Raw genomic sequence first — 57671 nt, forward strand, 5'->3', positions numbered from 1 at the left:
TCCTCAAGGCCGCGCTCGCCGACGAACTGCTCCTGTCGACCGACTGGGCCGGCCGCGACCACTGGCACCACGTGCTGCTCGAGGCCAACCTCTTTCGCACGAGCCACGCCGGCGACAAGGTGTTCCAGGAGATCGAGCAGATCCTCACCGCGCGCGAATCGACGCAGCGCAACCTGGCGCGCCTGTACCTCTACGCGCTCTCGCTCGGCTTCCAGGGCCGCTACCGGGGCAGCGGCAACCTCGACCCGCTGCAGGAGTTCCGCCGCGAGCTCTACCAGTTCATCTACCAGCGCGCGCCCGACATGCAGTCGAGCCGCGAGAAGTCGCTTTCCGAGCGCGCCTACGCGAGCACGCTGTCGTCGATGTCGGGGCGGCGCCTGCCGAGCCTGAGCCGGTGGTGGGTGGCGATGGCGCTGGTGCTGCTGGCGATCTTCGCGGCCTCGCAGGTGCTGTGGATGTGGCAGTCGTGGCCGGTGCGCCGCGCGCTCGACACCACGACCGCAGCGATTGAAAAGCCGGCCGGCGAAGGAGCGGCGACATGCTGAACTTCCTCGCCGACAACCTGGTGATCGTCGCCCTCCTGGGCCTCACCGCGATCGCCATCCTGCTGCTGGGCCTGGTTTTCTGGGCGGCCGTGCAGAACGAAGAGGCGGCCAAGAAGCGCGCGTCGCAGCCCAAGCGGCCGCAGATGAAGCTCGAGTCGCTCAAGCAGTCGTTCCGCGGCGCGGTCGAGCTGATCGAGAACAACCTCGTCGGCCGCTCCGAGCGCTACAACCTCGCCTGGAGCGTGGTGCTCAACGAAGGCGAGACCGAGGGGCCGCTGCCGATCATGCAGTCGGGCCTGCCCTCCGCGCTGGGCACGGACTCCACCATTTCCACGGCCGCCGCCGGCATCCAGTGGAACTTCTTCGACAAGGGCGTGGCCGTCCAGCTGCAGTCCGCCTACCTCGGCGCGCAGGACGACCAGGGCCGCGAAGAGCAGAAGACCTGGGACGAATTCCTGGGCCTGTGCCGCGGCTACCGGCCGGACCGCCCGTTCGACTCCATCGTGCTGGCGATCCCGGCGCGGCAACTGCTCGCGAGCGATGCGCAGGCGCAGCTCGAACTGGTCGCGCGCGCCAAGGCCATCCACCGGCGCCTGTGGCTCGCGCAGAACCGCTTCGCGCTGCGCTTCCCGATCTACCTCGTGGTCTCGGGCTGCGACCAGATCGCGGGCTTCAGCCGGTTCGCGGCGGCGCTGCCCGAGGGCATGCGGCGCGGCCTGCTCGGCTGGTCCTCGCCCTTCGAAGTGGGCGCGCCGTACCAGCCCCAGTGGGTCGACCAGGGCATGGACGACGTCACGCGCGACGTGTCCGATGCGACGTCCGAGCTGTGCGCGCTCGAGTCGCCCGACTCGAACAGCGCCGACTACTTCATGCTGGCGACGGACATAGAGCGCCTGCGCCCCGGCCTGAAGCTGTTCATGGACGAACTGATGCGCCCGAGCGCGTATCACGAGCCCTTCATCTTCCGCGGCTTCTATCTCACGGGCGACTGCAGCGCGATGGCCGAACTGCTCGGGACGGGCCAGCATGCGCGCCTGGCCGGCCCCGACGTGGAGCAGGACGAGGAATTCGAACAACTCCCCGACGAAACCTCCGACGGCCTCACGGCGCTGCCGTCGCCGGTGATGACCTCCACCGAGCTCGAGCCCGCCTTCCTGCGCGACATCTTCGAGAAGAAGGTGTTCCCCGAGGCCGGCCTCGCGCGCGCCTCGACCACGCAGCGCATGCGCCATTCGGCCGTCGGCAGCGCCCTGCGCTGGAGCGCGGCGGCCATCGTCGCGGTGTGGGTGTGCGGCCTCGCGTGGGCGACCTACAGCCTCAACGATTCGTCGAAGCAGATCCTCGCGGCGCTCGACCAGCTCGAACGCGACACGCGCGCGTCGCTGCAGGAGCAGCGCAACGAGACCTTCGACCTCGACGGCAGCCGCCGCCGCACGCTCGCGACGCTCAGCCTCATGGAGCGCGTGGATGCCAATGACCTGTGGTCGGTGTTCATGCCGGGCTCGTGGAGTTCGTTCGACTCGGTCCAGGAGCGGCTGAAGAAGAAGCTCGAAAGCAGCTTCTCGCGCAACTCCGTGCAGCCGCTGCGGCTGTCGTTCTATGCGCGCATGAGCCAGCTCACCGGCACGCCGCTCGACTCGGCGACGGGCCAGCCCATCGTCGGCGCCAGCTGCAACTGGCGCGGCGGCGTAACCGCGAGCACGGGCCGGCCGGTGCTGAATCCGGAGGACCTGCCCGAGTTCCAGGCGGTCCTGCACTACGTGACCCAGATCGAGGAACTCGACCGCGCCGTGCGCGCCTTCGAACGCCTGCGCGAAGGCACGCCGTCCGGTGCGCAAGACCTCAACCTCGTCGTGCGCACGCTCATGGGCGTTCAGTTGCCCGGCGATGCGTCGCGCACCGCGGCGCTGTTCCACCAGCACGCGAAGGCGGCGCCGCCGCTGCAGCCCGTGGCCATGGAGGCAGCCGCGCGATGCGGCTTCCAGCAGGCCATGCGCGCCCTGCACGAGCGCCTGTTCGAGCGCAACGACCTGCTCGCGGCCGAACGCGCCATGATGGACCGCATCAACGGCATGATGGCCGACTCCACCATGGCGCAGCCCGCCGTCATGCTCGCCGGCTGGCAGGGCGTGCTCGATGCGATGCGCGAGGAAGAGGCGCTGTTCGCGCCCGGCAAGGGCGCCTGGGTGCGCCGCCGCACGCTGTCGCTCGGCGGCCCCTACGACGCGCTGCTGCAGCGCGCGCAGGCCGTCGCGCTGATCGGCCGGAGCGAATCGGAAGACGCGCGCCGCAAGGCCGAAGAGCACATGGGCCGCTTCCTCGCCGCCTGGGACGACGTGCAGAACGACCGCCGCGCCGTGCCCGGCCGTGGCCTGCGCTGGCTCGAGGCGGAGAACAAGTGGGCATTCTCCGAAGAGCGCGCCGCCATCCGCGACTCGCTCGGCAACCTGCTGGGCCAGGCCTACATGCGCCCCGGCCGCGGCAAGCTGCCCGACGTGCCGAACATGGCCTCGGTCATGTGGGACCGCGCGCGGCTTGACCAGGCGCTCGCGTATGCCGACGCCCGCAAGAAGTTCCAGACCGAGCTGCTGCCCAAGTTCCCGCCCATGATGCAGCAGGGCGTGGAGCGCACGGTCAACGCGGTGCTCGCCGAGCAGATCGTCGACGTCGTCGCGCAGGGCATGGTGCTCACCGAGCGCTCCAGCCAGGTCTCGGCCATCGCCGACGCCGACCGGCAACGCGTCGTGCGCATTCGCGTGCTGCTCGCCGAGCTCGGCGCCCGCCTGCCCGGCGAGACGCTCGCGGCCGTGCTGGTGCGCGATGCCAAGGCGAGGCTGCGCGCCCTCGACGAGACCTTCGCGCAGGGCGAGGTGTTCGTGCCGCGCGAGCTGCGCGCCTGGACCGGCGAGAAGGGCCCGCTCGTGAGCGCCTTCGGCACCGGCGACTCGATGGGGCTTGCCGCCTACGTCGCGCAGCAGCAGGCCTTCGTCGACAGCTCCGCCCGGGAAGCCGAGGCATTGCTCGCGGCCATGGAGGGCAGCGAGAACGCCGACGCCACGGTCAACCGCTGGCGCGGCATCGTGGCCGACGTGGCGAAGTACCGGCTGAAGAGCCCGGCGAGCAACCTGCAGCAGCTCGAGCAGTTCATCCTCAACGCCTCGGCCGACATCGACCTCGCCAACTGCACGGACAAGCTCTCGCGCATGGCGCAGCGCCGCAGCGGCGACGTCTTCGGCGAGCGCCTCGTCAACCTGCAGGTTCGCCTGGTCCAGCGCTGCCGCGAGTTGCGCACCACCGAGAACCGCGACGGCTGGATGAAGTTCGTGGAGGTCTTCAACCGCGACGTGGCGGGCCGCGTGCCCTTCAAGACCGGCGCGCCGCTGGCCGCCGACCGCTATGCCGACCTCGACGAGGTGGCGTCCGCGCTGAAGGCCTACGAGCGCGCCGCCAAGTCGGTCGAGCGTAACGCGGCCACCCAGCAGGTGAAGCGTTTCGACGAGCAGATGGAGCGCGTGAAGACCTTCATGGCGCCGCTCTTCACCGCCGAGGAAGGCGCGGCGCAGGGCTACGACCTCGCCGTCGACTTCCGCGCCAATCCGCAGGCGGAGATCGAGGGCAACAAGATCATCGAATGGTCGGTGAGCGTCGGCGGGCACACGCTCAAGCAGCGCGAGCCGGTGCGGCCGCTGCGCTGGGAGCCGGGCACGCCGATCGTCGTGAGCATGCGCCTCGCGCGCGACGGCCCGGTGGCGCCGGTCGCCGATCCGCTGCAGCCCGCGATGGTGGTCGAGGACCGCACGGTCACCTATCGCTTCACGGACCCGTGGTCGCTCTTCAGCTTCATCACCTCGCACCGCGAGGCCGAGGGTCAGAACCGCGGCGACGCGAAGACGCAGCTGCTGCGTTTCGAGTTCCCGATCGTGAGCAGCGGCGATCCGCTCAAGGGCTCCGCGGACAGCCGCGCCCGCGTCTTCCTGCGCCTGGCCGTGTCGCCGGCGGGCAAGAAGAGCCCGCTCGCCTGGCCCGGCACCTTCCCGACACGCGCCCCCGAGTGGACCGCCTCCACCGAAACCGTGAACCGCTGATTCGATGAACGCCATGTTGTCCCCCGTGCCCGAGACGCTGCTGCAGGCGCTCTCGCCCGACGAGCCCTGCGGGCCGTCGATGCGCTACGACCCGCTTTTCACGGAAGTGCGGCTCGCGCGCGAGGAGGACGATCCTTCCCTGCCCATGGGGCAATGGCAGCGTCCGCTGAAGAAGGCCGACTGGGGCATGATCGAGCAGCGCTGCACGACCTTTCTCACCCACAAGTCCAAGGACCTGCAGATCGCCGCCTGGCTGCTGGAGGCGTGGACGCGGCAGAAGGGCTGGGCGGGGTTCTCGAAGGGCCTGGGCCTCCTGCGCGAACTCGCGACGCAGTACTGGGACGGGCTGCATCCGCGCATCGACGAGGATGGCGATGCCGACGCCCGCGTCGCGCCCTTCCAGTGGCTCAATGAGTCGCTGCCGCTCACGCTCAAGGTCCACGTCACGCTGATCTCGCTGCCCGGCAACAAGCCCTCGAAGGTGACGCTGGCCGACTGGGAGCGCATGACGCACGAGGAGCTCACGGGCGGCGTGTCGCCGCGGCCGGGGGCCGACCCCGACGAAGAGCCGCTCACGCGCGCGCAGGTGCAGTTCCTGGCGGCCGGCGACCCGAGCGGCGCGCATGCCGCGCATCTCGCGCAGGTGCGCGAATGCATCGTGCATCTCGCCGCGCTCGACCGCCTGCTCGACGACAAGCTGGGCACCGACGCGCCCAATCTGCACAAGGTGCTGGGCACGCTCGAGGCGGCCGAGCGCGTGCTGCTGCAACTGGTGCCGGCGCCGGAGCCGGAGGTGCAAGCCGAACCCCTGGCATCGTCCGAACACACCGGCGAGGCCGGGCCATCGCCCGAAGGATCTTCCGTGCCGTCGCCCATTCCCTTCATTCCGCGCGCACCCATGCAACCCATTCGACTCGACGGCGTGACCAACCGCGAAGAGGCGTACCGCGCACTCGAAGCGCTAGCCGAATACCTGGGCACCATCGAGCCGCACAGCCCGACGCCGTACCTCATTCGCCGCGCGGTCAACTGGGGCCGCATGCCGCTGCCCGAGCTGATGCAGGAGATCCTGCGGGAAGAGGGCGACCTGAACCGGATGACGCAGCTGCTGGGGCTGAACCGGGACTAGCGAGGCTCCGGCAAGCCGCGAGAAGCCGTCGGCGCCGGCAACGCCAACTGCGCCGACTTGCACACCGCCACGCAGTCGCGGATGTGCTGCTCCCCGAGATAACGGATCGCGGAATAGCCGATCACCGCCGACAACGCCTGACCGGCGAGCGGAACGTACTTCGCGGCCTGCTTGATGGTGAGCCGCTTGCCCACGATCGCGGCGGCGCGAATCACGAGGTCGCGGGTGATGAACTTGCCGACCAGCATGGAGCCGACCACGCCCACGGCTTTCTGCACCTGATCGCGCTTGGATTGAGGCAGCCGGTCGAGTTGCTCCGGCGTCAGGCCGAACTCGGCGTTGATGGCCGGGATGAGCTTCGACAGCAGCGCCGCATCGACCAGCCAGTCGAGCCCCGGCACCGGCACTGCGCCGGCCGCGGCGCCCGCGAGCGCGCGCCGGTTGAGCATCTTGCGCGCGCGCTGGATGGTGGCAAGGAGGTTGGGGTCGCCGTCCGCGAGTTGAAGGGATGTGGCCATATCCGGCTCAATCCGGCGACACGGCCAGGTTCTCGATTTCTTCCCCGAGTTCGAGCCAGCGCGATTCGAGCGTGGCCAGCTCGTCGCCGACGGCCTTGAGTCGCCGGCCCGCGTCCGCGATCTCGGAGGGTGGCAGCGTCTGCGAGAGGCTCGCTTCGAGTTGCGCTTTCTCGGCTTCGAGCTTGGCGATACGCGCTTCGGCCTGCTCCAGCTCGCGCTTCAGCGGCTTCGCGCGCGCCGCCAGCGCCTGGCGTTGCTGGGCCTGCGCCTTTCGCTGGTCGGCGGACGAAAGTGCCGGCGCCGCGGGGGCCTTCAGCTCGGCGGCCATCGGGGCGGGCGCGGGCGGTGCGGCTTTTGCCGCGGCGTTCGACTCCCGAGACGCCTTCGCCGACTGCGAGGCCGCTTCGCGCACGCGCTTCGCCTCGTCGAGCAGGTAGCGCTGGTAGTCCTCGAGGTCGCCGTCGAACGGCGCCACCTTGCCGCGGCCGACCATCCAGAACTCGTCGCACACCGAACGCAGCAACGCTCGGTCGTGGCTCACCAGCATCACCGTGCCCTCGAACTCGTTGAGCGCGACGGCCAGCGCTTCGCGCGTGTTGAGGTCGAGGTGGTTCGTCGGCTCGTCGAGCAGCAGCAGGTTGGGGCGCTGCCACACGATCATGGCGAGCACGAGGCGCGCCTTCTCGCCGCCGCTCATGGAGCCCACGGCCTGCTGCACCATGTCGCCGGAGAAGAGGAACTGGCCGAGCCAGTTGCGCAGGTCCTGCTCGCGGTGCGAGGCGCCGATGGCCGCCGCATGCTCGCGCGCGAGGCGCACCATGTGCTCCAGCGGGGTGTCCTGCGGGCGCAGCACGTCGAGCTCCTGCTGCGCGAAATAGCCGATGGCGAGCCCCTTGCCTTCGGTGATGCTGCCGCCCAGCGGCGGCATGGTGCGCGCGATGGTCTTCACGAGCGTCGACTTGCCCTGGCCGTTCGCGCCGAGGATGCCGATGCGCTGGCCGGCCAGCACGCCGCGGTTGACGCCGGAAAGGATGGTGAGCGGCTCGCCTCCCTCCTCGCTGCGGTAGCCGAACGATGCGTCCGAGATCGCGAGCATCGGATTCGGCAGGTTCGCAGGCTCCTTGAACTCGAAGGTGAACTCGGCATCCGCCAGCACCGGCGCGATCTTTTCCATGCGCTCGAGCGCCTTCACGCGGCTTTGGGCCTGCTTCGCTTTCGTCGCCTTCGCCTTGAAGCGGTCGATGAACTTCTGCAGGTGCGCGATCTTCTCCTGCTGCTTGGAGAACGCCGACTGCTGCAGCGACAACTGCTGCGCGCGCAGCGTCTCGAAAGCGCTGTAGTTGCCGCCGTAGCGCGTGAGCTTCTGCCGGTCGATGTGCAGCGTGACGTTCGTCACCGCGTCGAGGAACTCGCGGTCGTGGCTGATGACGATCAGCGTGCCGGCATAGCGCTTGAGCCAGGCTTCGAGCCAGACCAGCGCATCGAGGTCCAGGTGATTCGTCGGCTCGTCGAGCAGCAGCAGGTCCGACGGGCTCATCAGCGCGCGGGCGAGCTGCAGGCGCATTCGCCAGCCGCCGGAGAAGCTGTTCACCGGCGCATCGAGCTGCGAAGCCTGGAAGCCGAGGCCGAGGATCAGCGACTGCGCGCGCGGCGCGGCGTCGTGCTCGCCGGCGTCCGCCAGGTCGCTGTGCGCGTGCGCGATGGCGAGTCCGTCTTCGGAGGTTTCCGCTTCGGCGAGCGCCGCGCGCAGCTCCATCAGCCGCGTGTCGCCGCCGAGCACGAATTCGGTGGCGGGCTCGTCGGTCTCGGGCATGTGCTGCTCGACCTGCGCGATGCGCCACTGCTGCGGCATCGAGAAATCGCCCGCGTCTTCGTGGAGCGTGCCGTTGAACAGGCCGAACAGGCTCGACTTGCCCGCGCCGTTGCGGCCGACCAGGCCGACCTTCTCGCCCGGATTCAGCGTCGCGGAGACGGCATCGAGCAGCACCTTCGCGCCGCGGCGAAGGGTGACGTCGCGAAGATGGATCACAGTTTCGCCAGGCCCTGTTCGAAATCGGCCTGCAGGTCGGCAATGGCCTCGATGCCGACCGACACCCGGATCAGCGATTCGGCGATGCCCATCGACTCGCGCTGAGCTGCGCCCATCTCGAAGAAGATGGTGCGCGCGGCGGGCAGGGCGAGGGTGCGGTTGTCGCCGAGGTGGCTGGACTTGATGACGAGCTTCAGTTCGTTGAGCAGTTTCGATGGATCGATGCCGTCCGCGGGTTCGAAACTCATCAGCGCGCCATTCGCCTCGAAAAGCGTTTTCGCGCGTTCATGTTCCGCGTGCGACGCGAGGCCGGGGTAATACACCTTTGCAATCTTCGGATGCTTCTCGAGCCATTGCGCGAGCGCCAGCGAATTGGAAGAGGCGCGCTCCACGCGCAGCGCCATCGTCTCGGCACCGACGGCGATCCGGTGCGCGTGTTCGGAACTCAGCGTCGCGCCGATGTCGCGCAGGCCCTTCTTGCGGATCTGCAGCAGGCCCCAGCCCGTGGGCGCGTTCTTCTTGTACGCGTCCTGGATGTTGGGATATTTCGTCCAGTCGAAGATTCCCGTATCCGTCACCGAGCCGCCCAGGGCATTGCCGTGGCCGCAGATGCCCTTGGACAGCGAATGCACGATCAGCGAGGCCTGCACGCTTTTCGGCTGGAAAAGCGCGGGCGTGGTGAGCGTGTTGTCGACGAAGTAGACGACGCCGCGTTCGGCGCAGAGCTTGCCGATGCCGGCGAGGTCGGCCACCTGGGTGCGCGGGTTCGCCACGGTTTCGACGAACACCATGCGCGTCTGCGGCGTGAGCGCTGCCGCCACGTTCGCGGCATCGGTCGCATCGACCAGCGACACGCTGCAGCCGAGCAGCTCCAGCGTCTTGAAGAAGCTGGCCGTGTTGCCGAAGAGGAAGCGGCTCGCAACGACGTGGTCGCCCGCGCGCAGCAGCGCGATCATCGTGGAGCAGATCGCCCCCATGCCGGTGGCGAAGCTCACCGTGCCGGCGGCGCCTTCCATCATCGTGATCTTGGCTTCGAGCGCGGCGGTCGTGGGGTTGCCCTGGCGGCCGTACACGTAGCCGCTCTTGTCGCCCTGGAACACGGCGCAGAGTTCGTCGGCCGTCTCGTAGCCGTAGCCGGTGGCGACATGCAGCGGCTTGTGCGTGGCGCCGTGCTCGGGGTTCCCCAGGCGGTCGGCGTGGAGAATGCGGGTGGAAATGTCGGTCATCGGGGGCAATTTTCGCAGGAAAGCGGAAGTGACTCCTTCGGCCGGATGGCTCCTTGGGGCGAGCGAGCGCGGGCGATGGTCTGTCATCGAGTGAATGACAATCTTCCGCCTCGTGGTTGATTGTCACCCACCGACGACATCGATCGCCGCGCGGAATTCAGGCCGCCAGTGCTTCGCGCGTGACGAGCAGCACCTGATCCTCACCCGCGCTCGTCTCCAGCCAGACGACTTCGAGCCGCGGAAACGCCGCCTCGAAGTGCGCGCGCTCATTCCCGATCTCCAGCACGAGAACGCCCTGCGGGCTCATCCTGGACGGCGCGTCGCGCAGCAGCGCGCGAACGAAGTCCATGCCGTCTTCGCCGCCGGCCAGCGCGATTTCGGGCTCCGCGCGGTATTCCGACGGGAGGGCGGCTATGCTGCCCGCATTCACGTAAGGCGGATTGCAGAGGATCAGGTCATACGGGCCGGGCAGGGACCGCAGCCCGTCCGAGCGCCGCAGGTGGATGCGCGACTGCATTGCATGCCGGTCGACGTTGATGCGCGCGACCTCGAGTGCATCGCCGGAAATGTCCGCGGCATCGATCTCGACTTCGGGCCACGCCATCGCCGCGAGCACCGCGAGGCTGCCGTTGCCGGTGCAAAGGTCGAGCACATGGCGGGTCGCCTCGGAGAGCCAGGCGTCGAACGCACCGTCGGCCAGCAGTTCCGCGATGAAGCTGCGCGGGACGATGACGCGCTCGTCGACGTAGAAGGGCACGCCCTGCAGCCACGCTTCGTGCGTGAGATAGGCCGCCGGCTTGCGCGTCGCGATGCGGCTGGCGATCAAAGCCGAGATCGCGGACTGTTCCTCTGCGTCGATGACTCGTTCCGCATGCTCGTCGAGCGCATCCAGCGGCAGGCCCAGCTTCCACAACACGAGCCACGCAGCCTCGTCGAATGAGTTCGTCGTGCCGTGGCCGAAAGCGACACCGGCCTCGTCGAGCCGATGCGCGCTCGCCTCGACGAGTTCGGCGAGCGTCATGTTCCCAGCGTGTTCAGGTTTTCGATCGTCCGACGGTAGATCGCCACCAGCGGATCGATGTCCGCCACGCGCACGTGCTCGTCGATCTTGTGGATGCTCGCGTTCACCGGACCGAACTCGATCACCTGCGGGCAGATGCGCGAGATGAACCGGCCGTCGCTCGTGCCGCCCGTGGTGGACAGCTCCGTCTCCACGCCGGTCGTGTCGCGAATCGCGGCCTGCACCGCATGCACCAGCGCGCCGGGCGTCGTGAGGAAGGGCTGGCCGCCCACGACCCAGTCGAGCTCGTAGTCGAGCGCGTGCCGGTCGAGAATGGCATGCACGCGCTTCTGCAATTCCTCCGCGGTGCTCACGCTCGCGAAGCGGAAGTTGAAATCGACCACGAGCCGGTTCGGGATGATGTTGGTCGCGCCCGTGCCGCCGTGGATGTTGCTGATCTGGAAGCTCGTCGGGGGAAAGAACTCGTTGCCGCGGTCCCACTCGGTCTTCGCGAGTTCGTCGAGGGCGGGCATCGCCAGGTGGATCGGGTTGCGCCCCAGCTGCGGATACGCGATATGCGCCTGCACACCCTTGACGGTGAGCTTGCCCGAGAGGCTGCCGCGGCGGCCGTTCTTGATCATGTCGCCCAGCCGCTCGACCGAGGTGGGCTCGCCGACGATGCAGTAGTCGAGCGTCTCGCCGCGCTTCTCGAGCTCGCGGCACACGACCACGGTGCCGTCGACCGACGGGCCTTCCTCGTCGCTTGTCAGCAGCAAGGCGATGTTCAAGGCGGGCGAGGGCGTGGACGCGAGGAATTCCTCGACCGCCACCGTGAACGCCGCGATCGACGTCTTCATGTCCGCCGCGCCGCGCCCGTACAGCAGGCCGTCGCAGTGCGTCGGCGTGAACGGGTCGCTGTGCCAGTGCTCGAGCGGGCCGGTGGGCACGACGTCGGTGTGGCCGGCGAAGACGAGCGTGCGTTTTCCCGTCCCCTTGCGCCGCGCCCAGAGGTTCGTCACGCGGAAGCTCTCCGGTCCGCTTGCGATGGTTTCGCAGGCGAAGCCGGCCGCCTGCAGGCGCGCCGAGAGGATCTTCTGGCAATCGCCATCGTCGGGCGTGACCGAGCGCTGTGCGATGAGTTGTTCGGTGAGGTGGAGCGCGCGGGACATCGGGTTCGCGAATCGGTCAGTGCTTCACGTCGAGCGTGATTTCCGTGAACGAGGGCGTGTCGTCGGCCTCGTCGCCATCGTCGGCCGTGTCGGCGGCCTTGTCCGCCGCGACGGCCTCGTTCTGCAGCCGCCATTGCAGGTTGGTCGGCGAGTCGGCGTAGGCGATGCCTTCCTTCTTGTCGACCACGCCGTCGATGATGAGCTTGGCGATGGCGGCCTCGAAAGTCTGCGAGCCTTCCGCCATCGACTTCTCCATCGCTTCCTTCACGCCGGAGAAGTCGCCCTTTTCGATCAGCTCGGAAATGAGCTTGGTGTTGAGCATGACCTCCACCGCGGGCGCGCGGCCGCCGTGGACCGTGCGCAGCAGGCGCTGCGAGATGATCGCCTTGAGCGCGGCGCCCAGGTCGCCGAGCATCGTGGACCGCACTTCGACCGGGTAGAACGAGAGCACGCGGTTCAAGGCCTGGTAGCTGTTGTTCGCGTGCATGGTCGCCAGGCACAGGTGGCCGGACTGCGCGTAGGCGACCGCCGCCGACATGGTCTCGCGGTCGCGGATTTCGCCGATCAGGATCACGTCGGGCGCTTGCCGCAGCGCGTTCTTGAGCGCCACGCCCAGCGATTGCGTGTCGGTCCCGACCTCGCGCTGGTTCACCACGCACTTCTTGTTCTTGAAGATGAACTCGACGGGGTCCTCGATGGTGAGGATGTGGCCGCTCGTGCTCGCGTTGCGGTGGTCCATCATGGCCGCGAGCGTCGTGCTCTTGCCCGAGCCGGTGGAGCCCACCATCAGGATCAGCCCGCGCTTTTCCATGATGAGGTCGCCCAGGATCATCGGCACGTTCAGCGAGGCGAGCTGCGGCACCTCGGCCTGGATGTAGCGGATGACAGCGGCCACGCTGCCGCGCTGGCGCATCGCCGAGAAGCGGAAGTTGCCCGCGCCCTCGATCGCATAGGCCATGTTGAGCTCGCCGGTCTCGTCGAGCTCCTCCATGCGCTTGGGCGGCAGCACCTCGGCGAGCAGGGCGCGCGTGGCGTCGGGCGGCAGGAGCTGGTTGTTGATCGGCAGGCATTGCCCGTTGATCTTGATCAGCGCCGGCGAATTGGCCGACAGGTAGACGTCGGACGCTTTCTTCTCCGACATCAGCCGCAGGATCCGCTCCATCGTGCTCATGGGTGTCCCTCAGTTCGTGTATTTCTGCCGTCCCGACGACTCCGCTCAATCCCTCAGCAGGTCGTTCAGGCTCGTCTTCGCGCGCGTCTGCGCATCGACGCGCTTGACGATGATCGCGGCGTACAGGCTGTATTTGCCGCCGTCCTTCGGGAGCGTCCCCGAGATGACGACCGAGCCCGCCGGCACGCGGCCGTAGCTCACTTCGCCCGTCGTGCGGTCGTAGATCGGCGTGCTCTGGCCGATGTAGACGCCCATCGAGAGCACGGAGTTCTCTTCGATCACCACGCCCTCGACGACCTCGGAGCGCGCGCCGATGAAGCAGTTGTCCTCGATGATCGTCGGGCCGGCCTGCAGCGGCTCGAGCACGCCGCCGATGCCGACGCCGCCCGACAGGTGGACGTGCTTGCCGATCTGCGCGCAGGAGCCCACGGTGGCCCAGGTGTCGACCATCGTGCCTTCGTCGACGTAGGCGCCGATGTTCACGTAGCTGGGCATCAGGATCGCGCCCTTGGCGATGTAGCTGCCGCGGCGCGCCACGGCCGGCGGCACCACGCGCACGCCGGTGGCCGCGAGTTCCTCGGGCGAGAGATGCGCGAACTTGGTCGGCACCTTGTCGTAGAAGCCCAGGTCGCCGGCGCGCACGACCTCGTTGTCGCGCAGGCGGAAGGACAGCAGCACGGCCTTCTTGATCCACTGGTGGACGGTCCACTGGCCCACGCCTTCGCGCGTGGCCACGCGCAGGCTGCCGTTGTTCAGTTCGGCGATGACGTGTTCCACCGCATCGGCCACCTCTTTCGGCGCGGACTTCGGCGAGAGGCTGGCGCGGTCTTCCCACGCGTTGTCGATGAGGGTCTGGAGCTGCTGGGTCATGGTGTCTGGAATTCGGTATGAATGGCGTATTGCGGATTGGATTCGACGAACTGCACGATGCGGCGCGCGGCTTCGAGGCACTCGGCGGTATCCGCCACCAGCGCCATGCGCACGCGCCCCGCGCCGGGATTGAAGCCCGCGCTCTCGCGCGCGAGGAAGCTGCCCGGCAGGACGGTCACATTGTATTGAGCGAGCAGGTCGCGGGCGAAGGCGGTGTCGCTTCCGCGGACGCCCGCCCACAGGTAGAACCCTGCGTCCGGAAGCTTCACGTCGAGGACGCGCGCGAGCAGCGGGGTCACTTCCGCGAACTTCTTGCGGTACAGGTCGCGGTTGGCGACCACGTGCGCCTCGTCGTCCCACGCGGCGATGCTGGCGGCCTGAACGGGCAGGCTCATCGCGCTGCCGTGGTAGGTGCGATAGAGCAGGAAGGGCGCGATCAGCGATGCATCGCCCGCGACGAAGCCGGAACGCATGCCGGGCACGTTGCTGCGTTTCGAGAGGCTGGTGAAAGCGAGCATGCGCGGAAAGCCTTCGCGCCCGAGCTTCGCGGCGGCCTCCAGGCCGCCGAGCGGCGGCTCGTCGCGGAAATAGATCTCGCTGTAGCACTCGTCCGAGGCGATCACGAAGCCGTGCCGGTCGGACAGCGCGAACAGCTTGCGCCACTCGTCCAGCGGCATCACCGCGCCCGTGGGGTTGCCGGGCGAGCAGACGTAGACCAGCCGCGTCCTCGCCCACACGTCGGCGGGCACGCTGTCCCAATCCACCGCGAAGTTGCGCGCCGCGTCGCTCGGCGCATACCAGGGCGTGGCCCCCGCAAGCAGGGCCGCGCCTTCGTAGATCTGGTAGAAGGGATTGGGGGTGACGACGACCGCTTCTCCGGCGGGATCGATCACCGTCTGCGCGAAGGCGAAGAGCGCCTCGCGCGTGCCGTTGACCGGCAGGATCTGCGTGGCCGGATCGAGGGCGAGGCCGTAGCGCCGCTGGAGCCATCCCGCGCACGACTGGCGCAGCTTCGGTTCGCCGGCCGTCGCCGGGTAGGCGGCAAGTCCTCCCAGCGACGAGGTGAGCGCCGTCTTGACGAATTCGGGCGTGGCGTGCTTTGGCTCGCCGATGCCGAGGCTGATGGGCGCGAGGTGGGAGGGGGGCGCGATGCCGGCGAAAAGCTCGCGCAGTCGCGCGAAGGGATAGGGCTGCAGGCGGCCCAGCAAAGGGTTCATGGGGACGATTATCCGTTCCCGCCGCCGGGTTCATCGAAGCGTTGCCGCGATTGACGCACAAGCGTCCGGATTCTATTCTAGGTCACGGGAGCGTCTGCAGCGTCCGCCAGCGGCGGGAGGAGGATGGGACAACGATGGCGAGTCCGGTCGGCCGTGAGCGGGAAAGCGGGCAGCTGGGCGCGGCGCTCGATGCGGCTCTGGCGGGCGGACGGCGCGTGGTGCTCGTCGCGGGGACGGCCGGTGTCGGCAAGAGCTCCCTGATCGCGCGGCTGCAGCCGCGCGTGGAGGCATGCGGCGGGCGCTTCGTCGCCTGCAAGTTCGATCAGAGCGCCGTGCGCGAGACCACCGCCGTGCTGCAGGCGCTCGGCACGTTCGGTCAACGGCTCGTGGAAGAGGGCAGTGCGGACGAACGCGCGCAGGTGCGCGGCGCGGTCCTGCGCGTGCTCGGGGCCAATGCGGGCCTCGCGCGCGCCGTGCCCGGATTCGCGACGCTGCTGGCGGATGTGCCCGATCCGCGCGCCGTGGATGCGGCCTATGCCGCCGCGCGCATGGCCGAAGTCGTGGCGGGGCTCCTGCGCGCAGTCGCCTCGCGCACGCAGCCGCTCGTACTTGTGCTCGACGACCTGCAATGGGGCGGCGTGCTGTGTACACGGCTGATCGATGCCGTGCTGGCCGGCCACGAAGCCGCAGGCCTGCTGGTCGTGGCGGCCTATCGCGACGACGCGATCGACGGGGCGCATCCGCTCGCGTCGGCCATCGCGCGATGGATGCAGGAGCGCAGCGGGCTGCAAATACTTGCGCTGCGCAACCTCGAGGCCGAGGCGAGCGCGCGGCTCGTCGCCTCGGCCGCCGCGCTCGCGCCGCCGCTCGCCGTCCGGCTGGCGGCGCTGCTGCAGCCCCACGCCGCCGGCAATCCATTCTACACCCTGGAGCTGCTCGCAGCGCTGCGAAGCGAATCGCTGCTGCGGGGAGAGGGGCACGCCGCCGTGTGGGACGATGCGGCGGTCCGCGATTTCCTGGCGCGCCATTCGGTCGACAGCGTCCTGGGCGCGCGCATCGCGCGCTTGCCCGCCGATGCGCGCGAGCTCCTGCGCGGGCTCGCCTTCCTGGGTCTCCAGACCCCGGAGCGCGTCGCACGCGCGGCGACGGCGCTGTGGACAGCGGCCTTCGATTCGGCCCTGCAGGTCTTGCGCGAACGCGGCTTCGTCCTGCCCGGCGGAACGCGCGACGGCACGATCCACCTGTGTCACGACAGGGTGCAGCAGGCGGCGCGGTCCAGCCTTGACGAGGGCGCGAGGCGCGAGGTGCAACTCGGCCTCGCGCGCCGGCTCGCCCGCGCGCGCGAATTCGAAGTGGCGGCCGCGGAACAGTACGTGGCCGCCGTGGACGGGATCGCGGCCGAGGAGCGGGCCTCCGCCATCGCCTTGCTGTCGGACGCGGCCGTCCGCATGCGGCGCATCGGCGGACATCCGGCAGCCTGCCGCATGCTGAAGGCGGCGCTCGAGCTGCTGGAGACGGCGCAGGCGGCAGGACAGACGGACGATGCCGAGGTGCTCGCCTGCGAGCTCGACTACCACCAGGCCCTGTACGGCGCCGGCCGCTTCGCCGAGGCCGACGCCATCTACGGCCGGATCGCGGCACGGGGTCTGGAGACCCTCGAGGTGGCCGATGCGGCGTGCTCCCAGGTCATCAGCCTCACAGGCCGCGACCGCATGCCCGAGGCGATCGCGCTGGGCCTGGCCGTGCTGCGCGAACTGGGCCTGGACGTGCCGCGCCACTTCGGCCCCGGCGCCGAATTCGAGGCGCAGTACGACGCCATGTGCGCGTGGGTCCGGTCGTTCGATCCCGAGCGCGAGGTGGCTCGCGCCGATACCGCGAGCGAGCGGATCGCGGCGACGGCGCGAATGATCGATGCCCTCATGTCGCCGGCCTTCTTCGCGAACATGCATCTGCTGGTCTGGCTGGTGTTCCGCAGCCAGCTGCTGTGGCGGGAGCACGGCCCGAGCGCGGCGCTCGTGGGGACGCTGGCGCGGGCGGGCAACGCGACGTCGACCCTGAAGGAGGACCCGCTGACCGGCTACCTGGCCGTGCGTCAGGCGCTCGAGCTCTGCGAAGCGCGCGCCTGGGAGCACGAAGCCGCGCAGGTGCGGTTCCATGCGCTGGTGCTCATGAACAACTTCGAGCCGATGGAGCGGCACGTCGCCGAGGCGATGCGCGCGCGCGAAGCGCTGCTCGCGAGCGGCGACTTGCGCAAGGCGAGCTTCAGCGCCCGCTATGCCGCCACCGGCTTGCTGCACTGCGGCGCCTCGTTGCGGCAGGCCGGCGAGGAAATCGAGGCGGCGATGGCGCTGTCGCTGCGCGCGGGCAACCGGCAGGCGGTCGCCCGCTGCCTGGCCGATCGCGAACTCGTCGGCGTGCTGCGCGGCGACCTGCCGGGGATGGCCTTCGCCTCGAACTTCGAGTCGGCGTCCGGACTGGGCGCCGCCACGCGCACGACGCAGGACTGGATGGTTGGCTATGTGGCGGTCCTGGGCGCGATCGCCTGCGCCATCCTGGGCGACGCGCCAGGACTCGCGCGGCACCTTCGCACCGTGCGGCAATCCTCGAGCACCGGCACGGCATCCGCGCACCTGAACGGCCATTTCCACTGGCTGAGCGGACTCGCCGCGGCCTACGGCATCCGGGAGGGCGCAGAGGGCGAAGTGGGCAAATCGCGAGCCGAAACGCGCGCCGACCTCGACGCCTGTTGCGAGTGGTTGCGCCAGCGCGCCATCGACGCGCCCTCGAATTTCCGGCACCTGCATCTTCACCTGCTGGGCGAGCGCGCCTGGGCGTTCGGCGACGTCGCGGCTGCGGCCCGACTGTTCGACGAGGCGATGGACGCCACCGAACCCGTCCATCGACCCTGGCATTTCGCATTGATCACCGAGCAATGCGCGCGCCTGCATCTTGCAAGCGGCTGGCACTTCTCGGGCCGCTCGCTGATGGCCGAGGCGCGGGAACTCTACCGGACCTGGGGGGCCGCGGCCAAGGTCGCCCAGCTCGACGCGGAGACCGGCGCGAACGACGGCGGCGCCGCGCGCCACTCCGCAGCCGCGCCAGCGCCCGCGCCGGCGCCGGCTCCCGACGACGTGGACGGCCTCGCGCTGCTTCGCGCGGCCCGCGCGCTGCGCACGGAACGCAGCCCCATCGAACTGCAGGCGCGGCTGGAGGAGGTGCTGGCCTGCATCGCCGGCGCGACCCACGCCGTGCTGCTGCCCTGGGACGAGGACACGCAGGCGTGGATCCCGAGCCGTGCCGAGGCATCGCCGCAGCATCGCCCCCCGGCCGCGGTGCTGCGCTATGTACGGCGCACGCGCAAGCCCTTGCTGGTGGCGGATGCCCTCGCCGACGTCCGGTTCGCCGGCGATCCCTGCTACGCCGGCCTCGCGTGCTGCTCGCTTCTGGCGGTGCCCATCGTGCACGGCGGGCGGCTGCGCGGCCTGCTGGTGCTCGAGAACCGCGGCGTTCGAGGCGGCTTCAATGCCGACCGGCTCGAGGCGGTGGAGACGATCGCGGGGCATCTGGCGGAGTCGCTGCAGTGCGGAATGCTCCTCGCGCGGCTCGAGGGCAAGGCGGGCGAGCAGACGCGCCAACTGCGCGAAGCCCAGGTGCGGCTGATGGAGGATGCGCTCCACGCGGGCCGCGCGCAGGTCGCCATCAACGTGCTGCACAACGTGGGCAACGTACTGACGAGCGTGAACGTCGCCTCGCACGTGCTCGTCGATCGCGTGCATGGATCGCGCAGCGCGCGCGTAGCGGACCTCGCGTGGCTGGTCGAGACGCGCGTCCGCGAGCCGGCCTTCTTCGGCGAAGGGGGCGCCGGACGGCTGCTGCCGGGCTACGTCCGGCAACTGGCCGAAGCGCTCGGGGCCGAGCGCGATGCCTTGCTGGCCGAGCTGCGGACGATCGACGCGAGCATCGGCGACATCCGCGACGTGATCGCCCGCCAGCAGTCGTACGCGGTGGCGCATCCGATCCGGTCCGGCCTGCCGGAACGCACCCCGTCCTCGCTCTCGACGACCTGACGGCCGCTTTCGGCCGGCGTCCGGACGCCTCGGGTAACATCGGCGCGGACTTATCCCCCTGATTACAGGCTCCCCGCGTGCGTCTCACATCGATCAAGCTGTCCGGGTTCAAGTCGTTCGCCGAACCCACCACCTTCATGCTGCCGGGCCAGCTCGTCGGCGTGGTCGGACCCAACGGCTGCGGCAAGTCCAACATCATGGACGCCGTGCGCTGGGTGCTCGGCGAGTCGCGCGCGAGCGAGCTGCGCGGCGAGTCGATGCAGGACGTCATCTTCAACGGCACGACCACGCGCAAGCCGTCCTCGCGCTCGTCCGTCGAGCTCGTCTTCGACAACGCCGACCACCGGGCCGGGGGCCAGTGGAGCCAGTTCGCGGAGATCGCGGTCAAGCGCGTGCTGACGCGCGACGGCACGAGCAGCTACTACATCAACAACCAGCCGGTGCGCCGCCGCGACGTGCAGGACGTGTTCCTCGGCACCGGCCTGGGCCCGCGCGCGTACGCCATCATCGGCCAGGGCACGATCAGCCGCATCATCGAATCGAAGCCGGAGGAGCTGCGCCTCTTCCTCGAAGAGGCCGCCGGCGTTTCGAAGTACAAGGAGCGCCGCCGCGAGACGGAAAACCGGCTGTCGGACACGCGCGAGAACCTCACGCGCGTCGAGGACATCCTGCGCGAACTCAACGCCAACCTCGAAAAGCTCGAGAAGCAGGCCGAGGTGGCCGAGAAATACAACCGCTGGCAGGCCGACGTCACGCTCAAGCAGCACCAGCAGTGGTTCCTGAAGCGCGCCGAAAGCGAAGTCGACCAGGGCCGCATCAAGGCCGAGGCCGACAAGGCGGTGAACGACCTCGAAGCGCGCGTCGCCGACCTGCGCCACGTCGAGAGCGCGCTGGAAACCGTGCGGCAGGCGCACTACGCGGCCGGCGACCAGGTGAACCAGGCGCAGGGGCACCTGTATGAGGCGAGCGCCGAGGTCGGCCGGCTCGAAGCCGAAATCCGCTTCGTCGTCGAAGGCCGCCAGCGTGTCGAACAGCGGCTGGTGCAGCTGAAGGAACAGCTCGCGCAATGGTCGGCGCGGCGCGAGGATGCCGCCGCGGAGATCGAGACGCTGGCCGGGCAGGGCGTCGAGGCGGAGGAGCGTTCGGCGCTGCTCGCGGCGCAGGTCGAGGAGCACGACCAGCAACTGCCCGAGCTGGAAGAAGCGCTGCGCCAGGCGCAGTCGAAATCGGCGGCGCAGCGCGCGTCCGTCACCGAGGTGCAGCAGCAGATCCAGGTGCTGGCGGCGGACCAGCGCAACATCGAGGAGCAGTCGCGCCAGCTCACGCTGCGGCGCGAGAAGCTCGTGGCCGATCGCAATGCGCTCGCGGCGCCCGACGAGGCGCGCCTCGCGAACCTGCAGCAGCAGCTCGCCGCGGCGCAGGAGTCCGCGCAGACGGCCGATGCGCGCCTGCATGAGCTGCAGGACATGGTGCCGCAGCTGGACGAAGAACGCCGCGCGCAGCAGCAGGCCGTGAACGCCGAGAGCGCGAAGCAGGCCGATCTTTCCGCGCGCATGGAGGCGCTCAAGGCGCTGCAGGAAAAGGTCAAGACCGACGGCAAGCTGCAGCCCTGGCTCGCCCGCCACGGGCTGCAGGGGCTGCAAGGCCTGTGGAGCCGCATCCACGTCGAGCAGGGCTGGGAAAACGCGCTCGAAGGCGCGCTGCGCGAGCGCATGAGTTCGCTCGAGGTCTCGCGCCTGGACATGGTGCGCTCCTTCGCGAACGACGCGCCGCCCGCCAAGCTCGCTTTCTACAGCCCGCCCGTGGCCGCGGCGCCGGAGCCGGTGGGCGCGATGCCGCGCCTGGCCGACCTGCTGCGCCTGAACGATGCGGGCCAGAAGGCGCTGCTGGCCGACTGGCTGCACGGCTGCTACACGGCCGCGAGCTTCGAGGATGCGCTGGCCAGCCGCGACAGGCTCGCGCCCGGTGAGGTGATCTACGTGAAGAGCGGCCATGCGGTGGGGCCGCACAGCGTCAGCTTCTATGCGCCCGATTCGGAGCAGGCCGGCCTGCTCGCGCGGCAGCAGGAGATCGAGAACCTCGAGAAGCAGCTGCGCGCGCAGCAGCTCATCGCGGAGGAGTCGCGCTCGGCGCTCGTGCGCGCGGAAGCCGCGTACACCGATGCGTCGCAGCGGCTCGTGTCGGTGCGGCGCGAGGCGGCCGAGACGCAGTCGCGCGCGCACGAGCTGCAGGTCGAGACGCTGCGGCTCACGCAACTGGCCGAGCAGACCCGCGCGCGCAGCGAACAGATCGCGGGCGACCTCTCGGAAGTGGATGCACAGCTCGAGTTACTGCAGGAACGCCGCGTGGGCGCCGAGGCGCGCTTCGAGGAGCTCGACATGCAGCTGGCCGACAGCCAGGAGCGCCATGCGCAGCTCGACGAACGCGTGATCGAGGCCGAGCGCAAGCTGGCCGAGGCGCGCGAGCAGCACCGCAGCCTGGAGCGGCAGGCGCAGGAGGCGACGTTCACGCAGCGCTCGCTCGATGCGCGGCGCGGCGAACTGCAGCGCGCGATCGAGACGGCGACGCAGCAGGCGAGCTCGCTCGGCGACGAGGAGTCGCGGGCGCGCGATGAACTCGGTCGATTGACCGACGCGGCCGCGCAGGCCGGGCTGCAGACCGCCTTGTCGCTGAAGCTGGAGCGCGAGCAAGTGCTCGGCGCGCGCCGCAGCGAGTACGACGACCTCACGGCGAAGCTGCGCGCGAGCGACGAGCGCCGCCTGCAGTTCGAGCGCGAACTCGATCCGCTGCGCCAGCGCATCACCGAAATGCAGCTGAGGGAGCAGGCCGCGCGGCTCGGCCTGGAGCAGTACACGCAGCTGCTGGCCGATGCGCAGGCCGACCTCGAGGCCGTGGGCAAGTCGGTAAGCGAGAACAACGTGCGTCTCTCCGGCCTGCAGGGCGAGATCGACCGCCTGCACCGCGAGATCGCGGCGCTCGGCGCGGTGAACCTCGCGGCGCTGGAGGAACTGGCGACCTCGCGGGAGCGCAAGCAGTTCCTCGACGCGCAGTCCGCCGACCTCAACGAGGCGATCACGACGCTCGAAGACGCCATCCGCAAGATCGACGGCGAGACGCGCGAGCTTCTCGGCTCCACGTTCCAGACGGTCAACGAGCATTTCGGGCGCATGTTCCCGGAGCTCTTCGGCGGCGGCAACGCCAAGCTCATGATGACCGGCGAGGAGATCCTCGACTCCGGCGTGCAGGTGCTTGCGCAGCCGCCGGGCAAGAAGAACCAGACGATCCACCTGCTGTCGGGCGGCGAGAAGGCGCTCACGGCCATCGCGCTCGTGTTCGCGATCTTCCAGCTCAACCCGGCGCCGTTCTGCCTGCTCGACGAGGTGGATGCGCCGCTGGACGACGCCAACACCGAGCGCTATGCGAAGCTCGTGTCCAGCATGAGCAAGGAAACGCAGTTCCTCTTCATCAGCCACAACAAGATCGCGATGGAGATGGCCGAGCAGCTGATCGGTGTCACGATGCAGGAGCAGGGCGTCTCGCGCATCGTGGCGGTGGACATGGAATCGGCCATGACGATGGCGGAGGCGGCATGAGGGCGCGGACCACGGCAGGAGCGATATGCAGCAGGGCTTTCCCATGAGCGAATTCACGGCCGGCCTCGCCGTTCTCGGCGGCCTCATCCTTGCCGGCCTCGTCGGCTACAACGCGTGGACCACGCGGCGCAATGCGCCGCGCCAACCCGTGATGGCGGCGCCGGGAACCGGCCCGGCGGGGGAGGGCGAACGCAGCGAGCCGCTGTTCGAGCCCGACCTCACCGCGCCGCCCGCCGTGGAGAAGCGCCCGGGCCTCGACGCATTGCTCGATGCGCTCGCCCCGCTGAACGTCGAGGCATCCGTCGCCGGGGAACTCGCGGTCGCGGCGCTGCCGACCACGCGCCGTGCAGGCAGCAAGCCCTTCGCCATCGAGGGCTTCAACGAAGCGACGCAGCACTGGGAGACGCCGCGCGCGGGCCAGCGCTATTCCCGCTTCCAGGCGGGCGTGCAACTCGCCAACCGCAATGGCGCCCTGAACGAAATCGAGTACTCCGAATTCGTGATGAAGGCCCAGGGCTTCGCCGATGCGGTGAATGCCTCGCCCGAATTCCCCGAGATGCTCGACGCCGTGGCGCATGCGCGCGAGCTCGACCAGTTCGCGAGCGCGCACGATGCGCAGCTGTCCATCACGCTGCGTGCGCGCGGGGCGGCATGGAGCCCGGGCTTCGTGCATCAGGCGGCGCAGCGCCTCGGCTTCGTGGCCGGCGCGATCCCCGGGCGCATGGTGCTGCCCGCGCAGGCGCAGGGCGGCCCGCCTGTGCTGGGGCTCGCGTTCTCCTCGCAGGCGGCGCTGTCGGACGACCCGGCGCAGTCGGCCATTCGCGAGGTGACGCTGAGCCTCGACGTGCCCCAGGTGCCGCGCACCGAGCAGCCTTTCGTGCGCATGCGCGACGCCGCCATCGCGCTCGCAGCGTCGATGGACGGCCTCATCACCGACGACAACCAGCAGGTGATCCGCGCCGAATCGCTCGACGCGATCGGCGCCGACCTCGAGCAGCTGTACGACGCGCTGGAGGCGCGCGACATCGCGGCGGGGTCGCCGCAGGCGAGACGATTGTTCAGCTGAGCGAGCGGCGCCGGCTCCCGGCGCCGCTTGCAGCCTCGCAAGGCCGCGAGGCGGTCTTTGTGCAAAAATGAAGTAGTACTTCATTTTTGCAAGGAACCCGATGAGCATCGCTCGCCGCCTGGCGCCTTTTCTCCTTGACGCTGCGGACGCTTATCCGGTTGTCACGCTGACCGGTCCTCGCCAGTCCGGCAAGACCACGCTGTGCCGCGAGACGTTTCCCTCGCTCCCGTATGCCAATCTGGAGCGGCCCGACGTGAGGGCGCTGGCGCAGAGCGATCCGCAGGCCTTTCTCGAGCAATTTCCGTACGGCGCGATCATCGATGAAGTTCAGCGACTGCCCGAGCTGCTCAGCTGGGTTCAGGTGCTGGTCGACGAGCGGCCCGGCAACGGACAATTCATCCTGACCGGAAGCCACCAGTTCGAATTGATGGCATCGGTGACGCAGTCGCTTGCGGGCAGGACCGCTTTGTTGCGGCTGCTCCCCCTTTCGATCAACGAACTGCGCGACGCGGGCCTGCCCTCGGGCACCGACTGGCTTCTGTTCTCCGGCGGATATCCGCGAATCCACGCCGGGGGGACGCCGGTGTCGCGGATGCTCGGCGACTATTTCGAAACCTATGTCGAACGCGATCTGCGGCAACTGGTCGAACTGCGGCAGCTGCGCGAGTTCAGGCGTTTCGTGCAGCTCTGCGCCGGACGCGTGGGCGGACTTCTCAACCTGCACAGCCTGGCGGCGGATGTGGGCGTTTCCGACCACACCGCACGCGCATGGATGGGCCTGCTCGAAGCCAGCTACGTCGTTTACCTGCTGCCGCCCTGGTTCGAGAATCTCGGCAAGCGGCTGATCAAGGCGCCGAAGCTCTATTTCTACGATGTCGGGCTCGCCAGCTGGCTCATTGGAATTCGCGAGGAATCTCATCTTGTCGCGCACCCGATGCGCGGTCATCTGTTCGAGAATCTCGTGGTCATGGAGTTCGTCAAGCATTTCGAAAACAGCGGGCAGCGGCCCCCCTTGTTCTTCTACCGGGACAGCCAAGGTGTCGAATCGGACCTCGTCATCGAACACGCCGGCGGACCCGGCGCACTCGGTCTGGTGGAAGTGAAGGCGGGCCAGACCTATGACGGCGGATTCGCCGACAACCTTCACAGGGTGGGCCGGACGCTCGGGCCGCGCGTCACGCGCAAGATGTTCGTGTACGGCGGCAACGAGTCGTTCGTGCATTCGGGGGTCGAAGTCGCAGGTTTGCAGGCGGGCGGCTTCCGATGACTGTCGACGCCTCTCTTGCCGGACGCCTCGAGGCCTTGCGCGAACTGCTGCATCGCCACGCCCACCGCTATTACGTGCTCGACGACCCGGAAATTCCGGATGCCGAGTACGACAAGCTGTTCCGCGAACTCCAATCGCTGGAAGAGCAGCACCCCGAACTGCTCACGCCGGATTCGCCGACGCAACGCGTGGGCGGCAAGACCCTCGACGGATTCGCGAAGGTGCGGCACAAGGTGCCCATGCTCTCGATCCGCACCGAGACCGACATCGAGGCGAGCGGCGCGCGCAACTTCGATGCGCGCGTGCGCCGCGAGCTCGGGCTGGCCGAAGGCGATCCGCCCGTCGAATATGTCGCTGAACTCAAGTTCGACGGCCTCGCGATCAATCTTCGCTACGAGCGCGGCGTGCTGGTGCAGGCCGCGACGCGGGGCGATGGCGAGATCGGCGAGGATGTGACGCAGAACATCCGCACCATCGGACAGATTCCGCTGCGCCTGCCCGCAGACACGCCGCCGGTGCTCGAAGTGCGGGGCGAGGTCTACATGACGCGCGCCGGCTTCGATCGGCTCAACGAACTGCAGCGCGAGAAGATCGACCGGGGCGAGAAGAACGAGAAGACCTACGTCAATCCGCGCAACGCGGCGGCCGGCGCGGTGCGGCAGCTCGACCCGGCCATCGCACGCCAGCGCCCGCTGAGTTTCTTTGCCTATGGGTGGGGAGAAATCACGCCGCTCGAAGCGGGCGGCCCGGATTTCAGGACGCAGTTCGAGACGATGCTGACGCTGCGGTCCTGGGGCTTCCCGGTGTCCTCGCGCACGCAGATCGCGAGGGGCGCCGACGAACTCGTCGCGTTTCACCAGGCGGTGGGCAAGGAACGCGACAGCCTTCCCTTCGACATCGACGGCGTCGTCTACAAGGTCAACGACTTCGAGCTGCAGAAGCGGCTGGGCTTCGTGACGCGCGAGCCGCGCTGGGCGGTGGCGCACAAGTACCCCGCCCAGGAACAGATGACGACGATGCTCGCCGTCGATGTGCAGGTCGGGCGCACGGGCAAGCTGACGCCGGTCGCGCGGCTCGATCCCGTTTTCGTCGGCGGAACCACGGTCTCCAACGCCACGCTGCACAATCTGTTCGAGTTGCGGCGCAAGGGCGCGCGCGTCGGCGACACGGTCATCGTGCGGCGCGCGGGCGACGTGATTCCCGAGGTCGTGGGCGTGGTGCCGGGTCCGCGCAAGGCCTATGTCCCCAATTTCCGCATGCCCGCCACCTGCCCGATCTGCGGCAGCGCCGTGGTGCGCGAAAAGGGGGAGGTCAATCACCGCTGCTCGGGCGGACTCTTCTGCGGCGCGCAGCGCAAGCAGGCCATCCTGCATTACGCGCAGCGGCGGGCGCTCGACATCGAGGGCCTCGGCGAAAAGCTGGTGGACCAGCTGGTGGACGGCCAGCTCGTGAAGACTTTGCCCGACCTGTATCGCCTCGATCTCGGGGCGCTGTCCGGCCTCGACCGCATGGCCGAGAAGTCCGCGCAGAACGTGGTGGACGCGCTGGCGAAGTCCCGGGAGACGACGCTGCAGCGCTTCCTGTACGGCCTGGGCATCCGGCACGTCGGGGAAGCCACTGCCAAGGATCTGGCACGTCACTTCGGGAAGCTCGACACGATCATGGACGCCACGCCGGAACAGTTGCTCCAGGTGCCCGACGTGGGTCCCATCGTGGCCGAGAGCATCCACACGTTCTTTCAGCAGCCGCACAACCGCGAGGTGATCGAGCAGCTTCGCGGCTCGCCGCCGGAGGGCTGCGGCGTGCGATGGGAAGAGGGTGAGCCCTCGGCCCGCGCCACGCTGCCCCTGGCCGGCAAGACGGTCGTTCTCACGGGGACCTTGCCGACGATGAGCCGTGAAGAAGCGAAGGAGTTGCTCGAAGCGGCGGGCGCGAAGGTCGCGGGCTCCGTGAGCAAGAAGACGAGTTACGTCGTGGCCGGCGCCGAGGCGGGCAGCAAGCTCGACAAGGCGCGGGAGCTGGGCATCGAGGTGCTCGACGAAGAAGGCCTGAAGGCGCTCGTGGACTCTCGGGCCTGAGCGCGCCGAAATCCATCACGACGGACAATGACGCATGGCCATTCGTGAAATCCTCAAGATGGGCGACCCCCGCCTGCTGCGCATCGCGCAGCCGGTGACGCGGTTCGACACGCCCGACCTCCACGCCCTCATCGCCGACATGTTCGACACGATGAAGGATGCGAACGGCGCGGGCCTTGCCGCGCCGCAGATCGGGGTCGACCTTCAGCTCGTGATCTTCGGCACCGACGCGCCGAATCCGCGCTACCCGGATGCGCCCGTGGTGCCGCGCACGATCCTGCTCAATCCGACGATCGTGCCCATGGGCACCGAGGAAGAAGCGGGCTGGGAGGGCTGCCTGTCGGTGCCAGGCCTGCGCGGGCTCGTGCCCCGGTACAAGGCGATCCGCTACACGGGCGTCGATCCGAAGGGCCAGCCCATCGACCGCACCGTCGACGGCTTCCACGCCCGCGTGGTACAGCACGAGTGCGACCACCTCGTGGGCAAGCTCTACCCGATGCGCATGCGCGACTTCTCGCAGTTCGGCTACACCGACGTGCTCTTCCCCGACATGGCGGGCGTCGACGACGATTAGGCCGCCAGCGCCTCCAGCAGCTCGGTTTCGATCTCGATCTGCTTCCTGTTCTGCTGCAGTTCCGGCCCGTTGATGAGGAACGTATCCTCGACCCGCTCGCCGAGCGTCGTCACCTTCGCGAGCTGCAGGTTCAGCTTGTGCCGCGCGAGCACGCGGGCAATGGAGTAGAGCAGGCCCGCGCGGTCGCTGGCCGACACCGACAGCAGCCAGTGCTGCATCTTGTCGTCGGGCCGCAGGTCGACGCGCGTGGCGATGGGAAAGCTCTTCACGCGCCGCGACACGCGGCCTCGGCTCGGCGATGGCAGCGGCCCCGCCGCCTGCAGCGTCGCGGCCAGGTCCGACTCCACCATGTTCAGCAGTTCGCGGTAGTGGTCGGGCATCATGTTCGTGACGACCTGGAAGGTGTCGAGCGCGTAGCCGTTGGTGGTCGTGTGGATCTTCGCGTCGAGGATGCTGAAGCCGCCCTGGTCGAAGTAGCCGCAGATGCGCGCGAAGAGGTCGGTCTGGTCGGGCGTGTACACGACGACCTGAAGGCCCTCGCCGATGGGTGAGAGCCGCGCGCGAACGATCGGCAGGCCGCTGCCGACGTGCCGCGAGATGTGGCGCGTGTGCCAGGCGATGTCGCTCGCCTCGTGCCGCATGAAGTAGCCGACGTCGAGCGTGTCCCACAGCTTCTTGTGCGCCTGGAACGGCAGCGCGAAGAGCTGGAGTTGCACGAGCGCCTCCCGCTTGCGCGCCTCGACATCCGCGTCGCGGTCGGGCGCGCGTCCGCCCAGCACGCGCAGCGTGTAGCGGTACAGGTCTTCCAGCAGCTTGCCCTTCCACGCGTTCCAGACTTTCGGGCTCGTGCCGCGGATGTCGGCCACGGTCAGCAGGTACAGCGCCGTGAGCCGCCGCTCGTTGCCCACGCGCTCGGCGAAGGCGCGGATCACCTCCGGGTCGCCCAGGTCCGACTTCTGCGCGGTGTGGCTCATCGACAGGTGCTGGCGCACGAGGAACTCGATCAGCTCGCACTCCTCCGGCTCGATGCGGTGCTGCCGGCAAAAAAACTGCACTTCGCGCGCGCCGAGTTCCGAATGATCGCCGCCGCGTCCCTTGGCGATGTCGTGGAACAGGGCGGCGACGTACAGGACGTACGGCTTGTCCCAGCCGGCGGCGAGCTGCGAGCAGAAAGGGTATTCGTGCGCATGCTCCGCAATGAAGAAGCGGCGCACGTTGCGCAGCACCATGAGGATGTGCTGGTCGACCGTGTAGACGTGGAACAGGTCGTGCTGCATCTGCCCGACGATGCGGCGGAACACCCACAGGTAGCGGCCCAGCACGGAGGTCTGGTTCATCAGCCGCATGGCGTGGGTGATGCCGCGCGGCTGCATGAGGATCTTGCGGAAGGTCTCGTGATTGACCGGGTCGCCGCGGAATTTCGCGTCCATCACCGTGCGTGCGTTGTACAGCGCGCGCAGCGTGCGCGCCGACAGGCCCTTGATGCCGACCGTCGACTGGTACAGCAGAAACGTCTCCAGGATCGCGTGCGGGTCGTTCAGGTAGAGGTCGTCGCTTCCGACCTCGATCATCCCGGCCTTCTCGAAGAAGCGCTCGTTGATCGGCCGCGGCGCATGGGTGCTCGGATTCAGCCGCTCCTCGATATTGAGCAGCAGGATCTGATTGAGCTGCGTGACCGCCTTTGCCGCCCAGTAGAACCGCTTCATGAGCATCTCGCTCGCGCGCGCCACGGTGCGGCCCTGCGCGTTCTTCACCGCCGTGTAGCCGAACGATTCGGCCACCGATTGCTGCAGGTCGAACACGAGCCGGTCTTCGCGGCGGTTGGCGATCAGGTGCAGCCGCGCGCGGATCAGGCTCAGGAGCGCCTCGTTGCGCTTGATCTGCCGCGCCTCGAACGGCGTGGCCAGTCCCTTGCGCGCGAGCTCGTCCCAGCTGCGCCCGAGGTCCGCGGCCCTCGCGATCCACAGGATCAGCTGGAGGTCGCGAAGGCCCCCAGGCGACTCCTTGCAGTTGGGTTCGAGCGAGTAGGGTGTGTTTTCGTACTTGTTGTGCCGCTGGCGCATCTCGAGCGTCTTGGCCACGAAGAACGCGTTGGGGTCGAGGGTGTCCTTGAATGCGCGACGGAAGGCCGCGAAGAGCTTCGCGTCGCCCGCCACGAGCCGCGATTCGAGCATCGAGGTCTGCACCGTCACATCCGACTGCGCCTGCGCCACGCATTCGGCCACGGTGCGCACGCTCGAACCGATCTCGAGGCCGGCGTCCCAGCAACTGCCGATGAAGCGCTCGAGGCGCGACTTGACGGCTTCGTCTTCGGCCGAGGCGCCCTCGGGAACGAGCACGAGGACATCCACGTCGGAATGCGGAAACAGCTCGCCGCGCCCGAAGCCGCCCACGGCGGCGAGCGCGAACGAGCCATCGAGCCCGGCGGCGTCCCACAGGCGCTGCAGCGCCGTGTCGGCGAGCGAAGCGAAATCGGAAAGCAGGCGGCCGATGCCGCGCGTGGAATTGCCCTGCGCGCGCAGCCGCTCGAGCAGCCGTGCCTTGCCGGCGCGATGCTCGTCGCGCACGGACTGCACGGCCGACTCGGTCATCCCTTGACGAAGGCGGGCGGCGGCGGGCTGCCGTCCGAGAGCGTGAGGACCTCGTAGCCGGTCTCGGTCACCAGCACGGTGTGCTCCCATTGCGCCGAGAGCGAATGGTCCTTGGTGACGATGGTCCAGCCGTCGTTGCCGAACTCCTTCACGTCGCGCCGGCCGGCATTGATCATGGGCTCGATGGTGAAGGTCATGCCGGGCTTCAGTTCCTCGAGCGTGCCCGGCTTGCCGTAGTGCAGCACCTGCGGCTCCTCGTGGAACTTCCGGCCGATGCCGTGGCCGCAGAACTCGCGCACCACCGAAAATCCATTGCCCTCGGCGAACTTCTGGATGTCGAAACCGATGTCGCCCAGGCGCACGCCGGGCTTGACCTTGACGATGCCGTGCCACATGGCTTCGTAGGTGATCTGCACGAGCCGCTTCGCCGCGATGGAGACTTCGCCCACCATGAACATGCGGCTGGTGTCGCCGTACCAGCCGTCCTTGATGACGGTGACGTCGACGTTGACGATATCGCCCTTCTTCAGCGGCTTGTCGTTGGGAATGCCATGGCACACGACGTGGTTGACCGACGTGCACAGCGATGCGGGGTAGGGCGGGTAGCCCGAGGGCTGGTAGCCGAGCGTGGCCGATGTCGTGCCCTGCTTCTTCATGAATTCCGAAGCCAGGCGGTCGATCTCGCGCGTCGTGATGCCCGGCTTGATGTGGTCCGTGAGGTGGTCCAGGACCTCGGCCGCGAGCCGGCCGGCGGTGCGCATGCCCTGAACGCCCTCGGCATCCTTGTACGTAATACTCATGGCATCGATTATCCCATCGGGCCCGCAAGGCGCGCAGATAGAATCCGCGTACCCCTCCAGGCCCCATCCAGCGTGTCCCTGCACATCACCGAATTCGAGGGCGGCCGTGCCCTCGGCGACTTCCGCGCCCGCCAGCTGCTCCCCCGCCTCGCCGCCATCGACGACCGCATCGCGGGCATCGCCGGCCGCTTCGTCCATCTCGTCGCGGCGGACCACGCGCCGTCCCCCGCCGAGAAAGAGCGGCTGGCGGCGCTGCTGACCTATGGCGAGCCGGCCGAGGACGGCGCCGTGGGGCCGCTGCTCATCGTCACGCCGCGCCTGGGCACGGTGTCGCCTTGGGCGTCGAAGGCGACCGACATCGCGCACAACTGTGGCCTGGCGCTCAGGCGCGTGGAGCGCATCGTCGAATACCGGCTGCAGATGAAATCGGGCTGGTTCGGCAAGGGCGCCGCGCCCGGCGACGGCAAGCTTCGCGAAGTCGCGGCGCTTCTGCACGACCGCATGACCGAGAGCGTGGTGGCTTCGCGCGCGGAGGCCGCGCAGCTCTTCACCGAGCTGCAGGCCGCGCCGATGGAGCACGTGGACGTGCTGGCCGGCGGCCGCGGCGCGCTCGAGGCGGCGAACGCGCGCTTCGGCCTCGCGCTCGCGGACGATGAAATCGATTACCTCGTGCAGGCCTTCACCGGGCTCGGCCGCAATCCGAGCGATGTCGAGCTGATGATGTTCGCGCAGGCCAACAGCGAACACTGCCGCCACAAGATCTTCAATGCCGATTTCACGATCGACGGCGAGCGGCAGGACATGAGCATGTTCGGGATGATCCGCAACACGCACCGGCTCCACCCGCAGCACACCGTGATCGCCTACGCGGACAACGCGTCGGTGATGGAGGGCAGTGCGGTCGAGCGTTTCGTGCCCGGCGACGCGCAGCGCTACGAAAAGGGCAGCGCCGTCCATCACGTGCTGATGAAGGTGGAGACGCACAACCACCCGACCGCGATCTCCCCGTTTCCGGGCGCGTCCACGGGCGCGGGCGGCGAGATCCGCGACGAGGGCGCGACGGGCCGCGGCGCGCGACCCAAGGCGGGCCTGACCGGCTTCACGGTGTCGAAGCTGTGGGACGGGGTCTTCGGCAAGCCCGAGCACATCGCGAGTCCGCTGCAGATCATGACCGAAGGGCCGCTCGGCGGCGCGGCGTTCAACAACGAATTCGGCCGGCCGAACCTGCTGGGCTATTTCCGCGAGTACGAGCAGGAGGTGGCGGGTGTGGCGCGGGGCTACCACAAGCCGATAATGATCGCGGGCGGGCTCGGCTTCATCGACGAGCGGCTGACGAAGAAGATTGCGTTTCCCGCCGGCACGCTGCTCGTGCAGCTGGGCGGCCCCGGCATGCGCATCGGCATGGGCGGCGGCGCGGCGAGCTCGATGGCGACGGGCGCCAACGCCGCGCAGCTCGATTTCGATTCCGTGCAGCGCGGCAACCCCGAGATCGAACGGCGCGCGCAGGAGGTCATCAACCAGTGCTGGATGCTGGGGGAGGCGAACCCGATCCTCGCGATCCACGACGTGGGCGCGGGCGGCCTGTCGAACGCGTTTCCGGAGCTGACGAACGACGCGGGACGCGGCGCGCGGTTCGACCTGCGCAAGGTGCCGCTCGAGGAGTCGGGCCTCGCGCCGAAGGAGATCTGGTCGAACGAAAGCCAGGAGCGCTACGTCATGGCCATCGCGCCGGAGTCGCTCGCGCAGTTCCGCGCGATGTGCGAACGCGAGCGCTGCCCGTTCGCCGTCGTCGGCGTGGCGACCGAGGAGCGGCAGCTGAAAGTCGTGGACGAAGGTGCCGACACCCCGGTCGACATGCCGATGGACGTGCTGCTTGGCAAGCCGCCGCGGATGCACCGCGACGTGAAGCGCATCGAGCGCACGGCGCCCGCCTTCGACCTCACCGGCGTTGCGCTGCAGGACGCCGCGATCGGGGTCTTGAGCCATCCCACCGTCGCCTCCAAGCGATTCCTCGTCACCATCGGCGACCGCACGGTCGGCGGGCTCTCTCACCGCGACCAGATGGTCGGGCCATGGCAGGTGCCGGTGGCCGACTGCGCGGTCACGCTGGCCGACTACAAGGGCTTCGCCGGCGAGGCGATGAGCATGGGCGAACGCACGCCGCTCGCGGCCATCGATGCGCCCGCCTCGGGCCGGATGGCGGTGGCCGAGGCCATCACGAACCTGCTCGCCGCGCCCATCGAGCTGAAGCGCGTGAAGCTCTCCGCGAACTGGATGGCCGCCTGCGGCGAACCCGGAGAAGACGCCGCGCTGTACGAAACCGTTCGTGCGATCGGCATGGACCTGTGCCCCGCGCTCGGCGTGTCGGTGCCTGTCGGCAAGGACAGCCTGTCGATGCGCACGCAGTGGACGGACAACGGGCAGGCGAAGAAAGTCACCTCGCCGGTCAGCCTGATCGTCACGGCTTTCGCCACGCTCGCCGACGTGCGCGGCACGCTGACGCCGCAGCTCGATGCGAAGGAGCCCGACACGACGCTCGTGCTGGTCGACCTCGGGCGCGGCCGCAACCGCATGGGCGGCAGCATCCTCGCGCAGACGCGCGGCGCATTCGGCGGCGAGGTGCCCGATCTTCACGAGGCAAGCGACCTCGTGAACCTCGTCGCCGCGGTGAACAGGCTGCGCGAGCAGGGACGCATCCTCGCCTATCACGACCGCAGCGACGGCGGACTCTTCGCCGCAGTCGCCGAAATGGCGTTCGCCGGCCACGTCGGTGTCACGCTCAACGTCGACCTGCTCGTCACCGAAGGCGACGGCATCGGCGACAGCCGCGCCGAATTCGGCGACGCGAAGAACTGGGCCTCGCAGGTGAGCGCGCGGCGCGAAGACCTCACGCTGCGCGCGCTCTTCAGCGAGGAGCTGGGCGTCGTGCTGCAGGTGCGCACGGCCGAGCGCAACGAGGTGATGCAGCTGCTGCGCGAGCACGGCCTGTCGAAGCACAGCCACTTCATCGGCAAGACGCGGCCCGGCAACCACGAACTGCAGGTGTGGCGCGACACGAAGCCGGTGTTCTCCGCGAAGCTGGTTGACCTGCACCAGGTGTGGGACAGCGTTAGCTGGAAGATCTGCCGCGAGCGCGACAACCCCGAGTGCGCAGACAGCGAGCACGCGGCGGCGGGCGATCCGCTGGACCCGGGCTTGTCGGTGTCGCTGACTTTCGCGCCGGACACTGCGCCCTTCGTCAACATTGGTGCAAGGCCGAAGGTCGCGATCCTGCGGGAGCAGGGCGTCAACTCGCACGTCGAGATGGCGTACGCGTTCACCGAGGCGGGCTTCGACGCGTTCGACGTTCACATGACGGACCTGCAGGCCGGCCGCGCGAAGCTTGCCGACTACCGCGGCATCGTCGCCTGCGGCGGCTTCAGCTACGGGGACACGCTGGGCGCGGGCATCGGATGGGCGCGCAGCATCACCTTCAACGCGGTGCTGTCCGACCAGTTCCGGAACTTCTTCGCGCGCACGGACACCTTCGGCCTGGGCGTGTGCAACGGCTGCCAGATGTTCGCCGAGCTCGCCGACATCATTCCGGGCGCGCAGGCCTGGCCGCGCTTCACGACCAACCGCAGCGAACGCTTCGAGGCCCGGCTGTCGCTTGTCGAAGTGCTGGATTCGCCCAGCCTCTTCTTCAAGGGCATGGCAGGCAGCCGCCTCCCCATCGCGGTGGCGCACGGCGAGGGCTTCGCCAACTTCTCGCAACGCGGCGACCGCGACCGGGCCATTGCGGCCATGCGTTTCGTCGACAACACGGGCGCGCCGACCGAGCGCTATCCGTTCAATCCGAACGGCAGCCCGGCGGGCCTCACCGCCGTGACCACGGCCGATGGCCGATTCACCGCGCTCATGCCGCACCCGGAACGCGTGTTCCGCAACGCGCAGATGTCCTGGACTTCCGGCGACAAATCCGGCTTCAGTCCCTGGATGCAGCTCTGGCGCAACGCGCGAAACTGGGTGGGGTGAGACTTCCGTCGCGGGATGACAACCCCGCGCTCGACGCAGAATGCCTGCCATGGGCTTGCGTGCCACATGGTTTCTCGTCTTGGTTCTGATGAGTTCGGCCGCGTGGTCCCAGGCGGCGCGGACTCATTCGGCCGCGAAGGACACGCCCCGCATCGACCTGGCGGCTTCCGTCGGGGTGCTCGAGGACCTGACCGGCAACCGGACGGCCGCTGAAGTGGCCGCGCTGGCGGCGAGCGGCGTCATGCGCCCCGCCGCGTATCCCAAGAGCGCCATGCTGCGGACGCATGCCGTCAGCACCCTCTGGCTGAAGATCGACGTCGCTGCCGCCGCGTCCGCCCCGCGGCAGTGGCTGCTGGCCGCCGGCTGGCCGGTACACGACCGGGTGCGCCTGTACCTCCAGTCCGCGGACGGTTCCTGGGCCGCTTCGCCGGAGACGGGAGCGAGGGTGCCGATGTCGGCGCGCGAGGTCCCCAACCGAAGCTTCGTCTTTCCGGTCGAACTGGAGCCCGGCCGCACCCAGGCCATGCTCCTGCGCATTCAGGACAGCGGCGAGTCGCCGATCGACCTCGAACTCTGGCAGCCCGAAGCCTTCCACGCCGCCGACCGGGCCACGGAGAACCTGTACATCCTGTATTTCGGCATTTACGCGGGCCTGTTGTTCTACAACCTGCTTCTCTTCGTCGTGGTGCGCGACCGCCGCTACCTCACCTACACGGCCTTCATCACCACCATCGCACTGGCCGTTGCGGGCAACACCGGCATTGGCGCGGTCCACATGTGGGGCGACTGGGGCGGATGGTGGAACAGCCGCTTCACCCACATCGCGTATTCGCTGGTCATCGCCTATTCGGCGACCTTCACCCGGCACTTCCTCTCGACGCGCCAGCGCCTTCCCGCCGTCGACCAGGTGCTGCGGGTCGCCACCTGGATGGGCATCGCGGCAGCGGCGGCCTCCGCCGCGCTGCCCAAGTTCCTGGCGGATGTACTGATCATTCCCGGCTCGTTCGTGTTGACCGTCACCACGATCGGCCTGTCGGTCTTCGCGGTCGTGCGCAGGTGGCCGGGCGCCGCCTACTACGGCGCGGCGTGCATGGCCTTCCAGCTCTCGGCGTTCGTGGCGGCGCTGCGCTTCACGCAGGCGGTCGACTGGAACATCACGGTGCCGGGCGCCGTGGCCTTCGGCAGTTCGCTCGAGATGATCCTGCTGTCGCTGGCGCTCGCGGACCGCATCAACGAGGAGCGCAGGCTGAAGGAGCAGGCCCAGGCGCACGCCATGGCGTTGCTGCGCGCCTCGCAGGCGCTCAGCACGGAAACGCGGCTCGATCGCCTGTACGCACGGCTGTGCGGCGTGATGGCGGAAGTCGCGGGCGCAACGGACGTCCAATTCGTCGTTCGCGAAAACGCAGCGGACCGGTGGTTCCTGCACGACGGCCCCGAAGGAGGCGAACCCTTGTCGGTCGACGAGGCGGGCGCGCGCGGCCTGCTGTGCGCAAGCGCGTTCCGCTGGGTCCGGAGTTCGAGCCAGTCGCTGGTCGTGGCCGACGCGCGGGAAGACCCCCGGTTCTCGACGGACCCGCGGTTTGCCGGCGTGGCCTGCTGTTCGCTCCTGGCGCTGCCCATCGTCCATCACGGGGCGGCGGTGGCGGTGCTCATTCTCGAGAACCGCGGACAGCGCGGTGCGTTCTCGGACGTGTCGCTCGCGGCGGTCGAGGCCGTCGCCGGGCCGCTGGCCGTCAGTCTCGAGAACGTTCTGCTCTACGAACACCAGGAGCAGCGCGTCGAGGAGCAGACGAGAGCGTTGCGCGAAACGCAGCACAAGCTGCTCGCTACCGCGCGGCGCGCCGGCATGGCGGAGATCGCGACCAACGTGCTGCACAACGTGGGCAACACCCTCAACAGCGTCAACGTGGCGACGCACCTGATGCGCACGCGCCTCGCGGGGTCGCGGCTCCAGGGGCTGGCCCGGGCCGTCGATCTGCTCGACGAGCATCGCGAGGACCTCGGCGCCTTTCTCCTGAACGACTCGAAAGGCCGCATCCTGCCGGAGTACCTGCGCAAGCTGTCCATGGTGCTCGAGGAAGAGCGGCAGGAGCTGCTGGAGCACCTGGGCCGACAGGCGACCAGCGTCGACCACATCAAGAACGTCGTCGCCACGCAGCAATCGTATGCAGGTCCCTCGGTGCTGACCGAGGAGGTCCGACCGAGCGAGCTGATCGAGGACGCGTTGCGGATCGCATCGAACGCAGTGCCCGGCGAGGGACTGGAGGTGGTGAAGGACTTCGTGGACCTGCCGGCGGTGCGCCTGGACAAGACGCGTGCCGTGCAGATCCTCGTCAATCTGATGACCAACGCGCGGCAGGCGATGGAAGGACTGGCGGCGGATGCCCGCAAGCTCACGCTGCGGCTGGAGACGGCGGGCGGCAAGCTGCGCTTCCAGGTCGGGGACGCGGGCTGCGGAATCCGGCAGGAGCACCTGCCGCGCATCTTCTCGCACGGCTTCACGACGCGCGAGGCCGGCCATGGCTTCGGCCTGCACAGCTGCGCGGTCGCCGCCGGCGAGATGGGCGGCAGCATTGCCGTACAAAGCGAGGGCGAGGGCCGGGGCGCCACCTTCACGCTCGAACTTCCCCTCGTGCCGGCCGGCCGAAGCTGACCGGGACGCGATCCCGATAGCTCGACAGCATTCCATTTCACCCGAAGGTATTGCAGAATATTCCGACAGAAGGAGAGCGGGACAGCCAGATGCAGTACGAGAACCGGCGGGTTCTCGTGATCGACGACGAGCCGTCGATGCACGAGGACTTTCGAAGCGTCTTGACGGAATCTGCGCCCGCGGATTCGCAGATTCGTTTCGAGCAACTGGAGTCATCGTTGTTCGGCAACGGCCCGCGCGCGCAGCGCCTCGGGTTCGAGGTGTCCTCCGGCCACCAGGGCGAGCAGGGTTTCGAGCTTGCACGCGAGGCCCTGGCAAGGGGCATGCCTTTCGCCGTCGCCTTCGTCGACATGCGCATGCCCCCCGGGTGGGACGGCGTGCAGACCGTGAAGGCGCTGTGGCGCCTCGATCCTCGCCTGCAGGTGATCTTCTGCACGGCCTATTCCGACTATTCGTGGCAGGACACGCTCGACGAGCTGGATGCGCGCGACCGCCTGCTCGTCGTGAAGAAGCCCTTCGACCCCATCGAAGTCTGGCAAGCCGCCGTTACGCTGTGCGCGAAATGGGCCCTGGAGCGGAGACTCGAAGCCGCCTGAGCGGCTGGCTGCACCGGGTGCTCGCGCTGGCGGGCCTTGCGCTGGCGTTCGCATCGTTCGCATCGTTCGCGGCGGATGCGCCGGTGCATCGCGTGTCCAGGGATGTCGAGCGCGTCGTCCTGAGCGATGCCGCCTGGGCGCTCGAGGACCCGTCCGGCAATCTCACGGTCGATGCCGTCGAGGCGCTCGGCCGCAAGGGCGGGATGAAGACGGTGCGCACGCAGCGCATCTCGCAATACCGGCTCGACAAGGAGCGCGCGTACTGGACGTGGATGGACATCGTGGCCGAGCCGGGCGCGCCGGAAGAATGGACGCTCGAGATCCCGCGGCCCCTGATCCAGAACATCCAGGTCTTCGTGCGCGAAGGCGGCGGCGCCTGGAAGGCGTTCCCTGAAGTCGGCGCGGAGCTTCCCTTCGACACGCGGCCGGTCGACCAGCGCTTCTTCCAGTTTCCGGTCCGTGTCAAGGCGGGTCAGACGACCTCGGTCATGGTGCGCGTTCGCCACCTGGGCAACGCCACGTTGCGCGTGGTGCTGTGGCAGCCCCAGGCGTTGCAGAAGACCCAGTTGCCTGCCTTCGCATTCATCGTCGTGTATCTCGGGCTGATGGCGGGCATGCTGATCTACAACCTGCTGCTCTACTTTTCGCTGCGCGACCGCGGCTATCTGTACTACGTCTGCTGCGCCGGATGCGCGGCGCTCGGCATCGCCTGTCTGGCCGGCGTCGGACAGCAGTTCTTCTGGGGCACGTGGACCTGGTGGAACACGCGGGCCATGTGGGTGCTGTTCGCGCTCAGCGGCATGTTTTCGGCGATCCTCACGCGGCACTTCCTGCACACGCGCGAGCGACTCCCCTGGGGCGACAAGGCGCTGAAGGTCATGGCATGGGTCGCCGCCGTCGTCGCGCTCCTGGCGCTGGGCGGGGCGCACATCGGCGCCGCGCTCGGCGGCCCCACGCAGGTCATCCTGACGCTCGTCGTCACCAGCGTGTCCGTCGTCGCGATGGTTCGCGGCTGGCCCGGCGCGAAGTATCTGTGCGCCGCCTGGGGTGCGCTCTATCTCGGCGTGGCCCTGCCGACGCTGCGGCTGTTGATCCCCATGCCCTTGTTCGCAGCGGAAAACGCCTTCGCAGCCAACAGCTTCGCGGTGGGATCCGCGCTCGAGATGATCCTGCTGTCCTTCGCGCTGGCCGACCGCATCAACTTCGAGAAGCGCCAGAAGGAGGACGCGCAGGCCCTCGCCCTCGGCATCCTCCAGGCCTCCCAGGCGCTGGGAAAGGAAACACGGCTGGACAAGCTCCATGCCCGCATGTGCCAGATCGTCTCGGCGATCTCCGGCTCCATGAACGTCAGATTCGTCCTGCGCGATCCGGACCTCGGAAACTGGTTCCTGTACGACCTGGGCGGCGTGCGCATGCCGGTGGAAGAGGCCGGGCAGGGCGGATTCGTGAACCTGGAGGCCTTGCGCGCCGTCGAACGCACGCATCAGGCGCACGAAGACGCGACCTCGCTCGTGTTGCCGATCAGCCCGCACGGGGCGCTGGATGCCATCCTGTCCCTCGACAAACCCGCGAACGGGATCGCGCCGGCGGCACGCGCCGCCATCGAGGGCATCGCCGGGCCGCTGGCCGTGAGCCTGCAGAACGCGCTGCTCTACGAGCGGCTGGAGCAGCACGTGGACGAGCGCACGCGCGAGTTGCGGCAGACGCAGCAGAAGCTCCTGGAGACGGCCCGCCGCGCCGGCCGCGCCGAGGTCGCCACCAATGTGCTGCACAACGTCGGCAACACCCTCAACAGCGTCAACGTGAGCGCGGAGCTGATGCGCAGCGAACTCTCGCGCTCGCGTGCGGAGGGGCTCGATCGCGTGGCGGAGCTCCTGAAGTCGCGTGCCGACGGCGTCGACACCTTTCTGGCCGACGACCCCATGGGGAGGCAGGTGCCGAAGTACCTGCAGGAACTCTCCGATGTGCTGCACCACGAGCGCGAGAGCATGAAGGAGCACCTGAGCCGCCTGGTCGCGAACGTGGACCACATCAAGAAGATCGTCGCAATCCAGCAGACCCATGCCGGACCGTCGGTGATGATGGAGCGGGTGGTTCCGGGCGATCTCGTCGACGAGGCGCTGCGCATGAAGGAAGACGCCATCGCGGCCGGCGGCATCGAGGTCGTCAGGGAATTCGACGACTTGCCCGCGGCGGATATCGACAAGACGCGCACGCTGCAGATCCTCGTCAATCTGATCGAGAACGCCGCGCATGCCCTCACGGAGGGCCACGAGGGGCCGCGGCGCGTGACGCTGGGCGTGCAGTCCGAACCGGGCAAGCTGCGCTTCATCGTGCGCGACAGCGGCCGCGGCATCGCGCCGGAGGATCTGTCGCGCATCTTCTCGCACGGCTTCACCACGCGCAGCGGCGGCCACGGGTTCGGCCTGCACAGCTGCGCGATCGCGGCCACCGAAATGGGCGGCAAGTTGAGCGTCCACAGCGACGGGGCGGGGCAGGGAGCGACGTTTGTCCTGGAACTGCCGGCGGTCGGGGCTCGAGAGGCATTGCCCGCACCCGGAGGACTTTAGTAAGCGAGACTAACGTATAGGGTGCGGTGACAAGCGACAGGGCCGGTCACAGAATGGGCCGTCATGTGGATTCGCGCACTTCTGGTGACGGCACTCCTGCTCGGACCCTGCGCGGCCCGGGCGCAGGGCACGGTCCACCGCATCGCGCTCGACACGCCGCAGGTCCGGCTTACCGGCGCCACGGCGGTCCTCGAAGACCCCACCGTTCGTCGCGGTGCCGGGATGACGCCTCGCTGTTTTTTGCGGAGGGTCGCAGTATGAGTGCTGGAGGTCGCGACATGGGGGGTCAGGAGAACCGGCGGGTGCTCGTCGTCGACGACGAACCTTCGATGCACGAGGACTTCCGCAGCGTGCTCGCGTCGCCCGCGATGGCCGCGGCCGACGCGCAGTTCGACCAGTTGGAGGCCCGCGTGTTCAGCGCCGCGTCCCGGCGCGAGCGGCGCGGATTCGACATACGCTCGGCGCACCAGGGCCGCGAGGGGCTCGATCTTGCGCGGGGCGCAGCGCTCGAAGGCATGCCCTTTGCCGTCGCCTTCGTCGACATGCGCATGCCGCCCGGCTGGGATGGCCTGCAGACCGCGACGGAACTCTGGAAGCTCGATCCTTCCATGCAGATCGTCTTCTGCACCGCCTACTCGCCCTATTCGTGGGACGAGGCGCTCGAGAATTTCGAGCGGCACGACCGCCTGCTCGTGATCAAGAAGCCGTTCGATCCGATCGAGGTGTGGCAGGCCGCCTGCACGCTGTGCGCCAAGTGGAACTTCGAGCGCCACGCGCATGCGAAGATCGCGAGGCTCGAGGAGCAGGTGGGCCAGAGGTCGGCAAGTCCGAGCTGATCGCCGGCCATGCTGCACGCGGTACTGCTCCTCGCGCTGGTTCTGACGGGGCAGGCCATGGCCCAGGGCGGCGGCGTCGCGCACCGCGTCTCGGCCGGGACGACGCACGTGGTCCTGGCGCGCGACGTGGGCTTTATGGTCGATCCCTCGGCCACGATGACCGCGGCCGAGGTGGGGGCGCTGGGGGACTCCGGGGTCATGAAGCGCGTGGCTACCGCCCACATCCCGATGCTGCGCATCGACCGCAACGAGGCCTTCTGGATTCGTTACGACGTGCGCGCGGACGCAGGCGCGCCCCGCGAATGGATGATGGAACTCGGGCGCGCCAACGTGGCGAGGATGCAGCTTTTCGCACGGTCGCCGCAGGGTACATGGGAGGCCTTTCCCGAGGCCGGGTCCGCGGTGCCGTTCTCGTCGCGGCCGATCGCGCATCGTCACTTCGTCTTTCCGGTCCGCATCGAGCCGGGCGCGCTCAACGCCTTCCTGGTGCGCGTCCAGTATGCGGGCCCATCGACTCCGCAAGCCGCGATCTGGCAACCCGCCGCCCTGCGCGCCACCGATACGGCCATTTTCGGCCTCTTCTGCCTGTACTTCGGACTGGCCGGCGGCATGGTGCTGTACAACTTGCTCCTCTACGTCGCCGTGCGTGAGCGCGCCTACCTGCTGTACACCGCGTGCGTGGCCTGCACCGCAGGCTCGTTCGCCGCGTCGACGGGGCTCGGCGCGCAGTTCATCTGGGGCGAATTCACCTGGTGGTCGAGCCACTGCCTCTCGGCGCTCTACTCGGCCGCCATGCTCTTCTCGGCGTTGCTCGTCCGGCAGTTCCTGCAGACGCGCGACCGCGTGCCGAACGTCGACAGGGTGCTGCGCGTGCTCGCCTGGGTCTGCGCCGCCGGCTTTGCGGCATCGCTTGCATTGCCCACCAACCTCTCCGCGATGATCGTCGTGCCTGCGGCCATCGTTCTCATGATGGTCATTCCAGGCGTCTCGCTTCACGGCGCGCTGCGTCGGTGGCCGGGTGCCCGCTTCTTCGCGGCAGCGTGGTGCTCCCTCTACGTCGGCGTTCTGCTCGCCGTCGGCCGCACCTTCGCGCTCTTCGAGGACAACCTCCTGACGGAGAACAGCCTCGCGATCTCGTCCGCGTTCGAGATGATCCTGCTGTCACTCGCGCTCGCCGACCGCATCAACGACGAGCGGCGGCAGAAGGAGGAAGCGCAGGCGCGGGCGGTCGACGCTCGCCGGGTGGGCATGGCCGAGATCGCGACCAACGTGCTGCACAACGTCGGCAACACCCTCAACAGCGTGAACGTGTCGGCGGAGCTGATCCGCTCGCGGCTCGCGAACAGCCGTTCGGGCGGGCTCGCACGAGCGGTCGGCCTGATGGACGCGCAGGGGGACGATCTGCCGCGGTTCCTGCGCGACGACGAGCGCGGCCGCATGCTGCCCGGGTACCTGCGCGAGCTGTCCGGCGCCTTGCAGCGCGAGCGCGAAGAGATGCTGGACCACGTGGCGAACCTGGCCGGGAACATCGACCACATCAAGCGGGTGGTCGCGACGCAGCAAGCCTATGCAGGCGCATCCATCGTCACGGAGCGGATCGACGTGGGCGATTTGATCGACGACGCCTTGCGCATTGCGGCTGCTTCGTCGGGCGACGGGCGTGTCGCCATGGAGCGGGTCGTGGCACCGCTTCCGCCGCTGCGCCTGGACAAGACGCGCGCCCTGCAGATTCTCGTCAATCTGCTCGCCAACGCCGTGCAGGCGGTGGCGCAGGGCCTGGCGCAGGGAACGACGACCGCGCCGCGCGTCACCGTCAGCGCCGCGGCCGAGGGCGAGCGCTTGCGCATCCGGGTCCAGGACAACGGCTGCGGCATCGACCGGGCGAACATCGCGCGAATCTTCCAGCACGGCTGGACGACGCGCGCGGGTGGCCACGGCTTCGGCCTGCACAGCTGCGCCAACGCGGCCGAGGAAATGGGCGGCTCGCTGACCGCGCAGAGCGACGGGCCCGGGACCGGCGCGATCTTCACCCTCGACCTGCCGCGGGTCGAGGCGGCGCGCTGATGGTGCGAACGCTTGCGGCGGTGTTCACCGCGCTCCTGTGGGTCGCGTTCCTGCCGCTGGCAGCGGCGGAGGCGGAAACCCGCGATGCCATTCCGCGCGCTTCGGCGGCCACGGAGCAGGTCAGGCTCACGCGCCATGCCGCGCTCCACGTCGACGCGACCGCCCTGATGACGGCGGAGGAAGTCGCCGCGCTTGCCCGCACGGGCGGGATGGCGCACACGGGCAGCGCGCGAATCCCGATGTTCAGGGTCCCGAAGGGCGAGGCGTGGTGGCTGCGCTACGACGTCGAGGCGGACGCCAACGCCCCGCGCGCATGGTCGATGGCGCTGGGGCGCCCTTCGATGAACTTCGTGCAGCTCTACTCGCAGGGCGCGGACGGCCGCTGGACGGCTCATCCCCGGGTCGGCATGGGACTGCCGTTTTCCGAGCGGCCGACGCCGCATCGACGCTTCGTGTATCCCGTGACGCTGGAGCCGGGCCGCATCAATTCCTTCCTCGTTCGCATCGACCATGAAGGCGCGGCGACGCCGCAGGCGACGCTCTGGCAGCCGGCGGCACTGCAGGCCGAGGACAAGGCATTCTTCGGCATCGTCAGCCTGTACTTCGGCCTGGCGGCCGGAATGGTCCTCTACAACCTGCTGCTGTACGTTTCGATCCGCGATGCGTGCTACCTGATGTACGCGATCTGCGCGGCATTCACCGCCGCTTCGTTCGCGGCGAGTTCGGGACTGGGCGCGCAGTTCGCGTGGGGCGAGCATCCCTATTGAGCCAGCCACTGCGCGCCCGCTCTCAATTCGATGGCGATGCTGTTCTCGGCGATGCTCACCCGCCGGTTTCTCGACACCCCGGCGCGCCTGCCGCGCTTCGACAAGGTCCTGGTCGCCGCGGCCTGGTTCTGCGCGGCCGGCGCCGCCGCGCCGTGGGTCGCGCCGCAGACGTTCTCCGCCGCGCTCACGACGTGCGCCGGCATCGCCATGATCGTCGCGGTGCCGGGCGTTTCGGCCTATGCGGCCCTGCGGCGCTGGCCCGGCGCACTCTTTTTCGCGGCCGCCTGGGGAGCGATCTACCTGGGCGTCCTGTTCACCGTCGGCCGCGTCCTGGGCATCCTGGAAGACACGGTCCTCACGGAGAATTCGCTCGCCATCGCATCGTCGTTCGAAATGATCCTGCTGTCGCTCGCGCTCGCCGACCGCATCAACGACGAACGGCGGCAGCGCGAGCAGGCGCAGGCGCAGGCGCTCGGCATGCTGGATGCGTCGCAGGCGCTCGCCGCCGAAAGCCGGCTCGACGGCCTGATCGCGACTCTGGAGCGCATCCTCGCGCCCCTGACGGGCGCGAGGTCGGTGAATCTGCTCTTGAGCGAGGACGATCAGGCGACCCTGTCGCCGGCCGAGGGGGGCGGATTGCGCGTCCCCGTCGTCCATCAGGGCCGACAGCGCGCAGTGCTGCACCTCGCCGGGCTCCACGGCCCGTTGTCGCCGCACGCGCAGGCGACGATCGACGGCATCGCCGGGCCGCTCGCGGTCAGCCTCGAGAACGTGCGGCTGGTCGAACTGCTCGAGCAGGTCGTGGCCGAGCGCACGCGCGAGCTCGGCGCGACCCAGCAGGAACTGGTCAACGCCGCGCGCCGAGCCGGCATGGCCGAGATCGCGACCAACGTGCTGCACAACGTCGGGAACATCCTCAACAGCGTCAACGTTTCGGCGGGGTTGATGCGCTCGCAACTCGCGCGCACGCGCGTGCCCGGACTCGCGCGCGCCGTGGATCTGCTGCAGGCGCATTCGGCCGACCTGCCGGATTTCTTCGCGCGCGACGGAAAGGCGAAGGTGCTGCACGGCTATCTGCGCGACCTCGCGCACGAACTGCAGCGCGAGCGGCAGGCGATGCAGGCCCATCTCGACCATCTGGTCGCCAGTGTGGATCACATCAAGAAGGTCGTGGCGACGCAGCAGGCCTATGCAGGGTCTTCGCTGCTGACCGAGCAGGTGGCGCCCGGCGAGCTCGTCGAAGACGCCTTGCGCATCGCGAACGCGTCGTCGCCCGGCGGCTCGATCGACGTGGTGCGCGACATCGCGAATACGCCGCCGGTGCAACTGGACAAGACGCGCGCGCTGCAGATTCTCGTGAATCTCGTCGACAACGCGCGGCAGGCGATGGCCGCGCCGCGGATCGCCAAGCGCAAGCTGACCGTGCGCGTGGATGCCGAGAATTCGCGCTTGCGCTTTCGCGTGACCGACAGCGGCTGCGGCATCGAGTCCGCGGATCTGGCGCGGATCTTTTCCCACGGCTTCACGACGCGTGCCGGCGGCCACGGCTTCGGCCTTCACAGCTGCGCGCTGGCGGCCAGGGAAATGGGCGGCAACCTCACGGCGCACAGCGACGGGCCGGAGACGGGCGCGACCTTCACGCTCGACCTGCCTTTCGTGCCGGCGGTCCGGCCATGACCCTGCATCGCTGGTTGTACGCCCTGTCGGTGCTTCTGGCGGTATCCGCTTGCGCCGTCGGCGCGCGCGCGGCTCCGATCGCCTCGGCCTCGACATCGCGGGTGGAGCTGACGCAGGACGTCGGCTTCCTTGTCGATGCGTCGTCGACGATGACAGTTGCCGACGTTGCGGCGGCCGCGGAGCGCGGCGCCATGAAGCAGGTGGGCGCGGCGCGCATTCCGCTTCTGCGCATCGACCGCGGCGAGGCATTCTGGATCCGCTACGACGTGGCCGCCGACGCGACGGCGCCGCGCGACTGGCTGTTCGAGGCGGGCCGGGCGAACATCGACCGCGTGCAGGTGTTCGTCCGCGCCGCCGACGGCGGCTGGACGAGCTGGCCCGAGGTGGGCGCGGCACGGCCGTTCTCGGCGCGAATCGTCGACCACCGGCATTTCGTCTACCCGGTGCGACTCGAACCCGGGCGCACGACGACCGTCTTCATTCGCGTCGTCTATGCCGGCCCGTCCTCGCCCAAGGCCGCGCTGTGGCAACCCGAGGCCCTGGCCGAAGCGGATCGTGCCGTGCTGGGCCTCTCCGGCCTCTACTTCGGGCTCGTGTTCGGCATGCTGCTCTACAACCTGCTGCTGTTCGTGTCGGTGAAGGACAGGGCTTACCTGCTGTACGCCGGATGCGTGGCCTGCACCGCAGGCGCCTTCGCCGGTTCATCCGGCATGGGCGCGCAGTACGTGTGGGGCGAGTGGGGCGCCTGGACCGCCCAGCTGATGTACACGTTCTATGGCGGCGCGCTCGTTTTCTCCGCGAGCCTCACGCGGCAGTTCCTCCACACGCGCGATCGCCTGCCCGCGTTCGACAAGGCCCTGCGCGTCGTGGCGTGGACGGCCGCTGCCGGCACCATCGGCGCGGCGGTACTGCCGTCCAACCTCGGCTTGATGTGCATCCTGCTGCAGGGCATGGCGGCGACGATCCTGGTCCCGGGCGCGGCCGTCGTCGGCCTCGTCAGGCGCTGGCCCGGCGCCGTCTTCTTCTGTGCCGCCTGGGGCGCGCTCTATGCCGGCGTGTTCATGGTGCTCGGGCGCACATTTGCCCTCTACCGCGACACGGTCCTCACCGACAACGCCCTCGCGATCGCGTCCGCCTTCGAAATGGTGCTGCTCGCGCTCGCGCTGGCCGATCGCATCAACGCGGAGAAGCGACTGCGCATCGAGGCACAGGCGCTGACGCTTGGCGTGCTGCAGGCGTCGCAGGCGCTGTCGTCCGAGACGCGGCTGGATCGCCTGCATGCGAAGGCCTGCGAAATCATGGCGCGACTCGCGCATGCCGACTCGGTGCGGCTGCTGTTGCGCGACGCGGACCTGCAGGCGTGGATGATCCATGAAGAAGGGGGCGCACCCGTACCCGCCGATTCCGCGGCGGCACGCGGCCACGTCGATCTCGCCGCAGTTGGCGAGATCGAGCGCACGCGGGCGCCGGTCGCCGCAGGAGACGGAAGGCTGCTCGTGCCCGTCGTTCATCGTGGCGAGCTGAACGCGATCGTCGTCGTCCAGCGGCGCGGCGCGCGCGGCGAATTCCCGCCGGCCGTGCGGTCGGCGCTCGAAGGCATCGCGGGGCCGCTCGCCGTGAGCCTGGAGAACGTGCTGCGCGTGGAGCGCCTGGAGCAGCATGTGGCCGATCGCACGCACGAATTGCGAGAGGCGCAGCAGCGGTTGGTTGCCACCGCGCATCGGGCGGGCATGGCCGAACTCGCGACCAACGTGCTGCACCACGTGGGCAACTCGCTCAACAGCGTCAACGTGTCGGGCGAGCTCCTTCGCGGCCAGCTGCGACGCACGCGCGTGGCGCGGCTGGCCGACGCAGTCGACCTGCTGGATTCGCACGCGGCGGACCTGCCCGGCTTCTTCGCGCGCGACGAAAAGGGCGCAATCCTGCCGGTCTACCTGGGCGAGCTTGCCCAGGCCCTGCAGCGCGAGACCGAGGAGATGCAGGCGCACCTTCTGCGCCTCATCGCGAGCATCGACGACATCCGGCAGGTCGTCGCGGCACAGCAGGCCTATGCGGGATCGGCGGCGCCGACGCAGGCGCCGAATTGACGCTCAACGCGCTCGTGCCGGCGCGACCGCCGGCACACCGACGGGTCGCACCGGGCATTGACCGGCTTCATGGGCGATGGCCCGAACGCGAACGCCTCGATTTGCTGCGAACGTAGCGCGTGTCGATCCAGTGCTTGAGTTTCCAGAGCCAAGCACCCTGCAAGCACACTTTGCCCCAGACCGCCATGGCATGGCGTTCGCCGGTGCTGATCAAGTAGAGCGCCTTGGACTGCGGGTTCCAGGGGACCGGGGGCTCTCCGGCGCACGCGAGGCGCAGATTCGCGGCCAGAGCCTCACCCGCGCGGACGGCATAGACGCCTGACTTCGGCAGAGGCGTCGCGTGACTCGCGATATCGCCCGCGGCGAATACGTTGGGGTGGGAGCGGCTTTGCAGTGTGGGGGTGACACGGACGAAGCCTTGCGCATCGATGCCGATCCCACTGGTTTCCGGCCACTTCGGCGCGGCTGCGCCCGTCACGACCCAGCAGGCATCGAAGGCTATTGAAGCGCCGTCCTTCAAGCGTATCTCGCGCTCCTCGAAGCTGGATGCCTCTCGGCCGCCGTGCCATGCAATGCCGCGACGTTTCAGCAGCTCCAGTGCTTCGCGGCGCGCAGGCTCCGGGACGCCACTCAGTGGCAATGCTTCCGAGCCGATCAGGGAGACATGGAAGTGCGACCATCCCTCGCGCAGGGCACGCCTGCGGACCGCAAATGCCAGTTCCACCCCTCCGGCGCCCGCGCCCAGAATGGCCAGGTCGAACCGTTTGCATTGACCGGCGACGCGGTCGATCAAGGCTGGCCAGGCTGCTACGAATCTCTCGATGGGACGAAGCGGAAGTGCATGCTCTTCCGCCCCGGGGAGCTGGTCCAATGAAGCGACAGGGCCGGTGTCGATGGACAGCAAGTCGAACTCCAGGCGCGTGCCATCCGCGCCGTGAACGGATTTCGTTCCCAGGTTCAAAGCGTCGACAGCGGTTTCATGGAAGGCGGCTCCCGCGCGGGCGGCCAACGTGTCCAGCGGAATGACGCACTGCGCCAGCTCGTAGTGCCCGGCGATCCACCCTGGCAACATGCCCGAATAGATCTGGCGGCGATAGGGTGTCACCAAGTGCACCTGGAATCCGGCGTCGAAGGGGCGCTTCGCCATGGCGCCCAACACTTCCACGTGAGCGTGACCGCCTCCAAGGAGCACCAGGTTCTTCATGAAGCGTTGGTCACCACGACATCCCCGAACCAGGCCTCCACGTTGTCGCGCGTGTTGTCCGTGTCCGCGCCGACCGCGATGGCGCCCACCGGCGGAATCGGCCCGCCGAATGCTTCTTCCCAGTCGCGGCGCAGGTCTCTGGTATTTGCTCGCCAACGTCCGGCCTGCGCGTCGCCACTGTCGACGACGACCATGCGAACGCGATCGGTATACGGGTTCCAACCCGTCGTGCCGGCCGGCTGGGCGCTGCCCCAGACATAGCAGAGGGCGGCAGCGGGCACCTCCACGCCGGCCAGCGCCCTCGCGGCCTGCATGCGCAAACGGTCGGCCAGCGTCAGACGGTCGGGCGGCAAGTCGAACAGGACGTAGAGTCGCGCCGCATAGTCGTCCCCTTGCTTGCTGCGCAGGTCGGAACCCGGCAGGGCCTTCGTGACTTTCCATTGCCATTGAAGCGTCGGCCGGGGTCCGAGTTCCCCTTGGAGCCGCGTCAGCCAGGTGGACGCCGATGACGACGACGTCACGCGCAGGGCCCGCCGTTCGCCGTCCGCGACGACCTCGAACTGGTTCGCACGCTCGACCTTGGGCAGCGTCTGGTGCTGCCATCCCGACACGGGTCCGGGCCCAAGTGGCGCCGACGAAAACCAGGGGATCGTCCATGCGCTGGCGGCGTGGCCATCATGGCCCATCGCGAGCACAGCCAGCCCTGCGAGGGCGCCTCGCCTGTTCACTTCAGCCTCGCTTCCAGGCGTGATACCGACTGATCCATCGGAGCAGCCCTTCCGGTTGGTGCGCGCGCTTCCACGCTCCGGCGGCGTACTTGTTGGCTTCCGAGAAAGTGGGATACGTGTGGATGGTGCCGAGGATCTTGTTCAGTCCCAGGCCATGCTTCATCGCCAGCACATACTCCGCCAGCAAATCGGCCGCGTGTGGCCCCAGGATCGTCACACCCAGGATCCTGTCCTTGCCGGGAACCGTCAGCACCTTGACGAAGCCATGGGCCTCGCCATCGGCAATCGCCCGGTCCAGATCGTCGATATCGTAGCGAGTCACCTCGTACGCGATTGATTGCTCCTTGGCCTCCCGCTCGTTGAGGCCGACCCGGGCGATCTCGGGATCGATGAAGGTGGCGGCGGGAATCACGCGGTAGTCGGCCTTGAAGCGACGCAGGTCGCCGAACAGCGCATTCACGGTCGCATACCAGGCCTGGTGCGCCGCAGTGTGAGTGAACTGGTAAGGGCCGGCCACGTCGCCGGCTGCAAGGATGTTGGGGTACAGGGTCTGCAGGTACTCGTCGGTCTGGACGGTCCGGTCCGAGGGGATCCCGAGTTCTTCGAGACCATATCCGGTGAGCCGGGCCTTCCGCCCGACCGCGCAGATGAGCGCGTCGAAAGGAATGCGCACCTCCTGACCGTCGCCTTGCGCCACCAGCACCTTGTCCCCATCCACCAGCTCGCAGCGCAAAGCCTTGTGGTCCACAAGGACTTGCACATCGTCCGCCCGCAGCGAACGCAAAGCAAACTGCGACACCTCGTCGTCTTCCCGCGCCAGCAAGCGGTCGGCCATCTCGACCTGGGTGACTTTGGCGCCCAGGCGAGCGAACGCCTGCGCCAGCTCGCACCCGATCGGTCCGCCGCCCAGAATCAGCAGGCGCCGCGGGACCTCGTCGAGCCCGGCGAAGCTTTCCCAGAGCGTGTCGCTGGTCACATAGCCCACGTCTTCGAGCCCCGGCAGCGGCGGCACAAGCGGGCTGGCGCCGGCCGCAATCACGATGCTGCGCGTGGTGAGCGTCCGGGTCGAACCGTCGGCCTGCGTGATTTCCACCGTCCAGGGGTTCACGATCCTCGCGTGACCTTTCACCACGTCGACGCCCAGGCTGCGATAGCGCTCGACGCTGTCGTGCGGTTCGATGGCGCGGATCACGCCATGAATCCTTTCCATGATGGTCCGGAAGTTGAAAGCCGGCGTCGCCGCATCGAGGCCGTAGTTGCCGGCCTGCCGCATCTGGTGCGCCAGTTTCGCGCTGCGAATCAGGGCCTTGCTGGGGACACAGCCGTAGTTGAGGCAGTCGCCACCCATCTTGTGGCCTTCCACCAGTGTCACCGACGCTTTCACCGCCGCTGCGATGTATGCAGACACCAGTCCGGCGGCGCCTGCGCCAATCACCACCAGGTTGCGGTCGAACTTGCGGGGACGCATTGAGCGCCAGCGCGCGAAGACCCGCTGGCGCTGTACGAGCTGTACCAGCGAACGCCCGATCCACGGAAAGATCGCCAGCATCACGAAGGACCCGATCAGGGCCGGGCTGAGGATGCCTCGCACCGAGTCGATCCTGGCAAGCTGGGTGCCGGCATTCACATAGACGATGGTGCCGGCCAGCATGCCGATCTGGCTGACCCAATAGAAGGTGCGGGCGGGCATCCGGGTCAGACCCATCGCCAGGTTGATGACGAAGAACGGGATCAGCGGGACCAGCCGAAGCGATAGCAAATAGATGATGCCGTCGCGCTCGACGCCGCGATCGATTTCCTGCAGGCGCTGGCCAAAGCGCGCCTGCACGCTGTCGCGCAACAGGAAGCGCGCTCCCAGGAACGCGAGAAGCGCCCCCAGGCTGGATGCGAAGGAGACGAGCACGGTGCCCCAGAACAGCCCGAATAGCGCGCCCGCCGCCAAGGTCAGGATGGCTGCGCCCGGAAACGACAGGGCGGTGGCCGCGACGTAGATCCCGAAAAAGACCGTCATGACCGCCACGGGCCGACGTTCGTGCAGGGCAGCCAGGGCCGCTTGACTCTGCTTGAGATAGTCGAGATTGAGGAAGCGGCCCAGGTCCAGCGCGAGGAAAAGGAGGACTGCGATCGCGATCAATGCGGCGATGGCCGCTTTGCGTTTGCTCATCATCCTCATTCGTCGGGTTGGGCGTCGAGGTTACACCTGACCAGAATCCCTCTCGCGGATGTAACCTGCGCGGGCCGCCACCCGAATGACCGGTACACCCCATGTCAAAGCTTTGCCCCAGTCCGCCAGGAAAATGCTGAATATTTCGGAATGGCTCCCCCGAGCGCTCTTCTTCTGGCGCCGCAAGACGGGTCGAGCCAGTCGGAGCGCTTGAGATGAAGCCTCGCTCGAGCGGACCCGAGGGGGGGTATGCGGAATCTCGGGACACCCTCGCGCGCGTGGGGGGACTGCGAGCGGCGCTGCAGGCGCACGATGCGTGGGCGGAAGTCGCGCTCGAGGTTCTGGCAGACAAGGGGCTGGCGCACCACCATGTGCGTCTCGTTGGCACGGGGTTGCTGGCGCGGATTCCGAAACAGAGCCAAATCGGTCTGGTGCCCGATGCCAACCTTCGGCACCAGCAAAAGTGCTTCGAGCGCGCGCAACCCAGCGGACACACGCCCTTTTGCGCGGGCGTCCTCCCCGTGGGGCCGGCGTTGCCCCGCGGCGCACTTATCGTGCAGGAAATTGACGGACCACCTGCCGTGTTGCCGCGCGACCTCGACGCCATGGCGCAGGCGTTGGCTTCCTTGCATGCGTTGGGAATGCCCGCTGCACCGGCCCGGCCACCACTGCAGGACGCGAGCGATCCGCTCCAGCACCTCCACGCGGAGATTTCCGCGCAAGCCCGCTTCATGCCTCAGGCCGCGCTGCCGGACCAGGTGCGGGCGGCGATCGACAGCGAAATGCAGGCACTTGCCGCATCCGTGGCCTTGCCGGATCGGCCGCCACGCTCGCTCATCGCTTTCGATGCCCATCCGGGGAACTTCCTCATGCGGGGCATCGGCGATGCGGTACTGGTCGATCTCGAGAAGTGCCGCTACAGCTATCCCGGGCTCGACCTCGCCCACGCAACGCTCTACACCTCGACCACGTGGGACGTGTCGACGCGTGCCGTGCTGACGCCCGACGAGGTGGCCGGCTTCTATCGCTGCTGGAACGCCGCCCTGGATCCAGGCCACGCCTCTGCGGCGCGTCCCTGGCATCTGCCGTTGCGCCGCGCGATGTGGCTGTGGTCGATCACCTGGTGCTGCAAGTGGCGCGCGCTCTCCAGCCTTGCGCCGGGCACTGCGGGGCAGGGTGAAGACTGGTCGGCCGCGAACAGCGACGCCTCACTGGCAGAGCATGTGCGCGACCGGGTCGACCATTACCTGTCTCCGGAGGGCGTCGCCTTCACCCTTCACGAATTCGCGCAGCTGCCGCGTATCCTTGCCCAATGAGTTCGCTCCGCATCGTCGTGCCGGTCCTGAACGAGGCTGCCGCCTTGCCAGCGGCGCTGGCCGCACTGCAGCCCCTTCGCAAGCGCGGCGCCGAAGTGGTGGTGGTCGATGGCGGGAGTACCGACGCCACCTGGATGGTCGCATCGCGCGGCGGTGCAGATCGGGTGCTGCTCGCACCCCAGGGGCGCGCCGCCCAGATGAACGCTGGAGCCCTGGGCGCCCAGGCCGAAGCCCTGCTGTTCCTGCACGCCGACACGGTGCTGCCGACGCATGCCGACCGCCTGGTGACGCAGGCATTGGCATCGGGCGCGGATTGGGGTCGCTTCGACGTGCGCATCGACAGCGCCTCGCCCCTGCTGCGGCTGGTGGCCATGCTCATGAACCTGCGCTCGCGGTGGACGGGCATCGCCACGGGCGACCAGGCCATCTTCGTTCGTCGTCAGGCGTTCGAGGCCGCCGGCGGCTTCCCGGACCTGCCGCTGATGGAGGACATTGCATTCAGCGCGCGAATGCGGCGGCGCGGGTCGCCTGCGTGCCTGCGTGCCACCGTCACGACTTCGGCACGGCGCTGGGAGAAGCATGGCGTTCTGCGCGTCATCCTGCTCATGTGGTGGCTGCGGCTGCGCTACTTCTTCGCAGCTTCCCCGCAGCAATTGGCAGATCGCTATGGCTACCCTCGGCGGCCTGCGCCCGCCAGGTCCGGGCTGGCCGTGATGGCCAAGGCGCCCGTCGCCGGCCTGGCCAAGACCCGCCTTGCGCCGCAGATCGGTGCGCCGGCAGCCGCTCGCCTGCAGCGCGCGTTCACGCTCGCGACACTACGCATGGGGGTGGATGCGGCGCTGGGACCCATTCATCTCTGGTGCGCGCCAGACGCGGGGCACCGATTCTTCCGCATGTTGCACGCGCGTTGCGGCGTTGCGGTCTGCACTCAGGTGCAAGGCGGGCTGGGCGAGCGCATGCGTGCCGTGGCGCAATCCCATTTCGCGCAGCACCCTGGCCTGCCGCTGTTGATCATCGGCACCGACTGCCCGTTGCTGGCGCCGGGTCACCTGCAGGCGGCCGCGCGCGCGCTTGCCACGAATGACGCGGTGCTGATTCCGGCGGAAGACGGCGGCTACGTCCTGCTGGGACTCGGCCGCATGCTGCCGGAAGTGTTCGAGGGCATCGCCTGGAGCACGCCAGCGGTGCTGTCGCAGACGCGAGAGAGGCTGCGTGCGGCCGGCGCGAAGTGGCAGGAGCTGGGGGCGCTCTGGGACGTGGATGAGCCCGCCGACCTGCAGCGGTACCAGCGCCTCGCGACGCCTGCCACCGTGCAGCCTCATGAGGTTTGCGTATGAATCATGTTCGCGACGACGCCTGGTACGCGGCTCGCCTGGTGGAGCCGCAGGGCCCGGTGCGGTGCGTGATCGACACGGACACGGCCAACGAGATCGACGACCAGTTCGCACTGGCCTGGGCACTGCTGGCCGGTGAGCGCCTGCAGGTGGAAGCGGTCTATGCAGAGCCGTTCTCCTTTGCCTACCGCCAGGGCGAGCTGGCGCATGCTCCGCGCGGCGCACCGCCCTTCAACCCGCCAGCGGAAGGCATGCGGCGCAGCCTGGCCGAGATCATTCGCATCTACGAGCTGCTGGGACGCGATCATCGTGGCCGCGCCTTCGCCGGCAGCGCGAGCTATCTCGCATCGCCGGACCGCCCGCTGGAAAGCGAAGCAGCCGAGCACTTGGTGGCGTTGGCGCGCGCCTGCGCTCCGGGCGAAACACTGTACGTGCTGGCGCTTGGCTGCGTCACCAACATCGCCAGTGCCCTCCTCATGGCGCCGGATATCGCCGACCGGGTGGTGGTGGTGTGGACAAGCGGTTATCCCTCGCATGCGCCGCACGTCAACGATTCGTTCAACCTGGAGCAGGACATGCACGCGAGCCGCGTGCTGCTCCGAAGCGGCGTTCCGCTGGTGTACCTGCCTGGGTTCCACGTGGGCGCGCAGCTTCGCCTGTCGCTGGCGGAGGTGGAGGCACACGTAAGGGGTTGCGGTGCCATCGGATCCTACTTGCACCACCTCTTCACGAACAATCCCCTGTGGACCATCTACCCCGCGGATTCGGCGAAGCCGCATTCATGGGTGATCTGGGATCTGATCTGCGTAGCGTGGCTGCTGGAGCCCGGCTGGCTGCGCAGCACGCTGGTGCGCACCCCGGACCTCGGCGACGACAAGCGCTGGATACGGCGCGACGACAGCCACCTGATGCGCGAGGCGTTCGCGGTCGATCGTGACGCCATTTTCAACGACCTCTTCGCGCGGCTCGGCGCCGCGCCATGAGGCCGACTCATGAACCGGTTAATTGCGTGATGCGCTGCGGGTCGGCGATGTCTTCGGCGTCGTGGGTCACCAGCAGCGCCGGAATCCTCCGGGCCTGGATGGTGCCGAAGACGAACTCCCGCATCCGCGCGCGCAGGCCCGCATCGAGCCGTGCAAAAGGTTCGTCCAGCAGCACGGCGCGCGGGCGCGCCAGCAGCGCACGCATCAGCGCCACGCGGGTCCGTTGCCCGCCGGAAAGAGTGCCGGGGTCCGCTTCGGCGAGGTCAGGCAGTTCGAGGTCGTGCAGGGCCTGCCGCACCACTTTTTCGCGCTGGTCGCGCGGACCGGGCGGCACTGCGAACAGGAGGTTCTCCCGCACGGTCATGTGCGCGAAGAGAAGATCGTCCTGGAACAGGATGGCGATGCCCCGCCGTCGTGTCGGCAGCGCGTCGACTCGGGTGCCGTCGAGCAGGATGTCACCGTCGAAGCGCACGGGGGCCGTTGCCGTGCCGCAGATGGCTGCCAGAAGGCTCGACTTCCCGCAGCCGCTTTCGCCCATCAAAGTGTGCACCGTCCCGGGCGCCACATCCAGCCGCAGGTCGTGCACCAGCCGGCGCTGACCCACCGAGAGATCCCGAACGTGCACCTGCAGGCTCACAGCCGCTCCCGAAAGCGGCGAGGCCGCCCGGCCCACGCGGCCAGTACGAACGCCAGCGCGGGCAGCAGCCACTGGAGCCAGGCGTAAGCCGCCAGCAACGAGCGCTGGCCGCCGCTGGACAGCGCCACCGCTTCCGTCGTGAGGGTCGCATAGCGACCGGCGCCAACGAACAAGGTCGGCAGGTATTGCGCCACGCTCACCGAGAAACCGACCGCCAGCGAAGTTGCCAGGCCGGCTCGCAGCAGCGGCCACTTCACGTGCAGCAGGAAGGCCAACCGCCCATGTCCGAGCGTTGCCGAAAGGTGCCGGTAGCGGGTATCGAATCCGAGGTAGGACGGACTGAGCGCGATCAGCACATAGGGCAGTGCAGCCAGCGTGTGCGCAAGCCATAGGCCCGGCCACTGTCCATCGAGCCGCCACGCCAGCGTCAGCCGGTGCAGCCCCACCACCCACAGGATCGAGGGCAGCAGCAATGGGAGGTAAGCGATGCGGCGCATCCGCGCGTCCCACGAAGGCGGCGCGACCTCCAGCCAGGCGACTGCCCACAGCAAGGCGGCCGCGCTGCTGGCAGCCGCCAGCCCCAGCGTGGTGGTGACCGTATCCAGGCTTGCCAGCACGGAGCGCCAGCCGGCCAGACTCAGCTCGCGCGGCCAGAGATCCGGAAATGGCCACACGCCGGACACGCTGCCGACAGCCAGCGCGCCCATGACACCCGCGTAGCCCAGCGCAAGAACAAGTGCCGGTGCGATCGCCGCCACAGCGCCAGGGTCCACGCGACCCCGACGCCCATCGGTCCAGCGCATGCCGCCAATGCGCGCACGGAGCAGCCAGAGGCCGCCTGCAACCGTCGCTGCGATTCCGGCCAGCATCCATGCGGCAGCAGCTCCCTTGGCGTTGACGGCGGCATCCGCATCGAGCAGCCACTGCCATGCCAGGACCGACGCGGTGGGCGGCGAAGCTGGCCCAATGACCAGTGCGACGTCCACCACCGTCAGGCTGTAGGCGCCAACGGCCAGTACCGGAGCGGTCATGCGTGGCCAGAGCTG

Annotated in this window: 35 protein-coding genes and 1 pseudogene (1 of these 36 running past the window's edge); 21 read left to right on the top strand and 15 right to left on the bottom strand. The window is 68.7% G+C overall.

What is annotated here, in order from left to right; genetic code table 11:
- From AB7E83_RS19290 to tssA, 3 genes are all read left to right on the top strand, one after another.
- Positions 1 to 545 (top strand): DotU family type IV/VI secretion system protein (locus tag AB7E83_RS19290; protein WP_428572365.1); only part of this gene is annotated, 545 nt, incomplete at its 5' end.
- Positions 539 to 4630, top strand: a complete 4092-nt coding sequence (locus AB7E83_RS19295; protein ID WP_428572367.1) for a type VI secretion system protein — start codon at positions 539 to 541, stop codon at positions 4628 to 4630. The genes AB7E83_RS19290 and AB7E83_RS19295, both read left to right, overlap by 7 nt.
- 4 nt (positions 4631 to 4634) lie before the next feature.
- A complete protein-coding gene (tssA, locus tag AB7E83_RS19300; protein ID WP_428572369.1) occupies positions 4635 to 5759 on the top strand; it encodes a type VI secretion system protein TssA in 1125 nt (374 codons plus the stop codon).
- Here the strand turns inward: tssA and AB7E83_RS19305 are convergent.
- The 8 genes from AB7E83_RS19305 to dapC all read right to left on the bottom strand — a co-directional run bounded on the left by AB7E83_RS19305 (position 5756) and on the right by dapC (position 14959).
- The gene (locus tag AB7E83_RS19305) at positions 5756 to 6277 is read right to left on the bottom strand and encodes a hypothetical protein (protein ID WP_428572372.1); all 522 of its coding nucleotides are present in this window, start codon (positions 6275 to 6277) and stop codon (positions 5756 to 5758) included. The two genes, tssA and AB7E83_RS19305, sit on opposite strands and share 4 nt — an antisense overlap.
- A 7-nt stretch (positions 6278 to 6284) precedes the next feature.
- The gene (locus tag AB7E83_RS19310) at positions 6285 to 8306 is read right to left on the bottom strand and encodes an ABC-F family ATP-binding cassette domain-containing protein (RefSeq protein WP_428572374.1); all 2022 of its coding nucleotides are present in this window, start codon (positions 8304 to 8306) and stop codon (positions 6285 to 6287) included.
- Positions 8303 to 9532 carry a cystathionine gamma-synthase family protein gene (locus AB7E83_RS19315; protein ID WP_428572376.1) on the bottom strand — a complete coding sequence of 410 codons (1230 nt, stop codon included), beginning with the start codon at positions 9530 to 9532 and terminating at the stop codon, positions 8303 to 8305. The genes AB7E83_RS19310 and AB7E83_RS19315 overlap by 4 nt, the downstream gene beginning before the upstream one ends.
- 157 nt (positions 9533 to 9689) lie before the next feature.
- Positions 9690 to 10553: a 50S ribosomal protein L3 N(5)-glutamine methyltransferase gene (prmB, locus tag AB7E83_RS19320; RefSeq protein ID WP_428572378.1), complete on the bottom strand. Its 864-nt coding sequence runs from the start codon at positions 10551 to 10553 to the stop codon at positions 9690 to 9692.
- Positions 10550 to 11701 (bottom strand): succinyl-diaminopimelate desuccinylase, encoded by a 1152-nt coding sequence (gene dapE, locus AB7E83_RS19325; protein ID WP_428572380.1) that lies wholly within the window; start codon positions 11699 to 11701, stop codon positions 10550 to 10552. Before dapE ends, prmB begins: the two co-directional genes overlap by 4 nt.
- Before the next feature lie 16 nt (positions 11702 to 11717).
- Positions 11718 to 12872: a PilT/PilU family type 4a pilus ATPase gene (locus tag AB7E83_RS19330; RefSeq protein ID WP_428572383.1), complete on the bottom strand. Its 1155-nt coding sequence runs from the start codon at positions 12870 to 12872 to the stop codon at positions 11718 to 11720.
- 45 nt (positions 12873 to 12917) lie between these two features.
- A complete protein-coding gene (gene dapD / locus AB7E83_RS19335) occupies positions 12918 to 13742 on the bottom strand; it encodes a 2,3,4,5-tetrahydropyridine-2,6-dicarboxylate N-succinyltransferase (protein WP_428572385.1) in 825 nt (274 codons plus the stop codon).
- Positions 13739 to 14959, bottom strand: a complete 1221-nt coding sequence (gene dapC, locus AB7E83_RS19340) for a succinyldiaminopimelate transaminase (RefSeq protein WP_428572387.1) — start codon at positions 14957 to 14959, stop codon at positions 13739 to 13741. Before dapC ends, dapD begins: the two co-directional genes overlap by 4 nt.
- 134 nt (positions 14960 to 15093) lie before the next feature.
- On the opposite strand from dapC, the gene AB7E83_RS19345 reads away from it, so the two are divergent.
- The 6 genes from AB7E83_RS19345 (at position 15094) to def (ending at position 27604) form a co-directional block, all read left to right on the top strand.
- A complete protein-coding gene (locus tag AB7E83_RS19345; RefSeq protein WP_428572389.1) occupies positions 15094 to 19026 on the top strand; it encodes an AAA family ATPase in 3933 nt (1310 codons plus the stop codon).
- 77 nt (positions 19027 to 19103) lie between these two features.
- The gene (gene smc, locus AB7E83_RS19350; protein ID WP_428572391.1) at positions 19104 to 22619 is read left to right on the top strand and encodes a chromosome segregation protein SMC; all 3516 of its coding nucleotides are present in this window, start codon (positions 19104 to 19106) and stop codon (positions 22617 to 22619) included.
- 43 nt (positions 22620 to 22662) lie between these two features.
- Complete coding sequence (locus tag AB7E83_RS19355; protein ID WP_428572393.1) at positions 22663 to 23685, top strand: cell division protein ZipA C-terminal FtsZ-binding domain-containing protein; 1023 nt, start codon at positions 22663 to 22665, stop codon at positions 23683 to 23685.
- Between the two features lie 100 nt (positions 23686 to 23785).
- Positions 23786 to 24952 (top strand): ATP-binding protein, encoded by a 1167-nt coding sequence (locus AB7E83_RS19360; protein WP_428572395.1) that lies wholly within the window; start codon positions 23786 to 23788, stop codon positions 24950 to 24952.
- Positions 24949 to 27030 carry an NAD-dependent DNA ligase LigA gene (ligA, locus tag AB7E83_RS19365; RefSeq protein WP_428572397.1) on the top strand — a complete coding sequence of 694 codons (2082 nt, stop codon included), beginning with the start codon at positions 24949 to 24951 and terminating at the stop codon, positions 27028 to 27030. Before AB7E83_RS19360 ends, ligA begins: the two co-directional genes overlap by 4 nt.
- A 34-nt stretch (positions 27031 to 27064) precedes the next feature.
- Positions 27065 to 27604, top strand: coding sequence for a peptide deformylase (gene def, locus AB7E83_RS19370; RefSeq protein WP_428572399.1), 540 nt, complete (start codon positions 27065 to 27067; stop codon positions 27602 to 27604).
- On the opposite strand, the gene AB7E83_RS19375 is transcribed toward def, so the two are convergent.
- Both AB7E83_RS19375 and map read right to left on the bottom strand, forming a co-directional pair.
- Complete coding sequence (locus AB7E83_RS19375; protein ID WP_428572401.1) at positions 27601 to 30195, bottom strand: [protein-PII] uridylyltransferase; 2595 nt, start codon at positions 30193 to 30195, stop codon at positions 27601 to 27603. The genes def and AB7E83_RS19375 overlap by 4 nt on opposite strands.
- The gene (gene map / locus AB7E83_RS19380; protein ID WP_428572403.1) at positions 30192 to 30995 is read right to left on the bottom strand and encodes a type I methionyl aminopeptidase; all 804 of its coding nucleotides are present in this window, start codon (positions 30993 to 30995) and stop codon (positions 30192 to 30194) included. The genes AB7E83_RS19375 and map overlap by 4 nt, the downstream gene beginning before the upstream one ends.
- A 72-nt stretch (positions 30996 to 31067) precedes the next feature.
- Between map and purL the strand changes: the two genes are divergently transcribed.
- The 9 genes and pseudogenes from purL to AB7E83_RS19425 all read left to right on the top strand — a co-directional run bounded on the left by purL (position 31068) and on the right by AB7E83_RS19425 (position 48259).
- The gene (gene purL, locus AB7E83_RS19385) at positions 31068 to 35009 is read left to right on the top strand and encodes a phosphoribosylformylglycinamidine synthase (protein WP_428572405.1); all 3942 of its coding nucleotides are present in this window, start codon (positions 31068 to 31070) and stop codon (positions 35007 to 35009) included.
- Between the two features lie 49 nt (positions 35010 to 35058).
- Positions 35059 to 37662 (top strand): sensor histidine kinase, encoded by a 2604-nt coding sequence (locus AB7E83_RS19390; protein WP_428572407.1) that lies wholly within the window; start codon positions 35059 to 35061, stop codon positions 37660 to 37662.
- A gap of 89 nt (positions 37663 to 37751) precedes the next feature.
- Positions 37752 to 38258, top strand: coding sequence for a response regulator (locus AB7E83_RS19395; protein ID WP_428572409.1), 507 nt, complete (start codon positions 37752 to 37754; stop codon positions 38256 to 38258).
- The gene (locus tag AB7E83_RS19400; protein ID WP_428572411.1) at positions 38225 to 40828 is read left to right on the top strand and encodes a sensor histidine kinase; all 2604 of its coding nucleotides are present in this window, start codon (positions 38225 to 38227) and stop codon (positions 40826 to 40828) included. Before AB7E83_RS19395 ends, AB7E83_RS19400 begins: the two co-directional genes overlap by 34 nt.
- Before the next feature lie 278 nt (positions 40829 to 41106).
- The gene (locus AB7E83_RS19405; RefSeq protein ID WP_428572413.1) at positions 41107 to 41664 is read left to right on the top strand and encodes a response regulator transcription factor; all 558 of its coding nucleotides are present in this window, start codon (positions 41107 to 41109) and stop codon (positions 41662 to 41664) included.
- A gap of 9 nt (positions 41665 to 41673) precedes the next feature.
- Positions 41674 to 43728, top strand: a complete 2055-nt coding sequence (locus AB7E83_RS19410) for a sensor histidine kinase (protein WP_428572415.1) — start codon at positions 41674 to 41676, stop codon at positions 43726 to 43728.
- Positions 43728 to 44909 (top strand): annotated as a pseudogene (locus AB7E83_RS19415) (7TMR-DISM family protein); the annotation flags it as partial. The gene AB7E83_RS19410 and the pseudogene AB7E83_RS19415, both read left to right, overlap by 1 nt.
- 702 nt (positions 44910 to 45611) lie before the next feature.
- Positions 45612 to 46172 carry a sensor histidine kinase gene (locus AB7E83_RS19420; protein ID WP_428572441.1) on the top strand — a complete coding sequence of 187 codons (561 nt, stop codon included), beginning with the start codon at positions 45612 to 45614 and terminating at the stop codon, positions 46170 to 46172.
- Positions 46169 to 48259, top strand: a complete 2091-nt coding sequence (locus AB7E83_RS19425; RefSeq protein ID WP_428572417.1) for a 7TM diverse intracellular signaling domain-containing protein — start codon at positions 46169 to 46171, stop codon at positions 48257 to 48259. The genes AB7E83_RS19420 and AB7E83_RS19425 overlap by 4 nt, the downstream gene beginning before the upstream one ends.
- A 67-nt stretch (positions 48260 to 48326) precedes the next feature.
- On the opposite strand, the gene AB7E83_RS19430 is transcribed toward AB7E83_RS19425, so the two are convergent.
- Genes AB7E83_RS19430 through AB7E83_RS19440 form a run of 3 tightly spaced genes read right to left on the bottom strand, consistent with a single transcriptional unit; the run spans position 48327 to position 52355 of the window.
- Positions 48327 to 49463, bottom strand: coding sequence for an FAD-dependent oxidoreductase (locus AB7E83_RS19430; protein ID WP_428572419.1), 1137 nt, complete (start codon positions 49461 to 49463; stop codon positions 48327 to 48329).
- Entirely contained in the window at positions 49460 to 50191 is a 732-nt protein-coding gene (locus tag AB7E83_RS19435) for a DUF3047 domain-containing protein (RefSeq protein WP_428572421.1), read from the bottom strand. Before AB7E83_RS19435 ends, AB7E83_RS19430 begins: the two co-directional genes overlap by 4 nt.
- A 1-nt stretch (position 50192) precedes the next feature.
- The gene (locus tag AB7E83_RS19440) at positions 50193 to 52355 is read right to left on the bottom strand and encodes an FAD-dependent oxidoreductase (protein WP_428572423.1); all 2163 of its coding nucleotides are present in this window, start codon (positions 52353 to 52355) and stop codon (positions 50193 to 50195) included.
- 215 nt (positions 52356 to 52570) lie between these two features.
- Here AB7E83_RS19440 and AB7E83_RS19445 point away from each other — a divergent pair, with 215 nt between their 5' ends.
- From AB7E83_RS19445 to AB7E83_RS19455, 3 genes are read left to right on the top strand one after another with little or no spacing between them, the layout of a single operon-like run.
- Positions 52571 to 53671: a phosphotransferase gene (locus AB7E83_RS19445; RefSeq protein WP_428572425.1), complete on the top strand. Its 1101-nt coding sequence runs from the start codon at positions 52571 to 52573 to the stop codon at positions 53669 to 53671.
- Positions 53668 to 55008 carry a TIGR04283 family arsenosugar biosynthesis glycosyltransferase gene (locus tag AB7E83_RS19450; RefSeq protein WP_428572427.1) on the top strand — a complete coding sequence of 447 codons (1341 nt, stop codon included), beginning with the start codon at positions 53668 to 53670 and terminating at the stop codon, positions 55006 to 55008. The genes AB7E83_RS19445 and AB7E83_RS19450 overlap by 4 nt, the downstream gene beginning before the upstream one ends.
- Positions 55005 to 55988 carry a nucleoside hydrolase gene (locus AB7E83_RS19455; RefSeq protein ID WP_428572429.1) on the top strand — a complete coding sequence of 328 codons (984 nt, stop codon included), beginning with the start codon at positions 55005 to 55007 and terminating at the stop codon, positions 55986 to 55988. The genes AB7E83_RS19450 and AB7E83_RS19455 overlap by 4 nt, the downstream gene beginning before the upstream one ends.
- A 7-nt stretch (positions 55989 to 55995) precedes the next feature.
- Here AB7E83_RS19455 and AB7E83_RS19460 read toward each other — a convergent pair whose 3' ends face one another.
- Both AB7E83_RS19460 and AB7E83_RS19465 read right to left on the bottom strand, forming a co-directional pair.
- Positions 55996 to 56625: an ATP-binding cassette domain-containing protein gene (locus AB7E83_RS19460; RefSeq protein ID WP_428572431.1), complete on the bottom strand. Its 630-nt coding sequence runs from the start codon at positions 56623 to 56625 to the stop codon at positions 55996 to 55998.
- Positions 56622 to 57671, bottom strand: partial view of an ABC transporter permease gene (locus tag AB7E83_RS19465; protein WP_428572433.1) — the 3' portion only. 573 nt of this gene lie beyond the right edge of the window; only the last 1050 of its 1623 coding nucleotides appear in the window; the start codon falls outside the window, past its right edge; the stop codon is at positions 56622 to 56624. The genes AB7E83_RS19460 and AB7E83_RS19465 overlap by 4 nt, the downstream gene beginning before the upstream one ends.

Source organism: Ramlibacter sp. (assembly GCF_050250995.1).
Lineage (GTDB): Bacteria > Pseudomonadota > Gammaproteobacteria > Burkholderiales > Burkholderiaceae_C > Ramlibacter.

What these genes read in the sequence shown, in the direction of transcription:
- AB7E83_RS19390 (WP_428572407.1), top strand. Translation starts at nt 35,059, where the DNA reads ATGGGCTTGCGTGCCACATGGTTTCTCGTCTTGGTTCTGATGAGTTCG.
- map (WP_428572403.1), bottom strand. Translation starts at nt 30,995, where the DNA reads ATGAGTATTACGTACAAGGATGCCGAGGGCGTTCAGGGCATGCGCACC.
- ligA (WP_428572397.1), top strand. Translation starts at nt 24,949, where the DNA reads ATGACTGTCGACGCCTCTCTTGCCGGACGCCTCGAGGCCTTGCGCGAA.
- AB7E83_RS19375 (WP_428572401.1), bottom strand. Translation starts at nt 30,195, where the DNA reads ATGACCGAGTCGGCCGTGCAGTCCGTGCGCGACGAGCATCGCGCCGGC.
- prmB (WP_428572378.1), bottom strand. Translation starts at nt 10,553, where the DNA reads ATGACGCTCGCCGAACTCGTCGAGGCGAGCGCGCATCGGCTCGACGAG.
- AB7E83_RS19315 (WP_428572376.1), bottom strand. Translation starts at nt 9,532, where the DNA reads ATGACCGACATTTCCACCCGCATTCTCCACGCCGACCGCCTGGGGAAC.
- dapC (WP_428572387.1), bottom strand. Translation starts at nt 14,959, where the DNA reads ATGAACCCTTTGCTGGGCCGCCTGCAGCCCTATCCCTTCGCGCGACTG.
- AB7E83_RS19355 (WP_428572393.1), top strand. Translation starts at nt 22,663, where the DNA reads ATGAGCGAATTCACGGCCGGCCTCGCCGTTCTCGGCGGCCTCATCCTT.
- AB7E83_RS19345 (WP_428572389.1), top strand. Translation starts at nt 15,094, where the DNA reads ATGGCGAGTCCGGTCGGCCGTGAGCGGGAAAGCGGGCAGCTGGGCGCG.
- AB7E83_RS19410 (WP_428572415.1), top strand. Translation starts at nt 41,674, where the DNA reads ATGCTGCACGCGGTACTGCTCCTCGCGCTGGTTCTGACGGGGCAGGCC.
- AB7E83_RS19330 (WP_428572383.1), bottom strand. Translation starts at nt 12,872, where the DNA reads ATGAGCACGATGGAGCGGATCCTGCGGCTGATGTCGGAGAAGAAAGCG.
- def (WP_428572399.1), top strand. Translation starts at nt 27,065, where the DNA reads ATGGCCATTCGTGAAATCCTCAAGATGGGCGACCCCCGCCTGCTGCGC.
- dapE (WP_428572380.1), bottom strand. Translation starts at nt 11,701, where the DNA reads ATGTCCCGCGCGCTCCACCTCACCGAACAACTCATCGCACAGCGCTCG.
- AB7E83_RS19405 (WP_428572413.1), top strand. Translation starts at nt 41,107, where the DNA reads ATGGGGGGTCAGGAGAACCGGCGGGTGCTCGTCGTCGACGACGAACCT.
- AB7E83_RS19295 (WP_428572367.1), top strand. Translation starts at nt 539, where the DNA reads ATGCTGAACTTCCTCGCCGACAACCTGGTGATCGTCGCCCTCCTGGGC.
- AB7E83_RS19440 (WP_428572423.1), bottom strand. Translation starts at nt 52,355, where the DNA reads ATGAGCAAACGCAAAGCGGCCATCGCCGCATTGATCGCGATCGCAGTC.
- AB7E83_RS19400 (WP_428572411.1), top strand. Translation starts at nt 38,225, where the DNA reads ATGGGCCCTGGAGCGGAGACTCGAAGCCGCCTGAGCGGCTGGCTGCAC.
- AB7E83_RS19305 (WP_428572372.1), bottom strand. Translation starts at nt 6,277, where the DNA reads ATGGCCACATCCCTTCAACTCGCGGACGGCGACCCCAACCTCCTTGCC.
- AB7E83_RS19360 (WP_428572395.1), top strand. Translation starts at nt 23,786, where the DNA reads ATGAGCATCGCTCGCCGCCTGGCGCCTTTTCTCCTTGACGCTGCGGAC.
- AB7E83_RS19430 (WP_428572419.1), bottom strand. Translation starts at nt 49,463, where the DNA reads ATGAAGAACCTGGTGCTCCTTGGAGGCGGTCACGCTCACGTGGAAGTG.
- dapD (WP_428572385.1), bottom strand. Translation starts at nt 13,742, where the DNA reads ATGACCCAGCAGCTCCAGACCCTCATCGACAACGCGTGGGAAGACCGC.
- AB7E83_RS19420 (WP_428572441.1), top strand. Translation starts at nt 45,612, where the DNA reads ATGCAGGCCCATCTCGACCATCTGGTCGCCAGTGTGGATCACATCAAG.
- AB7E83_RS19445 (WP_428572425.1), top strand. Translation starts at nt 52,571, where the DNA reads ATGAAGCCTCGCTCGAGCGGACCCGAGGGGGGGTATGCGGAATCTCGG.
- AB7E83_RS19425 (WP_428572417.1), top strand. Translation starts at nt 46,169, where the DNA reads ATGACCCTGCATCGCTGGTTGTACGCCCTGTCGGTGCTTCTGGCGGTA.
- AB7E83_RS19455 (WP_428572429.1), top strand. Translation starts at nt 55,005, where the DNA reads ATGAATCATGTTCGCGACGACGCCTGGTACGCGGCTCGCCTGGTGGAG.
- tssA (WP_428572369.1), top strand. Translation starts at nt 4,635, where the DNA reads ATGAACGCCATGTTGTCCCCCGTGCCCGAGACGCTGCTGCAGGCGCTC.
- AB7E83_RS19450 (WP_428572427.1), top strand. Translation starts at nt 53,668, where the DNA reads ATGAGTTCGCTCCGCATCGTCGTGCCGGTCCTGAACGAGGCTGCCGCC.
- AB7E83_RS19395 (WP_428572409.1), top strand. Translation starts at nt 37,752, where the DNA reads ATGCAGTACGAGAACCGGCGGGTTCTCGTGATCGACGACGAGCCGTCG.